Source organism: Aeromicrobium sp. Root344, from assembly GCF_001425755.1.
In the GTDB taxonomy this organism is placed as follows: domain Bacteria; phylum Actinomycetota; class Actinomycetes; order Propionibacteriales; family Nocardioidaceae; genus Aeromicrobium.
The window spans coordinates 2,968,511-3,023,419 of record NZ_LMDH01000001.1; the positions used below are offsets into that span (position 1 = coordinate 2,968,511).

Annotated in this window: 58 protein-coding genes, 3 tRNA genes and 1 other RNA gene (2 of these 62 only partly in view); 36 read left to right on the forward strand and 26 right to left on the reverse strand. The window is 68.7% G+C overall.

Going from position 1 to position 54,909, the window contains the following annotated elements:
- The 5 genes in view from rpmF to ASC61_RS14655 are tightly spaced (at most 44 nt apart) and all read left to right on the forward strand, a layout consistent with a single transcriptional unit that may run on beyond the window.
- On the forward strand, positions 1-82 hold the 3' portion of the coding sequence (gene rpmF / locus ASC61_RS14635; RefSeq protein ID WP_056213101.1) for a 50S ribosomal protein L32. The gene continues 104 nt to the left of window position 1, outside the view; 82 of the gene's 186 nt are visible here — the last part of the coding sequence; the start codon falls outside the window, past its left edge; its stop codon occupies positions 80-82.
- A gap of 44 nt (positions 83-126) precedes the next feature.
- A complete protein-coding gene (gene rnc, locus ASC61_RS14640; protein WP_235503564.1) occupies positions 127-801 on the forward strand; it encodes a ribonuclease III in 675 nt (224 codons plus the stop codon).
- 10 nt (positions 802-811) lie between these two features.
- Positions 812-1,663, forward strand: coding sequence for a bifunctional DNA-formamidopyrimidine glycosylase/DNA-(apurinic or apyrimidinic site) lyase (gene mutM / locus ASC61_RS14645; RefSeq protein ID WP_056213103.1), 852 nt, complete (start codon positions 812-814; stop codon positions 1,661-1,663).
- 14 nt (positions 1,664-1,677) lie between these two features.
- A complete protein-coding gene (locus tag ASC61_RS14650; RefSeq protein WP_157439507.1) occupies positions 1,678-2,148 on the forward strand; it encodes a GNAT family N-acetyltransferase in 471 nt (156 codons plus the stop codon).
- Positions 2,145-3,377: a deoxyguanosinetriphosphate triphosphohydrolase gene (locus ASC61_RS14655; RefSeq protein ID WP_056213107.1), complete on the forward strand. Its 1,233-nt coding sequence runs from the start codon at positions 2,145-2,147 to the stop codon at positions 3,375-3,377. The genes ASC61_RS14650 and ASC61_RS14655 overlap by 4 nt, the downstream gene beginning before the upstream one ends.
- A gap of 6 nt (positions 3,378-3,383) precedes the next feature.
- Here the strand turns inward: ASC61_RS14655 and ASC61_RS14660 are convergent, their stop codons facing one another.
- Positions 3,384-4,946: a hypothetical protein gene (locus ASC61_RS14660; protein ID WP_157439508.1), complete on the reverse strand. Its 1,563-nt coding sequence runs from the start codon at positions 4,944-4,946 to the stop codon at positions 3,384-3,386.
- A 102-nt stretch (positions 4,947-5,048) separates the two neighbouring features.
- Here ASC61_RS14660 and dnaG point away from each other — a divergent pair, with 102 nt between their 5' ends.
- The 3 genes from dnaG (at position 5,049) to ASC61_RS14670 (ending at position 7,670) form a co-directional block, all read left to right on the forward strand.
- Positions 5,049-6,938 carry a DNA primase gene (dnaG, locus tag ASC61_RS14665; RefSeq protein WP_056213110.1) on the forward strand — a complete coding sequence of 630 codons (1,890 nt, stop codon included), beginning with the start codon at positions 5,049-5,051 and terminating at the stop codon, positions 6,936-6,938.
- A 199-nt stretch (positions 6,939-7,137) separates the two neighbouring features.
- Positions 7,138-7,635, forward strand: a complete 498-nt coding sequence (locus tag ASC61_RS20485; RefSeq protein ID WP_442854221.1) for a sigma-70 family RNA polymerase sigma factor — start codon at positions 7,138-7,140, stop codon at positions 7,633-7,635.
- A tRNA-Asn gene (locus ASC61_RS14670) sits at positions 7,598-7,670 on the forward strand. The genes ASC61_RS20485 and ASC61_RS14670 overlap by 38 nt, the downstream gene beginning before the upstream one ends.
- 52 nt (positions 7,671-7,722) lie before the next feature.
- Here the strand turns inward: ASC61_RS14670 and ASC61_RS14675 are convergent.
- Positions 7,723-8,463, reverse strand: a complete 741-nt coding sequence (locus ASC61_RS14675) for a PIG-L deacetylase family protein (RefSeq protein ID WP_056213112.1) — start codon at positions 8,461-8,463, stop codon at positions 7,723-7,725.
- Positions 8,464-8,490: 27 nt separating this feature from the next.
- On the opposite strand from ASC61_RS14675, the gene ASC61_RS14680 reads away from it, so the two are divergent.
- Positions 8,491-8,564, forward strand: a tRNA-Met gene (locus tag ASC61_RS14680).
- A gap of 11 nt (positions 8,565-8,575) precedes the next feature.
- Here the strand turns inward: ASC61_RS14680 and ASC61_RS14685 are convergent.
- Positions 8,576-8,953: a VOC family protein gene (locus tag ASC61_RS14685; RefSeq protein WP_056213114.1), complete on the reverse strand. Its 378-nt coding sequence runs from the start codon at positions 8,951-8,953 to the stop codon at positions 8,576-8,578.
- 59 nt (positions 8,954-9,012) lie between these two features.
- Between ASC61_RS14685 and ASC61_RS14690 the strand changes: the two genes are divergently transcribed.
- A complete protein-coding gene (locus tag ASC61_RS14690; protein ID WP_268750631.1) occupies positions 9,013-9,480 on the forward strand; it encodes a phosphatase domain-containing protein in 468 nt (155 codons plus the stop codon).
- A 1-nt stretch (position 9,481) separates the two neighbouring features.
- On the opposite strand, the gene ASC61_RS14695 is transcribed toward ASC61_RS14690, so the two are convergent.
- Both ASC61_RS14695 and ASC61_RS14700 read right to left on the reverse strand, forming a co-directional pair.
- The gene (locus ASC61_RS14695; protein ID WP_162243677.1) at positions 9,482-10,159 is read right to left on the reverse strand and encodes a GAF and ANTAR domain-containing protein; all 678 of its coding nucleotides are present in this window, start codon (positions 10,157-10,159) and stop codon (positions 9,482-9,484) included.
- A 41-nt stretch (positions 10,160-10,200) separates the two neighbouring features.
- Positions 10,201-10,506 (reverse strand): GNAT family N-acetyltransferase, encoded by a 306-nt coding sequence (locus tag ASC61_RS14700; RefSeq protein WP_056213118.1) that lies wholly within the window; start codon positions 10,504-10,506, stop codon positions 10,201-10,203.
- Positions 10,507-10,656: 150 nt separating this feature from the next.
- On the opposite strand from ASC61_RS14700, the gene ASC61_RS14705 reads away from it, so the two are divergent.
- Entirely contained in the window at positions 10,657-11,127 is a 471-nt protein-coding gene (locus ASC61_RS14705) for a DUF3145 domain-containing protein (RefSeq protein WP_056213120.1), read from the forward strand.
- Positions 11,128-11,151: 24 nt separating this feature from the next.
- Here ASC61_RS14705 and ASC61_RS20130 read toward each other — a convergent pair whose 3' ends face one another.
- Entirely contained in the window at positions 11,152-11,973 is an 822-nt protein-coding gene (locus ASC61_RS20130) for an acyl carrier protein (protein WP_056213121.1), read from the reverse strand.
- 89 nt (positions 11,974-12,062) lie between these two features.
- Between ASC61_RS20130 and ASC61_RS14715 the strand changes: the two genes are divergently transcribed.
- The gene (locus ASC61_RS14715) at positions 12,063-13,019 is read left to right on the forward strand and encodes an alpha/beta fold hydrolase (RefSeq protein ID WP_056213123.1); all 957 of its coding nucleotides are present in this window, start codon (positions 12,063-12,065) and stop codon (positions 13,017-13,019) included.
- On the opposite strand, the gene ASC61_RS14720 is transcribed toward ASC61_RS14715, so the two are convergent.
- Complete coding sequence (locus tag ASC61_RS14720) at positions 13,012-14,592, reverse strand: phosphatase PAP2 family protein (protein ID WP_157439510.1); 1,581 nt, start codon at positions 14,590-14,592, stop codon at positions 13,012-13,014. The two genes, ASC61_RS14715 and ASC61_RS14720, sit on opposite strands and share 8 nt — an antisense overlap.
- Positions 14,593-14,651: 59 nt before the next feature.
- Positions 14,652-17,408, reverse strand: coding sequence for a pyruvate dehydrogenase (acetyl-transferring), homodimeric type (gene aceE / locus ASC61_RS14725; RefSeq protein WP_056213127.1), 2,757 nt, complete (start codon positions 17,406-17,408; stop codon positions 14,652-14,654).
- A gap of 127 nt (positions 17,409-17,535) precedes the next feature.
- Here aceE and ASC61_RS14730 point away from each other — a divergent pair, with 127 nt between their 5' ends.
- From ASC61_RS14730 to ASC61_RS14745, 4 genes are all read left to right on the forward strand, one after another.
- A complete protein-coding gene (locus tag ASC61_RS14730; RefSeq protein ID WP_082530690.1) occupies positions 17,536-17,922 on the forward strand; it encodes a DUF3052 domain-containing protein in 387 nt (128 codons plus the stop codon).
- A gap of 5 nt (positions 17,923-17,927) precedes the next feature.
- Positions 17,928-18,389, forward strand: a complete 462-nt coding sequence (locus tag ASC61_RS14735; protein WP_056213131.1) for a peroxiredoxin — start codon at positions 17,928-17,930, stop codon at positions 18,387-18,389.
- A gap of 163 nt (positions 18,390-18,552) precedes the next feature.
- A tRNA-Val gene (locus ASC61_RS14740) sits at positions 18,553-18,626 on the forward strand.
- Positions 18,627-18,707: 81 nt separating this feature from the next.
- Entirely contained in the window at positions 18,708-20,240 is a 1,533-nt protein-coding gene (locus ASC61_RS14745; RefSeq protein ID WP_056213132.1) for an adenylate/guanylate cyclase domain-containing protein, read from the forward strand.
- A 9-nt stretch (positions 20,241-20,249) separates the two neighbouring features.
- Here the strand turns inward: ASC61_RS14745 and gap are convergent, their stop codons facing one another.
- From gap to ASC61_RS14760, 3 genes are all read right to left on the reverse strand, one after another.
- On the reverse strand, positions 20,250-21,257 hold the full coding sequence (gene gap, locus ASC61_RS14750; RefSeq protein ID WP_056213135.1) for a type I glyceraldehyde-3-phosphate dehydrogenase: 1,008 nt from the start codon (positions 21,255-21,257) through the stop codon (positions 20,250-20,252).
- Complete coding sequence (locus ASC61_RS14755) at positions 21,254-21,844, reverse strand: TetR/AcrR family transcriptional regulator (protein ID WP_056213137.1); 591 nt, start codon at positions 21,842-21,844, stop codon at positions 21,254-21,256. Before ASC61_RS14755 ends, gap begins: the two co-directional genes overlap by 4 nt.
- A 101-nt stretch (positions 21,845-21,945) precedes the next feature.
- Positions 21,946-22,377 (reverse strand): CBS domain-containing protein, encoded by a 432-nt coding sequence (locus ASC61_RS14760; RefSeq protein WP_056213139.1) that lies wholly within the window; start codon positions 22,375-22,377, stop codon positions 21,946-21,948.
- 89 nt (positions 22,378-22,466) lie between these two features.
- On the opposite strand from ASC61_RS14760, the gene ASC61_RS14765 reads away from it, so the two are divergent.
- From ASC61_RS14765 to ASC61_RS14810, 10 genes are all read left to right on the forward strand, one after another.
- Positions 22,467-22,682 (forward strand): zinc ribbon domain-containing protein, encoded by a 216-nt coding sequence (locus ASC61_RS14765; protein ID WP_056213141.1) that lies wholly within the window; start codon positions 22,467-22,469, stop codon positions 22,680-22,682.
- Positions 22,683-22,694: 12 nt separating this feature from the next.
- A complete protein-coding gene (locus ASC61_RS14770; RefSeq protein WP_056213143.1) occupies positions 22,695-23,474 on the forward strand; it encodes a putative protein N(5)-glutamine methyltransferase in 780 nt (259 codons plus the stop codon).
- Positions 23,475-23,499: 25 nt separating this feature from the next.
- Entirely contained in the window at positions 23,500-24,699 is a 1,200-nt protein-coding gene (locus ASC61_RS14775; protein WP_056213145.1) for a hypothetical protein, read from the forward strand.
- 68 nt (positions 24,700-24,767) lie between these two features.
- Complete coding sequence (locus ASC61_RS14780; protein WP_056213147.1) at positions 24,768-26,879, forward strand: RecQ family ATP-dependent DNA helicase; 2,112 nt, start codon at positions 24,768-24,770, stop codon at positions 26,877-26,879.
- A gap of 143 nt (positions 26,880-27,022) precedes the next feature.
- Entirely contained in the window at positions 27,023-28,207 is a 1,185-nt protein-coding gene (locus ASC61_RS14785; protein ID WP_082530691.1) for an EfeM/EfeO family lipoprotein, read from the forward strand.
- On the forward strand, positions 28,204-29,448 hold the full coding sequence (gene efeB, locus ASC61_RS14790) for an iron uptake transporter deferrochelatase/peroxidase subunit (RefSeq protein WP_056213151.1): 1,245 nt from the start codon (positions 28,204-28,206) through the stop codon (positions 29,446-29,448). Before ASC61_RS14785 ends, efeB begins: the two co-directional genes overlap by 4 nt.
- Before the next feature lie 54 nt (positions 29,449-29,502).
- Complete coding sequence (locus ASC61_RS14795; protein WP_082530692.1) at positions 29,503-31,158, forward strand: phospholipase C; 1,656 nt, start codon at positions 29,503-29,505, stop codon at positions 31,156-31,158.
- Positions 31,159-31,234: 76 nt separating this feature from the next.
- A complete protein-coding gene (locus tag ASC61_RS14800; RefSeq protein WP_056213153.1) occupies positions 31,235-32,356 on the forward strand; it encodes a Nif3-like dinuclear metal center hexameric protein in 1,122 nt (373 codons plus the stop codon).
- Positions 32,357-32,414: 58 nt separating this feature from the next.
- Entirely contained in the window at positions 32,415-33,158 is a 744-nt protein-coding gene (locus tag ASC61_RS14805) for a zinc ribbon domain-containing protein (RefSeq protein WP_056213155.1), read from the forward strand.
- Positions 33,155-34,258 (forward strand): bifunctional RNase H/acid phosphatase, encoded by a 1,104-nt coding sequence (locus tag ASC61_RS14810; protein ID WP_056213156.1) that lies wholly within the window; start codon positions 33,155-33,157, stop codon positions 34,256-34,258. Before ASC61_RS14805 ends, ASC61_RS14810 begins: the two co-directional genes overlap by 4 nt.
- A gap of 11 nt (positions 34,259-34,269) precedes the next feature.
- On the opposite strand, the gene ASC61_RS14815 is transcribed toward ASC61_RS14810, so the two are convergent.
- Genes ASC61_RS14815 through ASC61_RS14825 form a run of 3 tightly spaced genes read right to left on the reverse strand, consistent with a single transcriptional unit; the run spans position 34,270 to position 36,678 of the window.
- Positions 34,270-35,034 carry a YaaA family protein gene (locus tag ASC61_RS14815; RefSeq protein WP_056213158.1) on the reverse strand — a complete coding sequence of 255 codons (765 nt, stop codon included), beginning with the start codon at positions 35,032-35,034 and terminating at the stop codon, positions 34,270-34,272.
- Between the two features lie 17 nt (positions 35,035-35,051).
- Positions 35,052-36,116: an SLC13 family permease gene (locus tag ASC61_RS14820; protein WP_056213160.1), complete on the reverse strand. Its 1,065-nt coding sequence runs from the start codon at positions 36,114-36,116 to the stop codon at positions 35,052-35,054.
- Positions 36,117-36,126: 10 nt separating this feature from the next.
- Complete coding sequence (locus ASC61_RS14825) at positions 36,127-36,678, reverse strand: TMEM165/GDT1 family protein (protein ID WP_056213161.1); 552 nt, start codon at positions 36,676-36,678, stop codon at positions 36,127-36,129.
- A 242-nt stretch (positions 36,679-36,920) separates the two neighbouring features.
- On the opposite strand from ASC61_RS14825, the gene rnpB reads away from it, so the two are divergent.
- Both rnpB and ASC61_RS14830 read left to right on the forward strand, forming a co-directional pair.
- An RNA gene (gene rnpB / locus ASC61_RS19220) (RNase P RNA component class A) lies at positions 36,921-37,300 on the forward strand.
- A 34-nt stretch (positions 37,301-37,334) separates the two neighbouring features.
- Entirely contained in the window at positions 37,335-37,826 is a 492-nt protein-coding gene (locus ASC61_RS14830; RefSeq protein WP_056213163.1) for a hypothetical protein, read from the forward strand.
- Between the two features lie 5 nt (positions 37,827-37,831).
- On the opposite strand, the gene ASC61_RS14835 is transcribed toward ASC61_RS14830, so the two are convergent.
- On the reverse strand, positions 37,832-38,071 hold the full coding sequence (locus tag ASC61_RS14835; protein WP_157439513.1) for a hypothetical protein: 240 nt from the start codon (positions 38,069-38,071) through the stop codon (positions 37,832-37,834).
- A 166-nt stretch (positions 38,072-38,237) separates the two neighbouring features.
- Here ASC61_RS14835 and ASC61_RS14840 point away from each other — a divergent pair, with 166 nt between their 5' ends.
- Positions 38,238-39,074 (forward strand): aldo/keto reductase, encoded by an 837-nt coding sequence (locus tag ASC61_RS14840; protein WP_056213167.1) that lies wholly within the window; start codon positions 38,238-38,240, stop codon positions 39,072-39,074.
- A gap of 63 nt (positions 39,075-39,137) precedes the next feature.
- Positions 39,138-39,323 (forward strand): hypothetical protein, encoded by a 186-nt coding sequence (locus ASC61_RS14845; protein WP_056213168.1) that lies wholly within the window; start codon positions 39,138-39,140, stop codon positions 39,321-39,323.
- Positions 39,324-39,329: 6 nt separating this feature from the next.
- On the opposite strand, the gene map is transcribed toward ASC61_RS14845, so the two are convergent.
- On the reverse strand, positions 39,330-40,178 hold the full coding sequence (gene map / locus ASC61_RS14850) for a type I methionyl aminopeptidase (RefSeq protein WP_157439514.1): 849 nt from the start codon (positions 40,176-40,178) through the stop codon (positions 39,330-39,332).
- A 51-nt stretch (positions 40,179-40,229) separates the two neighbouring features.
- On the opposite strand from map, the gene ASC61_RS14855 reads away from it, so the two are divergent.
- Both ASC61_RS14855 and ASC61_RS14860 read left to right on the forward strand, forming a co-directional pair.
- Entirely contained in the window at positions 40,230-40,427 is a 198-nt protein-coding gene (locus ASC61_RS14855; RefSeq protein ID WP_056213172.1) for a hypothetical protein, read from the forward strand.
- A complete protein-coding gene (locus tag ASC61_RS14860; protein WP_056213174.1) occupies positions 40,424-40,696 on the forward strand; it encodes a hypothetical protein in 273 nt (90 codons plus the stop codon). Before ASC61_RS14855 ends, ASC61_RS14860 begins: the two co-directional genes overlap by 4 nt.
- Here the strand turns inward: ASC61_RS14860 and ASC61_RS14865 are convergent.
- From ASC61_RS14865 to ASC61_RS14875, 3 genes are all read right to left on the reverse strand, one after another.
- Entirely contained in the window at positions 40,693-41,610 is a 918-nt protein-coding gene (locus tag ASC61_RS14865; protein WP_056213175.1) for an aminoglycoside phosphotransferase family protein, read from the reverse strand. The two genes, ASC61_RS14860 and ASC61_RS14865, sit on opposite strands and share 4 nt — an antisense overlap.
- Before the next feature lie 4 nt (positions 41,611-41,614).
- On the reverse strand, positions 41,615-42,499 hold the full coding sequence (gene panB, locus ASC61_RS14870; protein ID WP_056213177.1) for a 3-methyl-2-oxobutanoate hydroxymethyltransferase: 885 nt from the start codon (positions 42,497-42,499) through the stop codon (positions 41,615-41,617).
- Positions 42,500-42,727: 228 nt separating this feature from the next.
- Positions 42,728-44,476, reverse strand: a complete 1,749-nt coding sequence (locus tag ASC61_RS14875) for an NAD+ synthase (RefSeq protein WP_235503621.1) — start codon at positions 44,474-44,476, stop codon at positions 42,728-42,730.
- A gap of 137 nt (positions 44,477-44,613) precedes the next feature.
- Between ASC61_RS14875 and ASC61_RS14880 the strand changes: the two genes are divergently transcribed.
- Genes ASC61_RS14880 through ASC61_RS14890 form a run of 3 tightly spaced genes read left to right on the forward strand, consistent with a single transcriptional unit; the run spans position 44,614 to position 46,890 of the window.
- Positions 44,614-45,216 carry a hypothetical protein gene (locus ASC61_RS14880; protein WP_056213180.1) on the forward strand — a complete coding sequence of 201 codons (603 nt, stop codon included), beginning with the start codon at positions 44,614-44,616 and terminating at the stop codon, positions 45,214-45,216.
- Positions 45,203-45,529 (forward strand): winged helix-turn-helix domain-containing protein, encoded by a 327-nt coding sequence (locus tag ASC61_RS14885; protein WP_056213181.1) that lies wholly within the window; start codon positions 45,203-45,205, stop codon positions 45,527-45,529. Before ASC61_RS14880 ends, ASC61_RS14885 begins: the two co-directional genes overlap by 14 nt.
- A gap of 23 nt (positions 45,530-45,552) precedes the next feature.
- Positions 45,553-46,890, forward strand: coding sequence for a glutamine synthetase family protein (locus ASC61_RS14890; protein WP_056213183.1), 1,338 nt, complete (start codon positions 45,553-45,555; stop codon positions 46,888-46,890).
- Positions 46,891-46,894: 4 nt separating this feature from the next.
- On the opposite strand, the gene ASC61_RS14895 is transcribed toward ASC61_RS14890, so the two are convergent.
- Positions 46,895-47,629, reverse strand: coding sequence for a class I SAM-dependent methyltransferase (locus ASC61_RS14895; protein WP_162243678.1), 735 nt, complete (start codon positions 47,627-47,629; stop codon positions 46,895-46,897).
- Between the two features lie 39 nt (positions 47,630-47,668).
- On the opposite strand from ASC61_RS14895, the gene ASC61_RS14900 reads away from it, so the two are divergent.
- Positions 47,669-50,590 (forward strand): bifunctional [glutamine synthetase] adenylyltransferase/[glutamine synthetase]-adenylyl-L-tyrosine phosphorylase, encoded by a 2,922-nt coding sequence (locus ASC61_RS14900; protein ID WP_056213186.1) that lies wholly within the window; start codon positions 47,669-47,671, stop codon positions 50,588-50,590.
- Between the two features lies 1 nt (position 50,591).
- Here ASC61_RS14900 and ASC61_RS14905 read toward each other — a convergent pair whose 3' ends face one another.
- The 6 genes in view from ASC61_RS14905 to ASC61_RS14930 are tightly spaced (at most 43 nt apart) and all read right to left on the reverse strand, a layout consistent with a single transcriptional unit that may run on beyond the window.
- A complete protein-coding gene (locus ASC61_RS14905) occupies positions 50,592-50,933 on the reverse strand; it encodes a TfoX/Sxy family protein (RefSeq protein WP_056213187.1) in 342 nt (113 codons plus the stop codon).
- A 43-nt stretch (positions 50,934-50,976) separates the two neighbouring features.
- Positions 50,977-51,261, reverse strand: a complete 285-nt coding sequence (locus tag ASC61_RS14910) for a WhiB family transcriptional regulator (RefSeq protein WP_056213190.1) — start codon at positions 51,259-51,261, stop codon at positions 50,977-50,979.
- A gap of 3 nt (positions 51,262-51,264) precedes the next feature.
- Complete coding sequence (locus ASC61_RS14915; protein ID WP_056213192.1) at positions 51,265-52,503, reverse strand: SAM-dependent methyltransferase; 1,239 nt, start codon at positions 52,501-52,503, stop codon at positions 51,265-51,267.
- Between the two features lie 15 nt (positions 52,504-52,518).
- A complete protein-coding gene (locus ASC61_RS14920; RefSeq protein WP_056213194.1) occupies positions 52,519-52,734 on the reverse strand; it encodes a hypothetical protein in 216 nt (71 codons plus the stop codon).
- 26 nt (positions 52,735-52,760) lie between these two features.
- Complete coding sequence (locus ASC61_RS14925; protein ID WP_082530693.1) at positions 52,761-54,053, reverse strand: fatty acid desaturase family protein; 1,293 nt, start codon at positions 54,051-54,053, stop codon at positions 52,761-52,763.
- Positions 54,054-54,069: 16 nt separating this feature from the next.
- On the reverse strand, positions 54,070-54,909 hold the 3' portion of the coding sequence (locus tag ASC61_RS14930; protein WP_056213196.1) for a ferredoxin reductase. The gene runs 249 nt beyond the window's last position; only the last 840 of its 1,089 coding nucleotides appear in the window; its start codon lies beyond the right edge, outside the window — the gene reads right to left on this strand; its stop codon occupies positions 54,070-54,072.

Genomic DNA, 54,909 nt, shown 5'->3' on the forward strand with positions numbered 1-54,909 from the left:
CGACTCGAAGGTGCAGCCGCACCACGCGTGCACCAAGTGCGGACAGTACGGAGCTCGCGGCGAGCGTCGCCAGGTCCTCTGATCTCTGCAGCACTCAATGCTGATGGGCTCCGGCAGGTTCTCGGTGTGGAGGACCTGGATGCGGGGCTCCTTCAGCATGCCCTGACACATCGCTCGTACGCGTACGAGAACGGTGGAGTCCCCAACAACGAGCGCCTCGAGTTCCTCGGCGACTCGGTCCTGGGGCTCGTCGTCACCGACACGCTCTTCACCGAGCACCCCGAGCTCCCCGAGGGCCAGCTCGCCAAGCTCCGCGCCGCCGTCGTCAGCGCCAAGGCCCTCGCCGAGGTGGCGCGCACCCTCGGCATCGGTGACCACGTACGCCTCGGGCGTGGCGAGGAAGCCACCGGAGGTCGTGACAAGGCCTCGATCCTGTCCGACACGGTGGAGGCGCTTCTCGGTGCGATCTACGTCCAGTTCGGCATCGAACGCTCCGCCGAGGTCATCCACCGCATCTTCGACCCGGTGATCGCCGTGGCCGCCGAGCTCGGTGCGGGCCTCGACTGGAAGACGTCCCTGCAGGAGATCGCCGCCAACAACGACCTCGGTGTGCCGCACTACGTGCTCGAGGGCACCGGCCCCGACCACGACAAGTCGTTCACGGCCGAGGTGCACGTCGGTGAACGGGTCTTCGGTGGCGGCAGCGGTCGCTCCAAGAAGGAGGCCGAGCAGATGGTCGCCGAGATCGCCTGGCGGTCCATCAACGCCGGCCTCGAGAGTTCTGTCGCCGACCACGTCTAGGCTCTGACCCGTGCCCGAGCTGCCCGAGGTCGAAGTCGTCCGCCTCGGCATCGCCGAGCACGTCGTCGGCCGCACGATCACCCGCGTCGTCGTCCACGACGTACGTTCCGTGCGCCGTCACCTGCCCGGCGCACGCGACTTCACCGACCGGCTCCAGGGCCGCACGGTCGTCGGCGCCGCACGGCGTGGCAAGTACCTCTGGATGCAGCTCGACCATGGTGACGCCGTGCTGTGCCACCTCGGCATGAGCGGCCAGTTTCTCATCTCCGAAGCCGATGCTCCGCCGCCCCGGCACCTGCGCATCGCCCTGACCCTCGACGACGGACGCGAGCTGCGCTTCGCCGACCAGCGCATCTTCGGCGGGATGTCGTTCAGCGAGGACGGCGCCGAGCTGCCGCCCGAGATCGCCCACATCGCCCGCGACCCGCTCGACCCGCTGTTCGACGCCGCCGAGTTCGCCGCGCGGCTGCGCAAGCGCGAGACCGGCGTCAAGCGGGCGATCCTCGACCAGACCTTGATCTCCGGTGTCGGCAACATCTACGCCGACGAGTCGCTCTGGCGCACGCCGCTGCACTACGCCCGCAACACCCGGCACCTGCGCTCCCGCGAGGTCGAAGGACTGCTCGTGCACATCGGCGAGGTGATGCTCGAGGCCTTGGCGCAGGGTGGCACGTCGTTCGACACGCTCTACGTCAACGTCAACGGCAACAGCGGCTACTTCGAGAGGTCCCTGCAGGCATATGGGCAGGAAGGCAAGCCGTGCCAGCGCTGTGGCACGGCGATCCGCCGCGACGCGTTCATGAACCGCTCGTCCTACTGGTGCCCCACGTGCCAGCCGAGGCCCCGCAACGGCAAGTTCTAAGTACGCTGTGCAGCGTGACCGTCACGTTGCAACCGATGTCTCCTGAGCGCTACGTCTCGTGGAACGCGCGACTGATCACCGAGTTCGCCAAGGAGAAGGTCGACTCCGGCAACTGGCCGGCTGAAGGGGCCCTCGAGCGCTCAGCCAGCGAGAACGCCGCAGATCTGCCACAAGGCCTCGACACGCCCGGCCATGACATCTTCGTGGCACTCTCCGACGGTGAGGAGGTCGGCGTCCTGTGGCTGTTCACCGATCCTGCGCTGTCGGTCCGCACCACAATGATCTACGACATCGAGATCGGTGAAGCACACCGTGGCAAGGGCCTCGGTCGCGAGCTCCTCACGGCTGCCGAGGAATGGTGCGCCGACCACAGCGTCGGCGTCCTCAAGCTTCACGTGTTCGCCAACAACACCGCCGCCGTCAGCTTGTACGAGTCGGCCGGCTTCGAGGCGACCAACATCAACATGGCCAAGCAGATCCGATGACCGACGCACCCTACGGCGACGAGGCCCGCGCCCGCTTCGTCGACGAGCCGCCCAAACGCTCTGGACGTACGCCTTTCGAGCGCGACCGGGCCCGAGTGGTCCACTCCGCCGCGCTGCGCCGGCTCTCGGCCAAGACGCAGGTCATGGGGGCCGGGTTCGACGACTTCGTGCGCAACCGCCTGACCCACACGCTCGAGGTGGCCCAGGTCGCGCGCGAGCTCGGCAAGGCCCTCGGCTGTGACCCCGACATCGTCGACTCGGCCGCGTTGGCGCACGACCTGGGGCATCCGCCGTTCGGCCACAACGGCGAGACGGCCCTCGACGAGGCCGCGGAGTCGTGCGGCGGCTTCGAGGGCAACGCGCAGACCTTGCGCATCCTCAGCCGGCTCGAGTCCAAGGCATTCGCCGCCGACGGCTCCAGCGTGGGCCTCAACCTGACCCGGGCGACGCTCTCGGCGTGCGTGAAGTACCCGTGGCTCCGTGGCGAGGCGCCGGATGCCAGTGGCAAGTTCGGCGCGTACGCCGATGACGTGGCGGTCTTCGCGTGGCTCCGCGACGGTGCACCCGCGATGCGCCGGCCGATCGAGGCGCAGGTCATGGACCTCGCGGACGACATCGCCTACTCGGTGCATGACGTCGAGGACGGGGTCGTCGGCGGCTGGTTCGTGCTGCGGTCCGGCGAGCTCGACCGCGAGGCGATTCATGGCGTCGCGCGCGACTGGTACGACTCCGGGGCCACGGACGACCGTCTCGACGCGGCACTCGGCCGCTTGCAGGAGATGCCGGAGTGGCCGACGACGCCGTTCGACGGCAGCCGCGCTGCCCGCGCCGTCCTCAAGAGCCTGACGAGCGCGCTGATCGGGCGCTTCGCCCACGCCGCCGAGCTCGCGACCGTCGAGGCATGGGGCGGCGGGCCGCTCATACGCTTCGCCGCTGACCTCGAGGTGCCGGAGGACACCCGCGACGAGATCACGGTGCTGAAGTCGATCGCGGCACACTACGTCATGCGATCGGACGATCGAGCCGGTCCGCTCAGCCGCCAGCGCGAGCTGCTGCTGGCGCTCGTCGAGGTGCTCGACAAGTCCGACGGTGAGGAGCTCGAGGCCGAGTTCGCGCTCGACTTCGCCCATGCCACCGACGACGCGGCCAGGCGCAGGGTCGTCATCGACCAGGTCGCGAGCCTCACCGACGCGTCAGCACGTACGTGGGCCCTCCGCCTGCTCAACTGAGGTCGGTCAGCGGCCGACGGTCCTGAAGTCGACGTAGTGCAGGTAGTGGTCCGACAAGGTGTTGCTGACCACCTGGGAGTACGCGTCGATGGTCGCGTTGTGCCGGAACAGGTCGACGTCGATCGGCTTGCCTCGCCGCTTCGGCCCCCACTTCGTCGCCGTCATGAGCCCGTAGTTGGTCCGTTTGGGCGCGTGCTTGCCCGCGGACATCCAGTTGAACTCCTCGACGACGTCCTCGGCCGTCAACAGGTTGCCGTCGCCGGTGACGAATAGGTTGGACCACGGCACCTTGTGCTTGTTGGCCAGCGCGAGGGACCGGTGGAGGACCTCGGCAAGCTGTTGCCGCTGGACCGCGTGACCCTGGTTCTCGTTGTGGAACGACACGGCCATGCAGCGTGTGCCCTTGTAGGTGTACGCGGTCCAGGCCCACGGCTTGTCGTCGTCGTCCAGCTCGGTGCTGACGCGCTCAAGCCCCGACGCGATCTGTGAGCAGCCCTTGCCGAGGTAGATCTCGCGGCCCTTGCCGCCCCGGCTCATCCGGCGGTAGCCGCCCGGCCGGAGCGCCTTGTCCATGTCGTTCAGGCTGTGGATCTCCAGCTCCTGCAGGCAGATGACGTTGGGCTTGAGCGTCAGGATCTTGGCACCGATGCGCCTGGCCCTCCGTTCAGCGGTCGCGGCGCCGTGGCCCGCATGGTCGTACCCGGCACAGTTCATCGAGAGGCCGCGTTGAGGCACCATGAAGTGGTCGGTGGTCGCCACCATGGCCAGCGCCCTGATCGGTGTCGGTCCAGGTGCGCGAGCCAGCCGGAGCAGCGTCGTCGGGCCCGGGAAGCCGTCAGCGTTGTCCCCGATCCAGCCCTGCGCCTCCTGGAACAGCATCACTGCAGCGCGATCGACCTCGGTGAAGTGCGGGCCGGGCCCCAGTGCGTACGGGGAGGGGACGCCCAGCGTTGCGAGGTGCAGCACGAGCCGCTCGCCGAGCCAGGTCACGTGCGGGCCCCGCGCGTCGAGGAAGTATGCCGCGGGGTCCATCTTGTCGGTCGAGATCGAGCCGGGCCGGTCGGTGAGGGTGATGCCGTCGCCCGTCACGACGATGTAGCCGAGGAGCTTCTTGGTCCACGCGTTCTCGACCGAACGGATCGACACCTTGCCGCGCCTGCCGTTGTGCGGCTGGTCGGTCGAGTACTCCTTGCCACTGCCGGCGCCGATCGCGACGTGGCCGGCCATACCGCCGACCGACTTCGCCTTGGGGCGCGGCGCGTGGAAGACCATGGCGCCCGCCGGGATCTTGCGGGGATCGGAGGTCTTCACGACCTCGCCGTGCTCGACGGCCGCGAGCCAGAAGTTGATGGCCCACTTCCTGCCGTTGCCGCCCCACCTGAAGGGGCCGGTCAGGCCGTAGATCTCCGCGACCTCGGCCAGGCACATGCCGACCTCGTTGCGGTGGCCGTCGAGGTGCTTCGCCCGCGCGAGCGCCTCCGACATCGTCCTTCGTGCGTACGTCACCATGAGAGCCTCCATGAGCCCCCCGGCGAATCCCTTGCCGTTCCAAGGAGAAGTGAAGATCACGCTACTCCTGCCGATGGCGCGTGTCAGAGAAATGACCGGCCTCCCGAGGCTGCGTGCCATGACCCGGCTCGGGCGTGGGTGGCGGCGACTAACATTCACCCCATGGCCGGACGCATCAAGGACGACGACATCCAGCTCGTCCGCGAACGCGCCCGCATCGACGAGATCGTCGAGCAGTACGTCACGCTCAAGAACGCCGGCGGTGGTGCACGCAAGGGGCTGTGCCCGTTCCACGACGAGAAGTCGCCGTCGTTCAACGTACGACCCGTGCAGGGTTTCTATCACTGCTTCGGGTGCGGCGCGTCGGGCGACGTCTACAAGTTCCTCATGGAGATCGAGGGACTGACGTTCGTCGAGGCCGTCGAGCGCCTGGCCGTCAAGGTCGGCATCACGCTGCACTACGAAGAGGGCGCCAGCACCGGGCCACGCCGTGACCCTCAGCAACGGCCCCGGCTGCTCGAGGCCCACCGCGAGGCCGGCGCGTTCTATGCCGCTGCTTTGCAGAGCTCGGCCGATGCCGAGGTCGGCCGTCAGTTCGTCAAGGACCGCGGGTTCGACCAGACCGTCGCCGAGAAGTTCGGCATGGGATTCGCGCCACGCGGGGGAGAGGCGCTCGTCGCGCATCTCAAGGCCAAGGGCTTCACCGACGACGAGCTGATGGTCGGAGGGCTCGCCGCTCGCGGCTCGCGCGGCCTCTACGACCGGTTCCGCGGTCGCCTGCTGTGGCCGATTCGCGAGATGACCGGCGAGATCATCGGCTTCGGTGCCCGCCGCATGTTCGACGACGACCGCGTCGAGGCCAAGTACCTCAACACGTCCGAGACGCCGATCTACAAGAAGAGTCAGGTGCTCTACGGCCTCGACCTCGCCCGCCGGTCGATCTCATCGTCGAGCCAGGCCGTCATCGTCGAGGGCTACACCGACGTCATGGCGTGCCACGAGGCCGGCGTCACGACCGCCGTGGCGACGTGTGGCACGGCATTCGGCGAGGACCACGCCCGAGTCATGCGCCGGCTCATGCTCGACGACCAGGCCTTCCACGGCGAGGTCATCTTCACGTTCGACGGCGACGAGGCCGGCCAGCGCGCAGCCCTCAAGACGTTCAGCGGCGACCAGCAGTTCGTGGCCCAGACCTACGTCGCCGTCGAGCCGCGCGGCATGGACCCGTGCGACCTGCGCCTGGCCGACGGCGATGCCGCGGTGCGCGAGCTCGTCGCGTCGCGCATACCGCTCTATCGCTTCGTCCTCGACAACATGCTCGGCAAGTACGACCTCGATCGCGGCGACCAGCGCGTCGACGCCGTGCGCGAGGCCGTCTCGCTGGCGTCCGCGATCCGCGACAAGTCCAAGGTCGACGAGCTGCTGCGCGAGATCGCCGGGCGGGTCGGCACCGACATCGAGCAGGTCCGTGCCGAGCACCGCAGACGTACGAGCGCGGGACCGGCCAAGGTCGCGCAGCCCGTGACGGGGGAGCCCGCTGCTCCAGCCGAGTCGCCCAGTCAGGCCGTCAGCTTCGGCGCTCCCCAGTTCTCCGACGAGCGCGAAGCGCTCAAGGCGATCGTGCAATACCCCCACCTCGCCCGTGAGCATGCCGACGAGCTCGACGACAACGACTTCACCCATTTCGTCTCCAAGTACCTCTGGAAGCACATCCAGGGCATGACCTGGCCCACCGGCCCCGACTCCAACTGGCTGCCCCGGCTCGCCGAGTCGGTGCAGGACGAGGACGCGCGACGTGTGCTCTCGGTCGCCGCCGTCGAGCCGATGCGGGCCCGCGAGAGCAACACCGCGGCCGTCGTGGCGTCCGTGATCCTCCGCCTGCAGATGCTGACATGTGGCCGCCGGATCACCGAGATCAAGTCCAAGCTGCAGCGCACCAACCCGATCGAGCAGGCCGAGCCCTACAACCGCATGTTCGGTGAGCTGATCGCCCTCGAGCAGCAGTTCCGCACCCTGCGTGACCGCTCGCTCGGCGGCGACATCCCCAGCTGACTCCCGTACGCCGCACGGTCCACAGGTCGCGGTCGCGCCACCGCCCGCCGCCGCTCCGTCGTCCGACGCTGGTCGCATGGACCGATTCGTACGCGAGCTGCTCTCGATCCCGCCGATGGACGCCGCCGAGGAGCTGGCGCTCGCCCGGCTGGCCCGTCGTGGAGATCGCAACGCCCGAGAGGCGCTCATCACGGCAGGGATGCGCTCGGTGGCCATGCGTGCGCGCCTGCGAGGACTCACTGGCGAAGAGCTCCGTGACGCGGTGCAGTCGGGAGCAATTGGCCTGATCCGCGCGATCGACCGGTTCGATCCCGACCGAGGTGCCCGACTGGCGACCTACGCCTGGCACTGGATCGGCGCGGCGATGACGGTCCAGCACCGTCCCGAGCAGCCGCTCGGCGACGAGGATCGCCCGGCCCCGCAGGCCGAATCCGCTGATCCAGATCTGCTCGACGGCATGCCGGACGAGCTCGCCGACGTCCTGCGTCTGCGCTTCGGTCTGGGCGATCCGCTGGCCGTCCCGATGCCGCGGCGGATCGTCGGCGAACGCCTCGGCCTGACCGTCGCCCAGGTCCGCAACGTCGAGGCCAAGGCGATGCGACAACTCCGCGGGCGGCTTGCTAAAGTAGTTGACCGTGCTCCTTCGCAAGAGGAGCCGATCCCCCATAGCTCAATTGGCAGAGCATTCGACTGTTAATCGGAGGGTTCTTGGTTCGAGTCCAAGTGGGGGAGCATCACCCGAACGGCGCCGATCTCGGCGCCGTTTCGTGGTTTCTGGGCACCCTCATTCGCCCCAGGTCATCGAGAACACCTCGAACGGCGTCGCGTGCGTGGCACCGAGGCGTGAGCCGGTGGGTCGCGACATGCCTTCGAGCATCTCGGCCGGGTCGAAGTTCTCCCACCCGAGGCCGTCGATGTACGCCTTGTGGGCCTTGAGCGACTCGACGCCGCGGTCGAACGTGTCGGTCGTGTCGACACCGTGCTTGGCGTCAGGGGAGCCGGCCGCCCACACCTGCGTGACACCACCCCACGGCTCGAGGCCGTCGACGAGCTGCTCGGGAAAGATCCACCGGTTGCCTGCGTCGCCGGCGGAGTTGAGCGCCGCGCGGCCCACCGCCATGTGATCGGGCTGGTTGGGCATCGAGCCGCCCCAGGTCTCGCGGAAGTTGTTGGTGATGATGATCTCCGGCCGGTGCCGGCGCACGACCTCCGTGATCGCCCGGCGCAGCGCCACGCCGTACTCGATGGTCCCGTCAGGGAGTCCGAGGAACTCGACCTCGTCGACACCGACAATCTTGCCCGAGGCGATCTGCTCGGCGATGCGGATCTCGCGACACTCGTCAGGCGCGATGCCGTCGATGCCCGCCTCGCCGCTGGTCACCATGCAGTAGGCGACGGTCTTGCCTGCGTCGGTCCAGCGTGCGATCGCAGCCGCGGCGCCGAACTCGACATCATCGGGGTGCGCGACGACCACGAGGGCGCGTTCCCAGTCCTCACTGACGGGCTCGAGTGGTGTGGGTTCCATACGGTTAGGCTAAGCCCGCATTCCCAAGGGGAGGTAGCTCAGCTGGTTAGAGCAGGGGACTCATAATCCCTGGGTCGCGGGTTCGAGCCCCGCCCTCCCTACGACGAGCCGCTCACATGCCTTCGGACAGGGCGAGGATGTTGCCCTCGGAGTCCTTGAACCAGGCAGCGCGACCGTCATCGCTGTCCAGGACGCCGTTCTCGGTCGTGAAGCCCGGGAAGTCGTAGTCCTCGAAGACGACGCCCCGGCCGCGGAGCTCGGCCATCTCGGCGTCGAGGTCCTGGGTGGCCCAGTTCATCGCGGTGTTCTGCGCCGTGCCGGCGAACTGCGTCTCGTAGAGCAGGAACTTCGTGCCGCCCGCACCTTCATAGATCAACCCTTCGCCGACCTCCTGCGCGGGCTCGAGGCCCAGCTTGTCGCGGTAGAACTCCCGTGCCCGGCCGAGATCCGAAGCGGGGACGACTGCGTAGATTTCCAGATCGCTCAACATGACTTCTTCCTCTGCTTGTACCCCGCAATCGACCGTACGCCGGTCGCACGGCGAAGGCGATAGCCCGGTGTGCCCAGCCGATGCGACACAATCGGGGCATGCGCGACGCAGTGATCTTCGACATGGACGGCACGCTGTGTGACACGACGACGATCGAGCACCACATCACAGGACCCGACAAGGACTTCCACGCCTTCCATGCGGCGTCTGCGGGGTGTCCACCGCGGCCCAAGGTCGTCAAGGCCGCCCGGGCCGAGCACGACAAGGGCCGCGCCATCCTCGTGGTGACGTCTCGCGAGTTCATCTGGCGCGACCTGACGCTCGACTGGCTCGTCGAGCACGGCATCCCGTACGACGCGCTCTACATGCGGATCGTCGGCGACTACCGCAAGGACGTGGTGATCAAGAAGGAGATCCTCGCGCAGATCGCTGACGACGGGTTCACGGTGCTGGAGGCCTGGGACGACAAGCCCGCCGTGATCGAGCTGTGGCGGGACAACGGCATCGCCGTGCACGTCGTCGACTGAGTCAGCCGCGCCGGCGCTCCACGTCGGCGACGATCTCGGCGGCGATGAGCCGCAGCTTGACGTTGCGGTGCTGCGACAGGCGGGTCAGGAACGCGAAGGCCCGCTCGTCGTTGAGCTCGTAGCGCTCCATGATGATGCCGACTGCCTGGCCGATCGTCGTCCGTGTGCGGAGCGCGTCGTTGAGGTCGGCGATCTCCCGCGCGTAGCCGATCGCGATGGCCGCCTGGTGGGAGAACAGGTCGGCGATCGTGGAGAAGTCCTCGAACGCCCCTGGCCGGTGTGAGTAGATGTTGAGCGCGCCCTGCGAGGTCGGCGCGTCGAACAGTCGGAGCCCGGCCTGCGCGCGGATGCCCTTGTCGACGACGTACGGGCCGTACTCCGGGAATCGCGTGTCGGTCGCGAGATCGGGCGAGATGACGTGTGCCGTCTCGACGGCCGCCTCGTAGCACGGGCCCTCTCTGAGCTCGTACTGCTTGCCATCGAGGTCGAGGACGAGCTCGGCCGTCGGCGCCACCGTGTCGATGGACTCGTCGGCGTGCTTGACCGTGATCGAGGCGTAGTCGACATCGGGCAGGACCTCGACCGCAGCCGTGGTGATCGCGTGCAGGGTCGCGTCGAAGTCGCCGGGCTTGAGCGCCTCGGCGAGGCGACGGATGCTGTCGTGCAGTGCTTCGTCCACGAGCACTACCTACCCGGTTCGTCCGGGGTCAACCGCAGGCGTCAGAGCCCGAAGGTGTCGCGCTGGTCCTTGGGCACGAGCTCGAGGAACTCGGGGTGGTCGCGGATGACCTTGGGCACGAACGGACAGTAGGGGAGCGCCGTGCCGCCGCGCGCGGCGATCTCGGCGAGCGCGCCGCGCACCAGCTCGGTGCCGAGACCGCGGCCCTCGAACTCGGTGTAGATCCGGGTGTGCGGGAGGGCGTACTCGTCGCCGTCCTTGCGGTAGTCGAGGAATCCGGCGAGCTCGCCGTCGACCGTGATCTCGAACCTCGACGAGGCGGGATTGTCCGCCACTGTGGTCGTCATCCGACATTCCCTTCGGCTGAGATGTTGTCCGTACAGGAGAACATGCGTCACAATGGTCTCAGGTGCTCCCAAGACGCTGGGGAAGGCGACACTAGGGAGGCACCGATGAATATGTCTTCGCCGACCACCCCGACCCGGGGTGTTCTTTTCGTGCACTCTGCTCCGTCTGCGCTGTGCGCGCACGTCGAGTGGGCTGCTGCCGGCGTGCTCGGCGGCACTCCCGACCTCGCTTGGGTGCCGCAGGCCGCTGAGCCCGGCACCTACCGTGCCGAGCTGTCGTGGCAGGCCGCTGCGGGTACGGCCGCCGCGATCGCGTCCGCCCTGCGGGGGTGGGACAAGCTGCGGTTCGAGGTCACCGAGGAGCCCACGGCGTCGACCGAGGGAGCGCGCTACTCCTACACGCCGTCGTTGGGCATCTTCCACGCCATGGCCGGACTGCATGGCGACATCCTGATCCCCGAGGACCGCATCAAGGCGTTCCGGGTCAAGGTGGCCCTCGGTGAGGTCGACATGGACACGGCGCTCGACGGTCTGCTGGGGACCGCCTGGGACGCCGAGCTGGAACCGTTCCGGCACGCCGGCGACGGTGCGCCGGTGCGCTGGCTGCACCAGGTGATCTAGGGCTTCGACAGCCTCAACCGGCAGCTAGCCGATCTGCACGGTGACCGCAGGCGTTGACTCGTCGGTCTTCTTGTTGAGCAGGCGGAACTGGCGATCGCCCGAGCGCGATGTGTAGAGCTCGGTCTTGAAGCGGCCGCCGCCCTTGGTCGTCGTCTCGATCGGGAAGTCGTCCCAGTCGCTGCCCTCGTCCTTGACCTGGACCTGGAGCTCGGCACCCGCGCCGACTGCGGGGAACGTGCCCTCGATGACGAACCGCTCGCCGGGCGCGACCTGGGACTTCGAGGCACTGATCGTGGGCTCCGGCTCGTCCGGGTTGGCCTCGGTCGTCTGGGTCGGCTCCGGCTCGGGCGTGGTGGTGGGAGTCGTCGAGGGGGCGGTCGTCGGGTTGCTGATCGGCGCGAGGTTGACCGAGCCGAGGCCCGTGGCGTCGATCAGAGCAGAACCACCGAAACCGAGGATCGCGCCCAACGCCGCACCGACCACCGCGAACCAGATGACCAACCGCTCCGCGAGGCGCCGACGGCGCACCTGCTCCTCGTCGCGCACGGGCGGTGCGGGGGACTCCAGGGTCGTGGGCACGCGGCCGCTCCTGTCGGGGGGCGTCGACCCGTCGTGGTCCACGACCGCATCGATCGCGTCCTGGACGGTCACCAGGCTGTCGACCGTGTCGTCGGACAGGTAGAGGTCGAATCGCCGCCCGAGCTCGTCGGCCAGCTCGACGATCGTGAGCGAGTCGGTGCCGAGCTCCTTGAGCCCGGCCTGCGGCACGACCGCCTCGGCGGGACACCCGACCAGGCGGACGAGGATGTCCGTGAGCTGTTCGTGGACTGCTGAGGGTGACGGCACGCGTCGAGTCTAACGAGCGGTGTGAGCGTTCCCGCACACCACGCAGGGCCAGCCCAACGCCCTCGACACGACAGCCCTAGGATGTCGGGATGGAAAGCGTCGAGGACGTCCAGTACCTGGTGGTGCATGGCTACCGGCGCGCATTCCGCATCTCCGGGTCGGGCCCTGCGCTGCTCCTGCTGCACGGCCTCGCCTGCGACTCGTCGACGTGGGTCGACGTCATCCCGACGCTGTCTGAGCACTTCACCGTCATCGCTCCCGACCTCCTGGGACACGGCGAGTCGGACAAGCCTGACGCCGACTACTCGCTGGGCGGCTACGCCAACGGCATGCGCGACCTGCTGACGGTGCTGGGCATCGACAAGGTCACCGTCGTGGGGCACAGCTTCGGCGGCGGTGTCGCGATGCAGTTCGCCTACCAGTTCCCCGATCGCACAGAGCGGGTCGTGCTCGTGTCGACCGGCGGGCTCGGCAAGGAGGTCACGCCGCTCATCCGCTTCCTCACGGTTCCCGGCAGCAGTGCGGCGCTCGCCGCGGCGACGTTCCGGCCGTGGCGCCCCCTGGTTGCGGGCGGCATGCGGGCGCTGTCCCGGACGCCGCTCACCGCGACGCGCGATCTCGACGAGGTCGCCCGCATCTACGAGTCGCTGGCCGACCGGGCCACCCGTCGTGCCGTCCAGCGCGTGACGAGCCACGTCCTGAACTGGAAGGGCCAGTTCGTGACGATGACCGATCGGAGCTATCTCGCCCGGCTCATGCCCGTGCTGGTCGTCTGGGGCAGCGACGACATGGTGATCCCGTCCAAGCATGCCGACTTCGCACCGACCCAGGTCTCCGATGTCCACGTGCTCAACGATGCCGGGCACTTCCCGCACAAGGACCACCCCGAGGCGTTCTGCGACCTCGTGACCGCGTTCATCGCTGCCAACGAGCCCGCGCACTACCACCGCGGACGTTGGCGCGCGCTGCTGCGCCGCGGCGACCAATACGCCCTCGAGAGCGTGCCGGCGGCCGTCGACCACGGCGTCGAACCGGCGATCAGCTAGAGACGGCCGGCCGAGGCTCGCCCACGGGGTTGGCCTCGAGCAAGGCCGCTTCCTTGCGGCGTTGTCGTTTGGTGTTGCCCGTCGCCCAGGCGCCGACCACCACCGCCGCCCAGCCGATGAAGGCACCGGCGATGTCGTCGGCGATGAAGTGCCAGCCGAAGTAGATCGTCGCGAGCACGACGAGTCCGAGATAGACCCAGGCAATCAGCTGGACGACCTTGCGCTGGTTGGTCGCGCGCAGGAACAGGGCCGCCGAGACGACGACCGAGACGTGCAGCGACGCGAAGCCGGCGATGCCGTAGGTGCTGCCGCCCGCTGGGTCCTCGTAGAACTTGGTGGCAGCTCTGAACAGGCTGCGTTGGAGCTGCGCCGCGCTGGTGTCGGGCAGGTCGGCGAACATCGACGGCTGGACGAACGCCGGACCGAACGTCGGGAAGATGTAGTAGCTCACCACGCCCAGCACCCAGTTGAGGCTCAGCGCCGTGGCGTACCAGGCGCCGAGCGAGAGATCCTTGCCCCACACGAGGAATGCGCCAAGGGTCAGCGGGATCAGCGGGAGGTAGGCCACGTAGATGACCGAGAGCACCTGGGCGGCGAAACCCGTGCCGAGCAGGTCGTGCAGCACGGGCGCCGGGTTGTGGTTGAAGAACAGGAAGTAGTCGATGTCGAGCATCTGCTTGTCGAAGTGCACGCCCTCGCGGGCCAGCGGCAGGTCGCTCTTGAGGTTGCGGTAGCTGACGTAGCAGATGTAGAACGACACCAGCCCGAGCACGATGTAGAGGACCCGCTTCCAGGTCCACTCGTCGCGGATGATGTCCATGAACAGGAACAGCCGCGGACGCGTCTCGAGCGCGCGCAGGGGTGCGAGGTCGGCAGGGACGCGGTTGGCCTCGAAGCGCCGCGCGGCGACGAGCCGGTCGGCACCGTTCGTCGTGAGCCACAGCGGGATGAGCAGGACGCCGAGCCAGGCCCAGTCGCCGATGTAGGGATGGGCGTAGTCGGCGACGGCCCGCACGGCCAGCAGCGGCAGCACGATGCGCAGCGTCTGGCGGGCCAGGGCGCGACGCCAGGAGATCGGGCGCAGCGTGGACTCGTCGAGCACGACGATCTCGGTCAGTCGCGAGATCGTCGTCATTCCCGTGGTCGTCTGGCTGCGCAGCTCCAGGGAAGCGAACGCGGCCACCACGGCCAGCGCCACGACGACGACCGAGATGCGGCCGATGGCCGAGCCACCTGCCGCGCTCCAGCCGATCGACGCGATGCCGGCGACGAGACCCCAGAAGAACGTCGTGACGAGGGCGTCGAGCAGGCGGCTGGTGATCGGCGAGCTGTAGTCGAGCGAGCGGCGCCACTGCGGCGTCTCGGTGAACAACCGCCTCGAGCGGCGGAACGCCGGGGGAGCGATGCCCGCCGCGAAGAACAGCAGGCCGATCACCGGCAGGCGAATGTAGGCCGGACCGAGGAAACCGTCAGGGTCGCGCAACGGGACGTCGTACTTCTTCGAAGCCACGACCGCAGCCAGCCCCACGACAATCGAGAGACAGACCGCGAAATGGTAGGGCCGTTGACGCATGGTCGCCATCCTATTGGGCGACCCTGAGGGTTGCTTGTGAGGGTTTGTCTCGCTCCGCCTCAGGCGTCGCCGCCCACCTGCGGGACGTCGGCCACGGCCGTCGGATCGTCGATGCGGAACCGGTTGAAGGCCTCGCGGACGACCTCGGGTCGCACGGTGCCGCGCTGCGACAACGTCTGCAGGACCGACACGACGATCGACTCGGCGTCGACCTGGAACGTACGCCTGGCAGCGGCGCGCGTGTCGGCGAAGCCGAAGCCGTCCGTGCCGAGCGACTGCCACGGACCGGGCACCCAGCGGGCGATCTGGTCGGGCACCGCACGCATGTAGTCGCTGACCGCGACCGTCACGGCGGACGTGTCCATGAGCTTGACCGTGATGTAGGGCATCCGGCTGTACTCACCCGGGTGGTTGAGGTTCCACTTCTCGGCCGCGATCGCGTCACGGGCGAGCTCGTTCCACGACGTCACGGACCAGACATCGGCCTCGACCCCGTAGTCGGCGGCCAGGATCTCCTGAGCCTTGAGCGCCCACGGGACCGAGACACCCGACGCCATGATGCGCGCGGACGCTTCGCCGCCGGCGGCCTTGCGGTAGACGTAGGCGCCCTTGAGGATGCCCTCGACGTCGACGTCCTCCGGCTCGGCGGGCTGGTTGATCGCCTCGTTGTAGACGGTGAGGTAGAAGATGATGTCCTCGCCGTTGGGGAAGGTCTCGGTCGAGCCGTACATCCGCTCGAGTCCGTACTTCATGATGTGGCTGATCTCGAAGCCGTAGGCCGGGTCGTAGTGCACGACCGCGGGGTTGGTCTGCGCGATCAGCGGTGAGTGCCCGTCGGCGTGCTGCAGGCCCTCACCGGTCAGCGTCGTACGGCCGGCGGTGGCGCCGATCAGGAAGCCCCGAGCCAGCTGGTCGGCCATCGCCCAGATCGAGTCGGCGGTGCGCTGGAAGCCGAACATCGAGTAGAAGAGGTAGACCGGGATCATCGGCTCGCCGTGCGTGGAGTACGCGCTGCCGGCCGCGATCGCGGACGCCATGGCGCCGGCCTCGCTGATGCCCTCGTGCAGGAGCTGGCCCTGAGCCGACTCCTTGTAGGCGAGCAGCAGCTTGCGGTCGACCGACTCGTACGTCTGGCCGGCCGGGTTGTAGATCTTGGCCGACGGGAACATCGAGTCCATGCCGAACGTGCGGTACTCGTCGGGCGCGATCGGGACGATGCGGTGGCCGATCTCGGGATCCTTCATGAGATCGCGCAGCAGGCGTACGAACGCCATGGTGGTGGCGATCTGCTGCTTGCCCGAGCCCTTCTTGAGCTCGTCGTACATCTTGTCCTCCGGCAGCTTGACGCTGACCGGGTTGACGACGCGCTTGGGCAGCGATCCGCCGAGCGCCTCACGCCGGGCCCGCATGTACTGCATCTCCTCGCTGTCCTCGCCCGGGTGGTAGAACGGCGCGATGTCGCTGCCGTCGATCTGGGCGTCGGAGATCGGGATGTTGAGGCGGTCGCGGAAGCCCTTGAGGTCGTCCTTGGTGAGCTTCTTCATCTGGTGCGTCGCGTTGCGGCCGGCGAACGACTCCAACAGCCAGCCCTTGATGGTGTGCGCCAGGATCACCGTCGGCTGGCCCGTGTGCTTCTGGGCGGCGTCGAACGCGGCGTAGACTTTGCGGTAGTCGTGGCCGCCGCGGGGGAGGCGCTCGATCTCCTCGTCGGACAGGTGCTCGACCATCTTGCGCAGGCGCGGGTCGGGCCCGAAGAAGTTCTCGCGGTTGTAGGCGCCGGACTCGACGGACAGGGTCTGGAACTCACCGTCGGGTGTGCGGTTCATCTGGTTGACCAGGACGCCGTCGGTGTCGCGGGCGAGCAGGTCGTCCCACTCACGGCCCCAGACGACCTTGATGACGTTCCAGCCGGCACCACGGAACGTGGACTCGAGCTCCTGGATGATCTTGCCGTTGCCGCGTACGGGGCCGTCGAGCTGCTGCAGGTTGCAGTTGACGACGAACGTGAGGTTGTCGAGCTCCTCGCGGGCGGCGATGCCGATGGCACCGAGCGACTCCGGCTCGCCCATCTCGCCGTCGCCGAGGAACGTCCAGACGTGCTGCTGGCTCGTGTCCTTGATGCCGCGGTTGTGCAGGTAGCGGTTGAAGCGCGCCTGGTAGATCGAGTTGATCGCACCGAGACCCATCGAGACCGTGGGGAACTCCCAGTAGTCCGACATGAGGCGCGGGTGCGGGTAGGACGACAGGCCGTTGCCGGCGCCGTGCGAGTGCTCCTGGCGGAAGCGGTCGAGCTGCGTCTCGCTGAGGCCGCCCTCGAGGAACGACCGGGCGTAGATGCCGGGCGCCGCGTGGCCCTGGAAGTAGATCTGGTCACCGCCGCCGGGGTGGTTCTTGCCGCGGAAGAAGTGGTTGAAGCCGACCTCGTAGAGGCTGGCCGCCGACTGGTAGGACGCGATGTGTCCACCGACGCCCAGACCCGGACGGTTGGCCCGCGACACCATGACGGCGGCGTTCCAGCGGATGTAGGACCGGATGCGTCGCTCGATCGCCTCGTTGCCGGGGAACCACGGCTCACGCTCGGGCGGGATCGTGTTGATGAAGTCGGTGCTGCGCAAGGCAGGCACGCCGATGTTCTGCTCGCGAGCGCGCTCCAGGAGCTTGAGCATGACGTAGCGCGCGCGACTGCGTCCGCGGCTGTCGATCATCTCGTCGAGCGAGCTGACCCACTCGGAGGTCTCGTCCGGATCGATGTCGGGCAACTGGGTCGGCAGACCCTCGTGAATGACAGCGGGTCGTTCGGGGCCGGATTGCGGCATGGTTGCTCCCTAGAAGTCTTGTGGACGTGTCCATCATTCCACCCCGGGTTCGCTACTGTGTTAGCGGCAACAGTGCTGACGAACCTACTTTTCAGTAGGTTTTCCACGAACGTAGGGAGACATCGCGGTGGACGCGGGCAAGTTGGGCTTCGGTCCTGACACCGTCATCCAGGAGCTTGGCTGGGATGAGGACGTCGACGAGGAGCTCCGTGTCGAGATCGAGCGTGTCACCGGCAACAACCTGGTCGACGGGGACCACGGTGACGTCGTCGACGGCGTGATCGTCTGGTGGCGCGACAAGGACGGCGATCTGATCGACGCGCTGGTCGACTCGTTGCAGGATCTCGCCGAGGGCGGCTCGGTCTGGCTGTTCACCCCCAAGGTGGGCCGACCGGGGTACGTGCCCGGTGCCGACGTCGTGGAGGCTGCACCGATCGCTGGTCTGTCGACGACGACCACGGCCTCGGCGTCCGACGACTGGGCCTCGACCCGCCTGACGGCACACAAGCGCTGACGGGCGTGGGCGTCGAGGTCGGTTCGGCTGCGCCGGACTTCAGCCTCAAGAGCCAGCACGGCGAGGACGTCGCGCTGTCGTCGTTCCGCGGGTCGCGCCACGTCGTGCTCGTGTTCATCCCGTTCGCCTTCAGCGGCACCTGCACGAGCGAGCTCGGCGAGATCCGCGACCACCTCGACGCGTTCGCGGCCCGCGACACCCAGGTGCTCGCGGTCTCGTGCGACCACTTCTTCTCCAACCGAGCCTTCTCCGACAGCGAGGGTCTGACGTTTCCCGTCCTCAGCGACTTCTGGCCGCACGGCGAGGTCAGCCGGGCCTATGGCACGTTCAACGCCGAGGCCGGAGCACCCGAACGAGGCACGTACGTGATCGATTCCGAGGGGATCGTGAGGTGGAAGGTGCAGGTGGGAATCGGCGATCGACGCGACCTGTCCGAGGTGCTGTCCGCATTGGCCGAACTTTCCTGAATTCTTCCCAAATTACCTGCGGGTGAACCTGTCGATACGGTTTGATTGACCTGCCGCGGCTGCCAGGGACCCGAGACCTTGGCAGCCGCGGCTCTTGCATGTCCTCGCCGCCGATCGATGCGGACCGGGTGGCCGGCTTGCGGTATCGTTCCGCTGGTCCTGCGGGCGAATAGCTCAGTTGGTTAGAGCATCCGGTTTACACCCGGAAGGTCGGGGGTTCGAGTCCCTCTTCGCCCACATCGGCCACGACCCCGACTAGTCTTTGGTCGGGGTCGCGGCAGTTCCGTCCGCCACCGACGTGAGCCGAACGGAGTCTGCGTGGCAAGCGTGTACCGGCGTGGCAACGACTGGCTGGTCGGATCGCCCGAGCAGCCGTTCACCCGCCTGCGGGCCCGCGTCCAGGTCCTGCTGACGACGTTGCTGATCCTGACCAATGTCATCGGCGCCGGCATCGTGTTCGGCCTGACGTTCCTCATCACGCCGGGCGAGGGGCCGTCCAGCTCCTACCTGACGGCGTTGGCGATCGCGGTCCCGGTGTACGTCGTCGGGGCGGTGGTGATCGGCGCGAGCACGGTCACCGTGAGCGCCCTGCGAGCACTGCGCTGGGCGTTGGAGGAGCGCGAGCCGACCGACGCCGAGCGCCGTACGGCCTTGCGCCTGCCCTTGCGGCTCACCTTGATCCAGTCGCTGTTGTGGTTCGGCGGTGTGATCGTCTTCGGGACGCTCGCGATCGTCATCCAGCCGGGCGCTGCCGTCAGCGCGTTCTTCGCGGTCGGCATCGCCGGCGTCGTGGTCAGCGCGATCGCCTATCTCGTCACGGAGTTCGCGCTGCGGCCCGTCGCGGCACGGGCGCTGGCGGGCCGTTCGAGCACGGACCGGCTCGGCGCCGGCGTGCAGCGCCGCATGATCGTGTTCTGGAGCCTCGGCACGGGTGCCCCGGTGCTGGGCCTGGTCGTCGCGGCGTCCATCGCCCTGACGATCGACGATCCGAGCGTCACGCGCCTGTCGTGGGTGGTGGCTGGTCTGGCTGTCGTGATCCTGGTCTTCGGGCTGCTCGTGACGGTCCTCAATGCCCGCGCGGTCGTCGGACCCATCAAGGCCGTGCAGGCCGCGCTGACCAAGGTCGGCGAGGGCAACTTCGACGTCGAGGTGCGCGTCGACGACGGCACCGAGCTGGGCCTGCTGCAGTCAGGGTTCAACGAGATGGTGCAGGGCCTGCGCGAACGTGAGCGCATCCGGGACCTGTTCGGCCGGCACGTCGGACAGTCGGTGGCCCGGGCCGCCACGGTGGGCGATGTCGAGCTGGGCGGCGAGACCCGCATCGTCTCGGTCCTCATGATCGACCTGATCGGCTCGACGACGTACGCGGAGAACCGGCCGCCCAGCGAGGTCGTCGGCATGCTCAACCGGTTCTTCGAGGTCGTCGTCGAAGAGGTCGATCGGCGCAACGGGCTGGTCAACAAGTTCATGGGCGACGCCGTGCTGGCGATCTTCGGAGCACCCGTCGACCTCGACGATCACGCCACCGCGGCCCTGGCGTCAGCCCGCGTGATCGCCGCACGTCTCACGGCCGAGATGCCGGAGATCGGCGCCGGCATCGGGGTGTCGACCGGCCAGGCCGTCGCCGGCAACGTGGGTCACAGCTCGCGCTTCGAGTACACCGTCATCGGCGACGCCGTGAACGCCGCGGCACGCCTCACCGAGCTGGCAAAGGACGTCGAGGGACGCGTGCTGGTGTCCTCGACCAGCGTGTCCGCCGCGAGCCCCGAGGAGAAGTCGCTCTGGGTCGACCACGAGAGCATCGTCCTGCGGGGCCGCGACGAGCTGACGGACACCTGCCGTCTGGCGTGACGTGCTCGGTCAGCCGATGGCCGTGCCGACCCGCTCGGAGAACTCGACGAGGCGGTTGGAGAAGCCCCACTCGTTGTCGTACCAGCCGAGCACCTTGACCTGTCGGCCGACGGCCTCGGTCAGTGGCGCGTCGAAGATCGACGAGTGCGGGTTGCCGACGATGTCCGCGGAGACCAGCGGCGCCTCGGAGTACTGAAGGTAGCGCCGCAGCGCCTCGGACTCGGCGGCTTCGCGAAACGCAGCGTTGACCTCGTCGACGGTGGCCGCCTGCTTCAGCACGACGGTGAAGTCGGTGATCGAGCCGACTGGAACGGGGACACGCAGCGACGCTCCAGTCAGGAGCCCGTCGAGCTCGGGGATGATCTTGCCGATCGTGCTTGCCGCGCCCGAGGACGTGGGAATGATCGACAACGCTGCCGCGCGTGCCCGGCGCAGGTCCGAGTGCGGCGCGTCGTGCAGCCGCTGGTCGCCCGTGTAGGCGTGGATCGTCGTCATGAGACCGGACTCGATGCCGAACGAATCGCGGAGCACCTTGGCCAGGGGCGCCAGCGAGTTCGTGGTGCAGGAGCCGTTGGAGAACACGTCGTACGAGTCAGGGTCGAGCGCGTCGTCGTTCACGCCGAGCACGAACGTCGGCACGTCGCCCTTGGCGGGTGCCGAGACGATGACCTTCTTGGCGCCGCCCTTCAGGTGGGCCGCTGCCGACCCGCCGTCGGTGTAGCGGCCCGTGGACTCGATGACAATGTCGGCGCCGACGTCGGCCCACGAGATCGCGGCCGGGTCGGGCTCCGCGAACACGGTCATGCGCCTGTCGCCGAGAGTGATGGCGCCGTCCTCGACCCCGACGCCGTCGAGATGGCCGGAGATCGAGTCCCACTCGAGCAGGGTCGCCAGGGTCCGGGCGTCGGTGAGGTCGTTGACCGCGACCACCTCGACGTCTGCGTCGTTGGCGAGGGCCGCGCGCAGGTAGCTGCGGCCGATGCGCCCGAATCCGTTGATGCCAATACGTACGGTCATGTGGTTCTCCTCGGGGTCGTGGTGCTGGAGGGTGCTGCTGCGTGCAGCAGGTCGATGGCGCCGGCGCACGCCTGCTCGAACGGTGCCGGGTCCTGTTGGGCGATGGCGAGCACGTAGCCGCCTTGGATCACCGACATCAAGGTCTGCGCAAGCCGTTCGGCGTCGAGATCCTCCGGCAGCTCGCCCACGGCGATCGCCTCGCGCAGCACGTTCGTCCAGCTCGCGTGCGTCTGTGCGAAGGCGCGCGCCACGGGGGCGAGCAGCACGGGATCCTCGCGGACCTGGGGATCCTGCGTCATGCGGCCGACCTTGCAGCCCTTGAGGGCGTCGCGCTCGCGGGTCAGGTAGGCCTCGATCCGCGCCATCGGATCGCCCGGGCGGTCCAGGTCGGAGGTCGCCGGCAGCGCGTCGTCGACGTTGCGCTCGAGCGCAGCGAGCGCGAGATCCCGCTTGGTGGGGAAGTGGTGGTACATGCTGCCCTGTCCGACGCCCGACCTCTGGCGTACGTCACGGGGGCTCGTGTCGGCGTAGCCGCGCTCCCACAGGAGCTGGCTCATGGTCTCGACCAGAAGGTCTCGGGAGCTCATGGCAACAGCCTATACATACCAGTAGGTACAGAACGAGTCGGGCGCCTCCAAGACGTACGAGTCCCCGGTCCCGAAGGACCGGGGACCGCTGGACGGACGCGTCAGCCGTCGTTGCTGGGCGCTCCGGAGATCGCCTCGACGAGCTCGCCGACGCGGTCCTCCGGCAGGTTCTTGGCGATGTCTGCCTGGCTGACGATGCCGACGAGGTCGTGGCCGTCGATCACCGGCAGCCGACGTACGGCGTGCTCCGTCATGGTGTGGAGCGCCTCCTCGATCGAGTCGTCCGCGCCGATCGTCACGGGCTTGCCGTCTGCGAACTCCCCGGCAGTCCTGGTGTTGGGGTCTCCGCCTTCGGCGATGCAGTTCACGACGATGTCGCGATCCGTGAGCATGCCCTTGAGCCGGTGGTCCTCGCCGCAGATGGGCAGGGCTCCGACGCCGAGGTCGCGCATCTTGCGCGCCGCCTCGACGAGCGTGTCGCCGGCATCGACGCAGTCGGCTCCGCCGGTCATGATCTCTCGTGCTGTGGTCATGTGAACCTCCATCCAGTTGTTGGGGAACACCCGGGCCGTACCCACCGACTCCGCGGCATAACGGCCGGCCTTCGTGGAACGATGTCGCCATGACTCAAGACGGACGTGCCGTGATGGTCCTCGACAAGCCCCTGGTCTGCCAGGTCTGCGGCAACGACCGCTTCCTGCAGCGCGAGATCAAGATGCAGACGACTGGCCTGACGTTCTTCGACCTCGACTTCCTCAACGAGTCCGCCGACGGCGTGGTTTGCGATCGCTGCGGCTACGTCCACATGTTCGCGGCGCGCGTCCACGAGTGGCAGTGAACGTCTCAGTCGATGCCGACGCCTGACGTCCGCGCGATTGCTGCGCGGCTTCGGGCGTCGGGCAGCGTGTTCGCCGAGGACGAGGCCGCGGTGCTCGTCGCCGAGGCGCGGACGTCCGACGAGCTGGAGTTGATGATCGAGCGGCGGGTTGCCGGACTGCCGCTCGAGGTCATCGTCGGGTGGGCTGAGTTCTGCGGTCGGCGCATCGCGGTCGAGCCAGGTGTGTTCGTGCCGCGCAGGCGGACGGAGGCGGTGGTCCGCGAGGCGGTCGCTGTCGGGCGTACGGGCGCGGTTGTGCTCGATCTGTGCTGCGGGACCGGGGCCGTCGGGGCTGCGATCGATGACGCGCTGGGTGGCGTGGAGCTCTATGCGTCGGACGTCGACACCGCCGCAGTGAGATGCGCGCGTCGCAACCTCGAGCCGCTCGGGGGTCTGGTGTTCGAGGGCGACCTGTACGAACCGTTGCCGGCATCGCTGCGGGGGCGCGTCGACCTGCTCGTGGTCAACGCACCGTACGTGCCGACGGATGCCATTGCGCTCATGCCACCCGAGGCGCGCGACCACGAGCCCCATGTGACCCTCGACGGGGGAGCGGACGGCATCGGCATCCAGCGGCGGGTGGCTGCCCGCGCGAGTGAGTGGCTGGCGCCCGGGGGACACCTGCTGATCGAGACGAGTCGTGAGCAGGCCGCCCTGACGAGTGCGGCGTTCCGCGAAGGTGGGCTGACGCCGGAGGTGCGCCGAGCCGAGGACGTCGACGGAACTGTCGTGATTGGCGGACACGCCCGTTGATTCAGTGCCACCATGCGTCATGCGAGTGCGAGAGCTTGTCATCGGCGCCGTGACGGTGGCCTGCCTGGCTGCCTGCACGTCCGGCTCAAACGAACCGGCGAAGTCGAAGCCGACCAAGGACGTCGTCCGTACGATCGATCCTTCGAAGGCCACGACGATGAAGCTCGGCGAGGACCTCAAGATCGTCGCCCAGCTGCCGAGCACGTTCGAGAAGCAGGACACCTACTTCCGCGGTTTCACCGCGGACGGGAAAGTCCTGGGAAGCGTGTCGCTGCCCGAGAAGCCGAAGAACGACGGGATGGTGGGCGGCGAGCTCACGACGCAGGCATACCCCGTGCTGTACGACGTGGCGACGAAGAAGTTCACCGTCCTGGACCACCGCAAGCGCAGACGGAACACGGCGGTCTGGAGCATCGTCAGCTCGGGCGACTTCGTGGTGTGGCTGGAGTCTCCCGAGACCACCGCCAGCAGCTCCGCCGTCGCGATCTACTCGTACGACCGGCGCAGCAAGAAAGTCGCGGAGCTGTTCAGCACGGATCCTCCCGACAGCATCATGAACGGGGGCGACGATCTGGCCGTCTGGGATGGCACTGCGTACTTCAGCAGGTTCGCGTGCTGCCGGAAACGTGACCGCGGGAACGCCGCGGTGTACTCGGTGCCGATCGACGGTTCTGCTCCGGCCACGGTGCTGGTCAAGGGCGGCAAGTGGGTGGACCTCGCTGGGGGTTCCCTGACGTACGAGATGAGGGACAAGCAATTCAGCCGCGACCTCGAGACCGGTGAGACGAAGCCGGTGCCGGTCAGCCCACGTGCGAAGGATCCGGGCTTCTGCGGGGCCGAGCTCACCGCGTCGTTCGAGACCTTGTGTCTGGGCCGCCCATCGATGGTGGAAGGTGAAACTTTGGTGGACGACGCCGCGCTCACGATCACAGAGACAGCGGGCAGGACGACGGTCCTCCAGCCGTTCCCGGTCGAGGCGGACAGCGACTCCGCCCCCCGCCACGTCGTTCCCATCGGTCCGTGGGTCGGCGTCACGATGACCGATGCCGGCGGCGCCGATCGCCTGTTCCTCGTCGACCTGGAGTCGAAGGCGGTGAAGGCGTTCCCCAGCAACTCCGCGTTCGCAGCGGTGAACGACGACAACACGCAGGCGCTGCTGAGGATCGAACGCTCTGGGCAGAAGACCTGGCCGCAGCTCATCGTGCAGATCCCGCCGGTGAGCTGACACGCGTCCTGTCCACAGCCTCACGGCCGCAGCGCGACGCTGTCGGGCCCGGCTGACACAGTGGGGTCATGCCTTCGACGACGAGCACCGAGCTGGACGCCACCACCGCCCTGCGCACGCTGACCGGGCGCGACGACGCGGTCTTCCACGACGGGCAGCTCGAGGCGATCCAGGCGCTCGTCGACGACCGGCGACGGGCGCTCGTCGTGCAACGGACCGGCTGGGGCAAGTCGGCGGTCTACTTCATCGCGACGCTGCTGCTGCGGCAGCGTGGCTCGGGCCCGACGCTGCTCGTCTCGCCGCTGCTGGCGCTGATGCGCGACCAGGTCGCGGCCGCCTCACGCGCTGGCGTACGAGCCGTAGCCATCAACTCGGCCAACCCGCACGAGTGGGCGGACACCCAGGCCAAGCTCGCCGCCGACGAGGTCGACGTGCTGCTGGTGTCGCCCGAGCGGCTCAACAACCCGCGCTTTCGTGACGAGCAGCTGCCGGCCCTGATCGACCGCATGGGCATGCTCGTGGTCGACGAGGCGCACTGCATCTCCGACTGGGGCCACGACTTCCGCCCCGACTATCGCCGCCTCGCCGAGCTGATCGGCCGGCTGCCCAGCGACCTGCCGGTGCTCGCCACCACGGCGACGGCCAACGCCCGCGTCGTGACCGACGTCGCCGAGCAGCTCGGATCCGCCGACCAGGTGACCACGATCCGCGGCTCCCTCGCCCGTACGTCCTTGCGCCTCGGCGTGCTCGAGCTGACCGGCTCCCGTGACCGCCTGGGCTGGCTGCTGAGCCACCTCGCCAAGCTACCGGGCAGTGGCATCATCTACACGCTGACCGTCTCGGCGGCCGAGGACACCGCCCGCCTGTTGCGCGAGGGCGGTCACGCCGTCCGGGCCTACACCGGCCGGACGGACCCCGAGCAGCGTGAGGACCTCGAGCGGCAGCTCAAGGACAACGAGCTCAAGGCCCTCGTCGCGACCAGCGCGCTCGGCATGGGATTCGACAAGCCCGACCTCGGGTTCGTCATCCACCTCGGAGCCCCGTCGTCGCCCGTCGCCTACTACCAACAGGTGGGCCGCGCGGGCCGTGCCACCGACAACGCCGACGTCCTGCTGCTGCCCGGGCGCGAGGACGCCGAGATCTGGCACTACTTCGCCACGTCCTCGATGCCGAGCGAGGAGCGGGCCGCGGCCGTGATCGGCGAGCTGAGCGACACGCCGCTGTCGACGCCTGCGCTCGAGGCACTCGTCAACATCAGGCGTACGCCCTTGGAGCTGCTGCTCAAGGTGCTCGACGTCGACGGGGCTGTGCGCCGCGTCCAGGGCGGTTGGGTCGCAACCGGTCAGCCGTGGACGTACGACCGAGAGCGCTACGAACGCATCGCCGAGGCGCGTGCCGCGGAGCAGAAGTCGATGCTCGACTACGAGCGCGCCTCGACCTGCCGCATGGAGATCCTGCAGCGCGACCTCGACGACCCCACAGCCGCACCCTGCGGGCGGTGCGACAACTGCACCGAGCCGTGGTTCCCCACCGACGTCGCCGCCGACGCCGCCCGGGTGGCCTCCAGCACGCTCGACAAGGTGGGCGTCGAGATCGAGCCTCGGGCGCAGTGGCCCACCGGCGCCACCCGCCTGGGCGTCGAGGCCAAGGGCAAGATCCCCGAGGACGAACGATTCGAGCCCGGCCGTGCGGTCGCCCGTCTCACCGATCTCGGGTGGGGCGGCGTGCTGCGTGAGCTGTTCGCGCCAGGCGTTCCCGACGCGCCGGTCACCGACGAGCTGCTCGGCGCCTGCGTCCGGGTGCTCAAGGACTGGGGCTGGGCGCAACGACCGGCTGCCGTCGTGAGCGTGCCATCGAGGTCGCATCCTCAGCTCGTCGACTCGCTGGCCCGGGGCATCGCGCGGATCGGCCGGCTCGAAGACCTCGGGTCGCTCGACCAGACCGGTGAGGGCTCGGGCGGTGGTCCGGGCGGCAACAGCGCCTACCGGCTCGCGGACGTCTGGGGCACCTTCGGCGTCAGCGATCGGCTCGCGGCTGGCTTGTCGGCCCTGGGCGGCCAGCCGGTGCTCCTGGTCGACGATCGCATCGACAGTCGCTGGTCCCTGACGGTCGCTGCCCGGGAGCTGCGCCGCCACGGTGCCGGCTCGGTCCTCCCGCTCGCGTTGGCGGTCGTCGCCTGAACTGACGGCGCCCCAGATGACCGGCGAGTGAACGCTTGCCGAAGGGTCGGCACGGGGGCCGGTTCTGGCTTGGAACCCGTGGTTTCGTCCTGCAACCTTCTTGTGGCAGCCAGCCACGAGCTCTCGGACAGGACGAAATCAGGATGCGGTCGATCGACTCTCGCAGCGGAGTTCTGGCAGGGATCCTCGGCGCGACTCTCGCGCTGACGGCGTGCGGTGGACCAAGCGCGACAGCCGCATCAGGCGCCTCGTCGGCGGTGCGCATCTCGGCCGGCGTCGACGACTGCGGCAAGGGCTGGACGTCGCCGCACGACGGACGCCAGACGTTCGAGATCCACAACACCACCGTCGCCGGCGAAGAGGTGCACCTCGAGAACGCGGCCACCGGTGCGCTCTACCTCGACGTCGAGAGCCTCGGCGCTGCCGCGCGCCAGAAGGCCACCGTGACGCTCGGCAACGGGACCTACCGGTTCGTGTGCCTGCCGGCTGATGGCGAGGCTGCCCTCGGTGCCAAGGTGACGATCACCGGCTCCAAGGCCGTCGTCGGTGCGACCCCTGCACTGAAGCCGGTCACCCGCAACGAGCTGATCCCGGCGCTGAAGTCGTACCAGGCCTGGGTCCAGGGCAGGCTCCCCGTGCTCCAGACCCAGGTGCAACAGCTCGAGTCAGACCTCAGGGCCGGCGATCTCTCCGCCGCGCGAGCGAGCTGGCTCACCGCCCATCAGACGTACGAGACCTTGGGCGCCGCCTATGGCGCCTTCGGCGACCTCGACACCGCGGTCAACGGGCTGCCGGCGCCGGGCAAGACCGCGAGGCAGGACCGACACCTCGAGGGCTTCCACCGGATCGAGGCCCTGCTCTACGGCGGGGCGCCGGCCAGCGACATCGCCCCGTACGCGTCACGGCTGGTGCGCTCGGTCTCGGCGTTGCGGTCGGCGTTCGCGAGCGGGCGGGTCGATCCGGTCGACATCGGCCTGAGGTCGCACGAGATCCTCGAGAACGCGCTCGAGCTCGAGCTCACCGGCCGGACCGACGCCGGCAGCCACACCGCGCTGGCGACCGTCGACGCCAACCTGACCGGCACGCGCGAGGCCCTCGCGCCGCTCCGCACGATCCTCGCGGCCCGCTATCCCGACCTGCCGGCGACGAAGCGAGCACTCGACACCGCGCAGCACCTGATCCGTACGTTCAGGCGCACTGACGACGCGTGGACGCCGCTCCCGGCACTGACCCGCAGCCAGCGGGAGAAGGTCAACGCCGAGATCGACGCGACGCTCGAGCTGCTCGCACCCGTCGCGGCGATCTGCGACCCGAGGAGGACCTCATGAGGCGCCATCCCGAAGCCACCGGCGTCAGCCGCCGCAACCTCCTGGGCGGAGCAGCGGCCGGCGCCGCCGCCGTCGCAGCCGGCTCGACACTGCTGCCCAAAGCGGCGAGAGCGGCGAGCGCGGCGACCGACACCGCTGCTCACCGGTACGCCTTCGAAGGCATCCACCAGCGTGGCATCCTCACCCCGCCGCAGGCCCAGGCAACCTATGTGGCGCTCGACGTGACAGCGTCGTCCAAGGCCGAGCTCGCTGACCTGTTCCGCACGATCACGTCGACGGCCCGGTCCCTGACGAAGGGCGGGACCCCTCCGGACACCGGCTTGGCGACACCACCGTCGGACTCCGGAGTGCTGGGCCCGGTGGTCCCGGCCGACGGCCTGACGGTCACGACGTCCGTCGGAGCGTCGCTGTTCGACGACCGGTTCGGCCTGGCCGCCCGCAAGCCCGCACGGCTGCGTCGCATGGAGGACTTCCCCAACGACGACCTCGACCGCACGGTGTGTGACGGCGACCTGCTGCTGCAGATCTGTGGTCACCACCAGGACACGACGCTGCACGCCCTGCGCGAGATCACCCGCGCCACCCGCGGAGTGATGCAGGTGCGCTGGCGTCGTGACGGCTTCCACTCACCGCCTCGACCGGCGGGATCGTCGCGCAACCTCATGGGGTTCCGCGACGGCTCGGCCAACCCGTCGACCGCGGACGCGTCGCTGATGCACGAGCTGGTCTGGACCCGGTCCGGCGGCGACGAGCCCGACTGGGTCGATGGCGGCAGCTATCACGTCGTGCGCCAGATCCGGATGCTCGTGGAGTTCTGGGACCGCATCTCGATCCGTGAGCAGGAGAACATCTTCGGCCGCCGACGCGACAGCGGTGCGCCGCTCACTGGCTCCAAGGAGACCGACGTGCCGGACTACGCCGCCGACCCGTCGGGCGAGGTGATCCAGATGGACGCGCACATCCGCCTTGCCAACCCACACACGGCGCGTGCCAAGAAGCAGCAGATCCTGCGTCGCGGCTACAACTACGACGGCGGCACCGACGCCAACGGCAACCTCGACATGGGCTTGATCTTCACGTGCTTCAACGCCGACCTGGAGCGCCAGTTCGTCGCGATCCAGAAGCGTCTCGCCGACGAGCCCCTCGTCGACTACGTCTCGCCGTTCGGGGGTGGCTACTTCTTCGCCCTCCCCGGCGTGCGGGACCACCAGGACTGGCTGGGCCGACGGCTGCTCACCTGAGCCGTCGCCCAGCCACACGCAACACCCACCCCCCGAGAAGATGAGGAACGAATCATGGTGACAAGGACCAAGCGTCTGCGCCAGGGCGCGATGGCGCTCATGGCAGCAGCCGGTCTCGTGGCCGGCGGCGTGCAGCTGTCGGCCGCAAGCGCACATCCGCGCGTGGCACACCAGAGCGGGCGCACCTCCCGCACCAAGACCCCCATCAAGCACCTGGTGGTCCTGTTCGACGAGAACGTCTCGTACGACCACTACTTCGGCACCTATCCCAAGGCCGCGAACTCCGACGGCGTGACGTTCCACGGCTCCAGCCGTACGCCCAAGAACAACAACCTCGTGACGTCGGGTGCGCTGACCGACAACCCCAACGCGTACGCGCCGAGCCGGCTCACGCACGCGCAGAACGCGACGTGCAGCCAGAACCACAACTACACGCCGGAGCAGAAGGCCGTGAACGGCGGTGCGATGGACAAGTTCGTCGAGTCGACCAGCGTCGACACCTGCACCGGCCTCTACGGCAGCCCCGGTCTCGCGATGGACTACTTCGACGGCAACACCGTCACCGGTCTGTGGAACTACGCGCAGAACTACGCGATGAGCGACAACAACTGGGACACCACGTTCGGCCCGTCCACCCCGGGCGCGCTCAACCTCGTGTCGGGCCAGACCCATGGCGGCACGGCGTACGACCCGAACACCGGGGCAGCGCTGACCGGGTCCACCGCCGTCGCGAGCCCGAACGCCTCGGGCGTCGGCACCGTGATCGGTGACCCCGACCCGGCGTACGACGACTGCTCCGACAACGACCACACGGCGACCTCCGCCGTGGTGGGCATGTCCGGCAAGAACATCGGCGACCGGCTCAATCAGCAGGGCGTCACGTGGGGCTGGTTCCAGGGCGGCTTCACCCCGTCGACCGCCTGGGACGGGACCGAGGGGCACTACGCGAAGTGCCAGACGACCACGACGAACAGCATCGGGCAGAACGTCCGGGACTACTCGCCGCACCACTCTCCGTTCGAGTACTACAAGTCGACCTCCAACCCGCACCACCTCGCACCGAAGTCGCTCGCCGAGGTCGGTCACAACGGTCGGGCCAACCACAACTACGACCTCAGCTACTTCAACCAGGCGGTCAAGGCCAACACCCTGCCCGCGGTGTCGTTCGTGAAGGCCCCCGAGGCGCAGGACGGTCACGCGTCGTACTCCAGCCCGCTCGACGAGCAGAAGTTCCTCACCCGTGAGATCAACGCGATCCAGAAGTCGAAGTCCTGGTCGAGCACTGCCATCGTCGTGACGTACGACGACTCGGACGGCTGGTACGACCACGTGGCGCCGACGATCCTCAACGGTTCGGCCGATCCCGCCACGGACCAGGCGGTCTGCACGACCGCTGCCGCGAAGTCGGCGACGGCTCCGGCCGGTGGCTACGCGGATCGCTGCGGACCGAGCCAGCGCCTGCCGTTCGTGGTGATCTCGCCGTTCGCGAAGCGCAACTACGTGTCGCACACCAGGCTCGAGCAGCCCTCGGTGCTGAAGTTCATCGAGCAGAACTGGGGTGTGTCGGGCATCGGTGACCACGCGTTCGACTCCCGGGCGAACACGTTCACGGCGATGTTCGACTTCCGGCACCCGCAGCAGCACACCGTGCTGCTGCGGTCGGACGGCACCGTCAACTCGATGCCGCCGGTCAAGGTCAAGGCGGGCTGACCTGCCCGACGCCGTCCCGCACGAGGCCTCCACGGCTCGTGCGGGACGGCGTCGCCGGTTTCACTACAGTGGCGGCATGCCCACACTGCGTGACGTCGTCAGCGTCCTCGACGGTTTGTACGACCCGCGGTGGGCCGACAGCTGGGACGCCGTCGGCACGGTCGCAGGTGACCCCGATGCGGAGGTCACCAAGGTGCTGTTCGCCGTCGACCCCGTGCAGGCCGTCGTCGACGAGGCGGTCGCCTGGGGCGCCGATCTCGTCGTCACGCACCACCCGCTGTGGCTCAAGGGCGTCACGAGCGTGGCGGCGACCTCACCCAAGGGCCGCGTGGTGCACACCCTGATCAGCAACGGCATCGCGCTGCACACCTGCCACACCAACGCCGACAGCCCCGCGCTCGGCGTCTCGGAGTCGATGGCGCTGGCGCTGGGGTTGTCGAACGTACGTCCGCTCGAAGCCGATCCGGCCGACCCGACCGACAAGTGGGTCGTGTTCGTGCCCGAGGCCGACGCCGACCGGGTCGCCGCTGCCATGCATGCCGCAGGCGCGGGGCGGATGGGTGACTACGACTCGGCGCAGTTCCGGTCGACCGGCACGGGATCGTTCCGCCCCCTCGACGGCGCCGACCCGGCGATCGGCCGGGTCGGCACGGTCGAGCACGTCGCCGAGGCGCGGATCGAGATGGTGGCCGAGCGGCGGGTGCGCGACGACGTACGGGCTGCGCTGATGGCTGCTCATCCGTACGAGGAGGTCGCCTACGACGTGCTCGAGCCCGCCGCCGAGGCGGCGGATCGCGGCAGCGGCCGCATCGGGACGCTCGGCTCGGAGATGACCCTGGCAGCCTTTGCCACGCACGTGTCGGACCGGCTGCCGGCACACCACAGCGCGACTCGTGTGGCCGGTGACCCGAAGCGTTCGATCCGCACGGTGGCGCTGTGCGGCGGATCGGGCGACTTCCTGCTGGCCACGGCCGACGCGGCCGGCGCCGACGTCTACGTCACGTCGGACCTGCGGCACCACCCGGTCAGCGAGCACCTCGAGAAGCCGGGCGCGTGTGCCGTCGTCGACGTGCCCCACTGGGCGGCAGAGTGGACCTGGCTGCCCGTGGCGTCGCGTGCGCTCGCCGAGCGGTTGGCCGGCGTCGAGACCAAGGTCTCGACGCTGGTGACCGATCCCTGGACGTCGCACGTTTCGTGACAGCCGGCCGGATCGAGCGGCCCGTGGCGGAGAACTTTGAGCCGGTACGGTAGCCCTTGTGAAAGCCGACCCCACCGCCCAGTCCGCCCTGCTCGACCTGCAGGCACAGGACTCCGCCCTCGCCCAGCTCCAGCACCGCAAGAACTCGCTCCCGGAGCACGCCCAGATCGCTGATCTGCAGGCCAAGGCTAAGGAGCTCGACGGGGCACGGATCGAGGCCGACACCGAGGTGTCCGACCTCAGCCGCGCACAGAAGAAGGCCGATGCCGAGGTCGAGCAGGTCAAGACCCGGCGTGCCCGTGACGAAGAGCGGCTCAACTCCGGTGCGATCAGCAACCCCAAGGACCTCGAGAGCCTCCAGCACGAGCTCGTCGCCCTCGAGCGCCGCATCTCGACCCTTGAGGACGACGAGCTCGAGGTCATGGAGAAGCTCGAGGAGGCGCAGACCCGGTTGACCGCTCTTGAGTCAGACCTCAACGCCATCAACGAAGACCTGGCCCAGGCGGTCGCCGCACGCGACGCCGCGATCGTCGTGCTCGACGAGCAGGCTGCGGCGGCTCAGGCCGACCGCGCCCAGGCGGCGACCGGCGTGCCCGACGAGCTCATCGCGCTCTACGACAAGGTGCGCGCCCAGTACGGCGGACTCGGCGCGGCTGCCCTGCGGGCTCGCAGGTGCGAGGGCTGCCGGCTCGAGCTCAACGGCGCCGACCTGCGTGACATCACCGCCGCTCCGGAGGACGACGTCCTCCGCTGCCCCGAGTGCGGCCGCATCCTCGTACGTACGGCCGAGTCCGGGCTGTGACCTCGCGGATCATCATCGAGGCCGATGGTGGCTCGCGCGGCAACCCGGGTCCCTCGTCCTACGGCGCGCTGGTCCGGGACGCCGACACCGGGACCGTCATCGCCCAGCGGGGCGAGACGATCGGCATCGCCACCAACAACGTGGCGGAGTACTCCGGACTGATCGCCGGTCTCGAGATGGCCCGTGAGCACGCACCCGACGTCATCGACGTCGAGGTGCGGATGGACTCCAAGCTGGTCATCGAGCAGATGGCCGGCCGGTGGAAGATCAAGCACGCCAGCATGCAGCCGCTCGCGGAGCAGGCTCGGTCCCTCCTGCCCCACGGCACGGTCACCTGGACCTGGGTGCCGCGCGAGCAGAACACGGCGGCCGACGCGCTCGCCAACGCCGCACTCGACGACGAGGCGGCGGGTGGGCCCGGCACGGTCGGCGGCGCAGCGCCTCAGACGCAAAGTGCCCAGCTCGGCTGGCGAGGCGGCTCATCGGGCGAGCCGACCACGATCGTCCTGCTGCGCCACGGCGTCACGACAGCGACCGAGCGCAAGGTGTTCTCCGGCAGTGGGGGAGACGACCCGAGCCTGACCCCCACCGGCGTCGAGCAGGCCCGCCGGGCCGCGGCCTGGCTCACACGGCTCGGCGGCGTCGACGCGATCGTCTCGTCGCCGATGCAGCGCACGCGCGAGACGGCGGCCGTCGTGGCTGCCGAGCTCGGCCTTGACGTCGACCTCGAAGCCGGACTGGCGGAGACCGCGTTCGGCGAGTGGGACGGCTTCACCTTCGCCGAGATCATGGAGCGCTGGCCGAGCGAGCTGAATGACTGGCTCGGGTCGTCAGCGGTGGCACCGCCCGGTGGCGAGCCGTTCGACACCGTCGCCGAACGCGTGGCAGCTGCACGTGACCGGATCCTCGAGGCGTACGCCGGCAAGACCGTCGTCGCGGTCAGCCACGTCACGCCGATCAAGCTGCTGGTGCGACTCGCACTCGATGCGCCGATGCAGGTGATCTACAAGATCGAGCTGTCGCCCGCGTCGATCACGACGATCCAGTGGTTCCCGGACGGTGCGGCCTCGGTCCGCAACGTCAACGTCGTCCCGGAGTAGCTCCGAGCGACTCAGACCTCGGCGACGACGATGTCGAGGCGCTGGCCCTCTCGCTCGACGGTCCAACCGAGATCGGCGAGCACGCTCTGCAGCTCGTCGAGCGTACGAGGATCCGCACCTGACTCCAGCAGCCCGCGCACGATGCGGCCCTTGGTCGCCTTGTTGAAGTGGCTGACGACCTTGCGTGCCCCGCCGTGCTCGTGCAGCACCCGCATCGTCGCGGTGCGCTCGGCCAGCTCTGCAGGCGGCTTGCCGAGGGCGGTGTACGTCCCGGAGCGCAGGTCCACGAGCAGCCCGTCGCCCGCCAGCTCACCCATGACGCGGGGGAGCGGAGCACGCCACCGGCCCGCGACGGTCCCGAGCCGAGGCAGCGTCACGTTGCCCGACAGCCGGTAGGCCGGGATCAGGTCGTCGGGCCGGAGGAGCCCGAACAGGGCGCTGGCGATCGCGAGGGACTCATCGGCCCGCTTGCGCGACGCGTCGTCGAGGCTCGGCAGGTCGAGCTCGGAGAACAGCACGCCGGTGTAGATCTCGTCGGCGCGTGCGGTCGGCTCATCCAGCAGCATCGCGTTGACGGCGATTGCCTCAGCCTGCGTGGTCCCGAGGCCGAGGACCTCCATGGCGCGCTTCGGGTTGCCGTTGCAGAGCTTCACGAGCGTACGCAGGAGCTGTGCGCGCACCGGCGTGAGCCGGCCGAAGGACAGCGTGTCGAAGTCGAGAGGTGCGCCGGACTCCGGGCGGGTCTTGCCCTCGGAGGGCGGCAGCAGGATCAGCACGGACCGACCCTACAGACTCACCAGATGAGCGAGGTCCACGCCCAGAGCACCACGGTGCAGATGACCACCAGCGCGGGAGTCGTCGCCAGCCCGAGCAGATGGAACTCCCGTACGGTCGACAGTGCCCGGCCGCCGGACTGTCGCCACAACAGGTTGGCCAGCGACCCGACCATGGTCAGGTTGGCGCCGACGTTGACGCCGATGAGCAGCGCCAGGATCGCGAGAGATCCGGCTGAGTCGGCGGCTGGCAGGAGCAACAGGGTCGCCGGCAGGTTGTTGATGAGGTTGGCGGCGACCATCGCCACCAGCGCGGTGACCAGCAGTGCGCCGAGCCCGGTTCCGGCCGGCATCGCGTCGGTGAACCACCCGCCGACGGCAGTCGTGCCGAGCCAGGACACGAGGAGCGCCCAGGCCAGGACCACGACGGCGAGGGGGAGGTTCGCGGCGTCGATGAGATCACGCCAGGACGCGGTGCGCCGCACCAGGGCGTACACGCTGACGAGGATCGCTCCGGCGGCCGCGGGAATCCACGGCGTGGTCCCGCTCGCGAGGGCGAGCAGGACGACCAGGACGACGGCCAACGGGAACAGTGGGAGAGCGCGCGGCTCGCCGACCGGCGTCGCGTACGGCTCGCGCGTCTCCGCGCGGAACCACCACCTCAGGACGACGTACTCACCGGCGACGGCGACCACCCAGACCGGGAGCATCGCCCACGTGAAGCCCACGAACGTCAGACCGGTCGCTCCGAACACGAGCAGGTTCGTCAGGTTCGACACCGGCAGCAGCGTCGAGCCGGAGTTGGCCAGCCGCACCGTGGCGTACGCGTGCGACCGGTGCGCGCTGGCGGCGATGAGGATCGGGGTCAGCAGCACCACGGTGGCGTCCAGGCTGAGAACCGCTGTGACCGCGGCGGCGAGACCGACGCTCCAGGCCAGCAGCCTGACGCTCGACCCGCCGGCTGACCTCGACACCCGGTCACCCAGCACGTCGAACAGGCCCTCGTCGGCGCATGCCTGCGCCAGCACCATGATCGCGACCAGGAAGCCGACGATCTCTGCCAGCGAGCCCAGGTCGTGTGTCACCCCGAGGACGCTAGCCGACGAGCATCCAGACCCCGACACCGGCGAACAGCAGCGCCGACACGAGGTGGACGGCCTTGATCGGCAGGACCTGCAGCAGAGCCCGGCCGACGAACACCGCGAGCACGATCGAGACGAGCATGCCGATCGTGCTGCCGATCCAGATCAGCGTCCAGTGGTACTGCGTCGAGAGCGTCATCGTCGCGAGCATCGTCTTGTCCCCGAGCTCGGACAGCACGAATGCGAGCCCGACGACGAAGACCGCGGCGCCACCCGTTGCGGGCGGCTTGGGCTCATCCCCAGCGGCCAGATGACGCAGCGTGAGCGCGGCGAACACCAGGAACAGCACTCCACCCGCCACGCGCACGGCGTGCTCGGGCAACGCATCGCCGATCGCGTTGCCGACCAAGGCGGACACCAGGTTGGTGAGGGTGCAGGCGAGACCGGCGCCGAGGATCACGGTTCGCGCCCGATAGCGGGTCGCGAACGTCATCGACATCAGCTGGCTCTTGTCGCCGAGCTCGGCGACGAACACCAGCGCCGCACTCAGCAGGACCGCGTACATGAAGAAAGCTCCTCGTCCACCTGGACGAAGAGCCGGATGACAAGCCTTCGACCAGGCATTGTCATCGACAAATTCCGGTCGAAAGTCTCGTCCGCCACCGCGAGGTGGCCTGCTGCACCGGAACCCACAGTTTCGTGGAGTCAGTATGTCGACACAGCCGTTGGGGACTACTCCCTTTCGTACCGCCAGTCTAGCGGACGGCGTCCCGAGGCTCCGGCGGGCGGTAGGCTTGCAGACGCGAATGAGTCGGCCGGGCGGCCGCGGCACCCCTGTGGTGTCGAGGAAAGTCCGGACTCCGCAGAGCGACGGTGGTGGCTAACGGCCACCCACGGCGACGTGCGGGACAGTGCCACAGAAATCAAACCGCCAACGGCCCTTCGGGGAACGGGTAAGGGTGAAACGGTGAGGTAAGAGCTCACCAGCGCTCCGGGTGACCGGGGCGGCTAGGTAAACCCCACCGGGAGCAAGACCAAGAGGACCTTCGGGTCTGCGCTGACGGGCTGCTCGTCCTATGTCAGCGGGTAGGTCGCACGAGGCGTCCAGCAATGGACGTCCCAGATGGATGGTCGCCCGGGCCACTTCGGTGGCCCGACAGGATCCGGCTTACAGGCCGGCTCATTCGCCCCAGACCCCCTGCGCGCCGATATCCTGACAGCATGTCCACGGATGAGGTCCTCACCGCCAAGCAGGCTTCGATCGCCGGTCCGTTCGCGCGGCTGTTCTTCCGGTTCAACGCGATCGCGTGCTGGCTGTTCATCCTGTTCTGGCCGGCGATGCTGGTCTTCGACCAGGTCGAGCAGCCGTGGTGGGGCGCCACGCTGACCATCGCCGGCTTCGTGCTCGTGATGGGCCTCCTCGGATCGTGGATATGGTACGAGGCCGACCAGGCGCGCGACGACACCCGACGGCTCCGCCGTGACGGGCGCGACGCGATCGCCGAGATCCTCGACCTCGAGGTCACAGATCCAGGCGACGGCTCGGCCGACGTCGCACGCATGCAGCTGCGGATCAGCGGTGAGGACGTACCGGGGTTCCGCGCGGTCTATCGGGACGACCACGACAAGGCGTACGTCGTCGGCGCGAAGTTCAACGCCGTCGTCGACCCGTCCGACAACCTCTTCACCCTGCGGCCGCTCAGGCGCCGGTGAGCTCTTCAGCCGGCGTCGGCGAGGTGCAGCGAGTGCTGGATCGCGAGCGCGTCGAACTGCCACGTGATCTCGCGGACGATGTCGACGATGTCGGGATCCTCGGTCTGGATCGTCACGACGAGGTGGCGGTTGTTGTTCCAGCCAGGAGCGTCGATCGTGATGTCGGGAATGGCGCCCATGGCGGTGGACACGGTCGTGAACGCCTCGTCGCTGCTCATCTGCATGTTGAGTACGACTCGATGCACGTTCGCCCCTCCTCGTCTGAGCTTCCACATCAAGAACGACGGGGGGTCCCGGAAGTTAGGCGTGCTGATCATCACGTCCCCCGTAGGCTGGTGAAGGCTGCCCCCGAAGGCCGGCTAGAGCCTCGGACAGCCTGACCTCGCCCCCGATCTTCCAGGAGTCTGCTTCATGAGCACTGTGCCCACGATCGCCCTGAACAACGGTGTGTCGATCCCTCAGCTCGGATTCGGCGTCTACCAGGTGCCGCCAGAGGACACCAAGGAGGCGACGCTGACGGCCTTCGAGGTCGGCTATCGCCACATCGACACCGCGGAGATGTATCGCAACGAGCGAGGCGTCGGCGAGGCCCTGCGGGAGTCGGGCCTCGACCGGTCCGAGGTGTTCGTCACGAGCAAGCTCAACAACGGGTTTCACGCCCACGATGACGCCATCGCGGCGTTCGAGGAGTCCCTCGAGGTCCTGGGCTTCGACTACCTCGACCTGTTCTTGATCCACTGGCCGCTGCCCGGCATCGACATCGACTTCGTCGAGACGTGGAAGGCCCTCGAGGAGGTCTATCGCGACGGCCGGGCCAAGGCGATCGGCGTGTCCAACTTCCAGGCCAACCACATCCGCCGTCTCGTGCAGGAGACCGACGTCGTCCCTGCGGTCAACCAGATCGAGGTGCACCCCTACCTGACCAACGACGACGTGCGCGCGGTCAACGCCGAGCACGGCATCGCGACCGAGGCGTGGTCGCCGATCGCGCAGGGACTCGTGCTGGACGACCCGGTCATCACCGGCATCGCCAAGGCGCACGGCAAGACGCCGGCCCAGGTCGTCCTCCGGTGGCACGTGCAGCGGGGCGACATCGTCTTCCCCAAGTCGGTCACCCGCAGCCGGGTCGAGGAGAACTTCGACCTCTTCGACTTCGAGCTCTCCGACTCGGACCTCGGCCTCATCACGGCGCTCGACAAGGGGCAGCGGACCGGACCGAACCCGGACGAGTTCAACTGGATTCCCTGACCTGCACGAGGCGGCTGTCACAAGCAGTTACAGGGGCGGCGCCAGGCGGATACGCTTCGGGTCATGAGCGAACACCACCCTCCCGAGCCGTCGTCGACCTACACGTACGCGGTGGGCGCGGGACTCGGGATCCTGGTCGGCGGGGCGGTCGGACTGTTCGCGGGTGATGGCCTGTTCCTCCCGGCCGCGCTGCTCGGCGCCGGCATCGGGATCGTCGTGGCCTTCCTGGTCAAGGCATTCCTGCGCTGAGCCCGGTCAGGGCAGGGTCAGGATCTCGGCGCCGTCGGCGGTGACCAGCAGCGTGTGCTCGAACTGAGCCGTGCGCGACTTGTCCTGCGTCGTGGCGGTCCACCCGTCGTCCCACATGTCCCACTCGACCGATCCCAGGGTCAGCATCGGCTCGATCGTGAACGTCATGCCCTTCTCGATCACGGTGTCGTAGGACGGGTCGTCGTAGTGGGGAATCACGAGGCCGTCATGAAATGCCGGTCCCACGCCGTGACCGGTGAAGTCACGGACCACGCCGTAGCCGAAGCGCTTGGCGTACGACTCGATGACCCGCCCGATCACGTTGATCTCGCGGCCCGGCTTGACGGCGCGGATCGCCCGCATCGTGGCTTCATGCGTACGCTCGACGAGCAGTCGCGACTCCTGGTCGACGTCGCCGACGAGATAGGTCTTGTTGGTGTCACCGTGGACGCCGCCGATGAACGCCGTGATGTCGATGTTGACGATGTCGCCGTCCTCGAGCGGGCGGTCGTCGGGGATGCCGTGACAGATGACCTCGTTGACGCTGCTGCACAGCGACTTGGGATAGCCGCGGTAGCCGAGCGTCGAGGGGTAGGCGCCGTGGTCGACGAGGAACTCATGGCCGACGCGGTCGAGCTCGTCGGTCGTCACGCCCGGCGCGATGGCGGCCTCGACGGCATCCAGCGCCTGGGCAGCGATCCGGCCGGCGACCCGCATCGCCGCGATCGTCTCGTCGTCACGGACGTAGGGACCGCGGTAGGGCAGCGGCGCGATCTGTCCGACGTACTCGGGATGCTCGATCGATGCCGGGACCGCGCGCTCGGGGGACAGGCGGCCAGCAGTCAGGACAGTCACCCGCAGAGTCTAGAGAACGCACGCCAACGCCGGTTGGGGCAGGATGGAGGCATGAGCGAGGGCAAGTTCTACTACTGCACGAAGCACAACACGGTCGAGGGCGAGGAAGGCTGCCGCGCAGCTGATCGCCTCGGTCCCTACGACACGGCCGAGGAGGCGTCGCACGCCTACGAGATCGCGGCGGAGCGTACGAAGAACTGGGACAACGACCCCGACTGGAACGACGACGCCGAGCAGCCGAAGGAGTGAGCCGCCGCAGGCTCCAGCTCGACCGCTCCGGTCCATGGATCGCCGTCGTCGGGCTCTTCATGGTGCTGTGGTGCTCGGTGTCGACCGGCCTGTTCGCGCCCTGGTGGGGGGTCGCGATCGCGTTCGCGCTGCTCATCCCCGAGGTGTGGCTCGTGGCGACGTGGGCGCGCACGCACCCGCGACGCACGATCGTCGTGCCGGTCGTCGGGCTGCTGCTGTGGGCCGGGCTCGCATGGTTCGGCGCCGTCGTCTGGGACTGGAGCCCCTAGGCGCCGTCGTACTCGGTGAAGATGGCGTCGAGAACACGCTTCGCATCGGCGGCCGCGACGGTGTCGCTGTCCCGTCGGAGCTGCGCGTACGTGATGAGCGCCTTCCACAGGGCCCAGCCGCGCCCGCGCGCCCACATGACGTCGCCGACGGCGAGCGTACGGCGGAAGGCGGCTCGGCTGTCGTCGTCCAGCAGCGTCCACGCGATCACGACGTCGCAGGCCGGGTCGCCGACCCCCGACGTGCCGAAGTCGATGACGCCCGACAATGTGCCGTCCGTGACGAGCAGGTTGCCGATCGCCACGTCGCCGTGGAACCACACGGGCGGCCCTGACCACGTGGCGGTCAGTGCGTCGTCGAGGATGCGTCGGGCGACGTCACTCGGGATGGCGTCGTCGAGCTCGTCGATCGCCGCCCGGGCCTCGTCCTCGTACGTCTCGAGCGGGCCGCCGCGGAAGAAGTTGTGTTGCCCGGGGCCGGGACCGCCTGTGGCGTCCGCCTGCCGCAGCGCCACGAGGAAGCCGGCGAGGTCGGTGGCGAACGTCGTCAGGCTGCCGATGCTGTCGGGCGTCGCCGGGCGGCCGTCGATCCAGCGGTAGATCGACCACGCGTACGGATAGCCCTCGCCGGGTTCACCGAGGGCGACTGGTGCCGGGATCGGCAGCGGCAGCTTCGGGGCGAGCACGGGCAGCCACCGCTGCTCCTTCTCGACCTGCATGGCGTACCACGGGCCGGTCGGCAGGCGGATCGACATCGTGTCGCCGAGGCGGAACGTCCGGTTGTCCCAGCCGGGCAGGTCCACGGGACGGACCGGCAGCTCAGCCCACTGCGGGAACTGGGTGCGTACGAGGCGCTCGGCGAGCGCGGCGTCGAGACTCTCGCGGTCGACGGTCGGTCCGCCCGAGGTCCCCAGCATGCGGTCAGCTCTCGAAGCTGTGCTCGGCTGCTGGGAAGGCGCCGTTGGCGACATCGTCGGCGTACGCCTTGGCGGCCTCGAGCATCACACCGTGCAGGTCGGCGTAACGCTTGACGAATCGCGGCGCCTTGCCTGTGCGCAGGCCCATCATGTCCTGCCACACCAGCACCTGGGCGTCACAGTCGATCCCGGCGCCGATGCCGATCGTGGGGATGCGCAGCGCCTTGGTGACCTCGGCGGCGACGGGTGCCGGGACCATCTCCATGACGACCGCGAAGGCGCCGGCCTCCTCGAGCGCCTTGGCCTCGGCGATGAGCTGCTCGGCGGCATCGCCGCGGCCCTGCACGCGATAGCCCCCGAGGTTGTGCTCGGCCTGGGGTGTGAATCCGATGTGCGCCATGACGGGGATCCCGGCATCCGTGAGCAGCTTGACCTGCGGCACCATCGCCAGTCCGCCCTCGAGCTTGACCGCGTGGGCGTTCGCCTCCTTCATGAAGCGGACGGCGGTGTCGAAGGCCTGCTCGGGCGAACGCTGGTAGGACCCGAACGGCAGGTCGGCGACGATCAGCGCACGTGTCGTCGAGCGTGTGACGGCGCGAACGAGGGGAATGAGCTCGTCGACCGTGACCGGCAGGGAGGTCTCGTTGGCGAAGACGTTGTTGCTCGCGGAGTCCCCGACGAGCATGACGGGAATGCCGGCCTCGTCGAACGTCGCGGCGGCGTACTGGTCATACGCCGTGAGCATCGCCCACTTCTCACCGCGCTCCTTCATCTGCAGGAGGTGATGCGTACGGATCTTGCGGATCTGGGTGCTTCCGGCCTGGGCAGCGGGCGCTGCGGCGGGTCCGGAGCCGTACGGTGCGGTCTCTTCAGGGGTGGCGTCAGCCATGGTGGTTCTCCTTGTCGTCTCGCAGCTCCTCGCGGAGTCCACGGATGTCTCCAGCGTGCCAGATCACGGGCCACGCGCCACCGAGTGTGAACGAACTCACGGGCGACCAGATCAGGGGAGGCGGATGTCGGCGGTGGCCTGGTCGCCCGTCAGCGCCGAGGAGCGGTGACCTGGTCGCCCATCAGCGTTCCGGCAGGGCGACTTACTCACCGCCTGCCCGGCAAGCGCTCAGCCGTCGAGCTTCTCGCGCCAGCGATGGGTGATCGGCACGCGGCGATCGCGACCGAAGTTGCGGCGCGACACCTTGGGGCCCGGCGGGTACTGGCGGCGTTTGTATTCCGCGCGGTCGACCAGTGTGATGACGCGCTCCACCAGCGCGGGGTCGAAGCCCTCGGCGATGACGTCGGCGGAGCCGAGATCGCGCTCGACGTAGGCATCCAGGACGGCATCGAGCAGGGGATAGGGCGGCAGCGAGTCCGAGTCGTACTGCCCAGGCCGCAGCTCGGCCGACGGCAGCTTGGTGATGGTGTCCTCGGGGATGGGCGGCGTCTCGCCGCGCTCGACCGCGGCCTGGTTGCGCCACTTCGCGAGCTCCCAGACGAGCGTCTTGGGCACGTCCTTGATCGGGGCGTAGGCGCCGACGGCGTCGCCGTAGATCGTGGAGTAGCCGGTCGCGAGCTCGGACTTGTTGCCGCACGCCAGGACGAGGTGACCGTGCTGGTTGGACAGACCCATCCAGATGACGGCGCGGATCCGGGCCTGCAGGTTCTCCTCCGCGAGGCCGTCGAGGTGCAGGGCCTCTTGGTACGCGTCGAAGATCGGCGCGATCGGGACGGTGTCGAGCGACAACCCCGTGCGACGGGCCTGCTCGGCGGCGTCGGACTTGGAGTGCTCGCTCGACCACGCACTCGGGTTGGAGACGCCGAAGACGTTCTCGGGCCCGAGGGCGTCCACCGCGATCGCGGCGACGAGGGTGGAGTCGATGCCGCCCGACATGCCGAACAGGACGGACTGGAAGCCGTTCTTGCGCACGTAGTCACGCAGGCCGACCACCAGCGCGGTCCAGATCTCCTCGAGCCTCGGCATGCGCTCGTTGGTGACGGTCGGCAGCGGCTCGTACGCCTCGAACGGTTCGGAGCTGACGATCGTACGTTTGATGGCGAGGCCGCCGAAGCGCTCGCCGGCATCAGGCATCGCCGGGGTCGCAGCCGGGAGGTCGAGGTCGACCACGAGCAGCTCGGGCTCGAACTGTCCGGACCGCCCGAGCACCGTGCCGCCGGCGTCGACCACGATCGAGTCGCCGTCGAAGACCAGCTCGTCCTGACCGCCGACGAGGTTGACGTAGGCCAGCACGCACTCGCCCTCGGCGGCGCGACGTGCGCAGAGCTCGAGGCGTACGTCGTCCTTGTCGGCCTCGTAGGGCGAGCCGTTGGGCACCACCAGCAGCGCCGCGTCGGCAGCCTTGGCGGCTGCGGACGGACCGTCGCGCCAGAGGTCCTCGCAGATCGCGAGCGCGACGTCGACGCCGCCGATCTGCACGATGTTGATCGTGTCGCCCGCGACGAAGTTGCGGATCTCGTCGCCGACGCCGTAGTTCCAGAGGTGGTGCTTGGCCTGCCGGGCCACGATCTCGCCGCCGTGCATGACCGCGACCGAGTTGGTGGGGGCGTTCTTGGGGATGCCGATCTGGTCGGTGACGTGCTGCGCCTGGTCGAGGAAGCCGACCATCGCGACGAGGTCCCCGCAGCCTTCGTCCTTGAGGCGTACGGCGAGATCCTCGGCGGCGGCGCGCGAGGCCCTGATGAGCGAGGCCCGCATCGCGAGGTCCTCGATGGGATAGCCGGTCAACATCATCTCGGGGAACACCACGAGGTGGACGCCCAGGGCGACGGCCTGCTTGCAGTAGTCGACGACGAGGTCGGCGTTGGCGGCCAGATCGCCGACCGTGGCATTGACCTGGGCAAGGGCGAGTCGCATCTGGGGCACGGGTTCAGCCTATCCGTGGCCTTGGGGCGAGCGCGCGGTGACGGCACCTCGGGTTTGCACCGCAGACCAGTTTGACATTGCTGAGATGGCGCTCTAGGTTTGCACCACAAACCAGTCTGGAGATTGACATGGATCGCAGAGGCATCGAGACAGCAGTGGCCGAGAACGCGCAGTTCCGTGGACTGTTCGGCGTGGTGGGCGGCCTTCTGGCCATCCTCGCTGCGCTTGGCAACGCCGCGTGGGGGCCGCTTCGCCACAACTGGGTGTTCGTCGTCGGAGTGATCGTGCTGGCCGGCCTGACCTGGCCGATCCACGCCTTCTACACCGACCGTTTCGGCCGGGCCACGCCGTCGGTGAAGCACCGGGCGCGGGTGGCAGTCGTGGTCCTGGTCGCGGTTCCGCTGGTGATCCTCGGCTCGTTGTGGTTGTCGAGCCGTGCGTCGTGGTCTCTGGACCTTCCGGTCAACACGACGGCCATCACCCTGGGACTGGTGTTCCTGCTGTCGATCGCTGCCGCGGTGGGCCTCCGGCTCCATCACGTGGTGATCTACGGCGGGCTGGTGATCGTCGGTGCGTTGCCGGTCTGGGAACGCGGCGGCGAGAGCGGCAACACGGGCCTGTGGCTCGCCGGCATCGCGATGATCATCAGCGGCTTGCTGGACCACCGTCTGCTTGTGCGCCGCTTCGGACCGGCCGGCACCGGGATCGGGGCCGACCGTGCCGGAGTCTGACGAGGGCTTCCTGCTCGACCGGCTGATCCACGAACCGGGTCGCCTGGCGATCCTGACCGTGCTGTCCTCGGTCGCCGACGCCGACTTCGTGTTCCTGCAGCGGACGACGGGGCTCACCAAGGGCAATCTGTCGAGCCACCTCACCAAGCTCGAGGACGCGGGTCTCGTGACCGTCGAGAAGCGCTTCGTCCGCAAGAAGCCCAACACCAACGTCGCGCTCACCAAGGACGGTGCCGAGCGGGTGGCCCGGCACTGGGACCAGCTGGAGCGGCTGAGGTCCCTGTCTCAGGCGAACCCTGAAACATTGCCGTAACACGTCGTCGTCACACTGTGAGCATGGGAAAACAGGAAGACTTCGTGCTGCGCGCCCTCGAGGAGCGTGACGTCCGGTTCGTACGTTTGTGGTTCACCGATGTGCTGGGCTCGCTGAAGTCTGTCGCCATCGCCCCGGCGGAGCTCGAGGGCGCCTTCGCCGAGGGCATCGGCTTCGACGGCTCGGCGATCGAGGGCTTCGCCCGCGTGCACGAGTCCGACATGCTCGCAATGCCTGACCCGTCGACGTTCCAGATCCTCCCGTGGCGCGGCGAGACGCCCGCGACCGCGCGCATGTTCTGCGACATCCTCATGCCCGACGGCACCCCGTCGTACGCCGATCCGCGTCACGTGCTCAAGCGCACGCTGCAGAAGGCGGCCGAGGCAGGCTTCACGTTCTACACCCACCCCGAGATCGAGTTCTACCTGTTCAAGGGCAAGCCCGGGCTCGGCGAGCAGCCCGTGCCGGTCGACGACAGCGGCTACTTCGACCACACGGCCCAGGGTGGCGGTCAGGACTTCCGCCGCGAGGTCATCACGATGCTCGAGAACATGGGCATCTCGGTCGAGTTCAGCCATCACGAGGGCGGCCCGGGCCAGCAGGAGATCGACCTCCGCTACGCCGACGCGCTCTCGACGGCCGACAACATCATGACGTTCCGCACGGTCGTCCGCGAGGTGGCCCTGAGCCAGGACAAGTGGGCGTCGTTCATGCCCAAGCCGTTCACGACGCACCCGGGCTCTGGCATGCACACGCACGTCTCACTGTTCGAGGGCGACGAGAACGCCTTCTACGAGGCCGGCGCGGAGTACCAGCTCTCGCAGACCGGGCGCGCGTTCATCGCCGGAGTGCTCGAGCACACCCCCGAGATCACCGCGGTGACGAACCAGTGGGTCAACTCCTACAAGCGCCTGGCCGGCGGGGGAGAGGCGCCCAACTACGTCTGCTGGGGCCACAACAACCGCTCGGCGCTGATCCGCGTGCCGATGTACAAGCCGCACAAGGGTGGTTCGGCGCGCGTCGAGCACCGCGGCATCGACTCGGGCTGCAACCCCTACCTCGCGTTCGCGCTCGTGCTCGCTGCGGGCCTGAAGGGCATCGAGGGCAAGTACGAGCTGCCGGCCGAGGCCGAGGACAACGTCTGGGGCCTCAGCGAGAACGAGCGCAAGGCGATGGGCATCGCCCCGCTGCCGCGCAACCTCGACGAGGCGATCCGGACGATGGAGAGCAGCGAGCTCGTCGCCGAGACGCTGGGCGAGCACGTCTTCGACTTCTTCCTGCGCAACAAGCGGGCCGAGTGGCAGGACTACCGGTCCCAGGTCACCCAGTTCGAGCTCGACCGCCTCATGCCGATGGTGTGAGGGCTCACGCCAGGTCGTACCGGAAGGCGTACGTCTCGTAGGGCAGGCGGACCGATCCGTCGGCACCCGCACGCTCCTCACCGAGCTCTCGTACGGCTGACAGCACCCGCTCCCGCTCGTCCGGCGGGCGGACGATGACATAGCTGCGCGATGCGGCCAGTGCGACGAGTGTGTCGACGTCGATCGCGTGCTCCCACGCGACGACGCGCCTGTCGTACGCAGTGAAGGGGGCCTCGATCGCGGGGCCATGTGCGCGGATCTTCTCCATCTGGCCCGCGGAGTCTGCCCCGCCGAGCGCTGCGCTGAGTCGTACGACCCATTCGTCGGCCAGCGATCGGTAGTTCCAGACCAGGCCGAGCCGGCCGGGGCGACCCAGCACTCTGGCCAGCTCGGCCGAAGCCCGGCGGACGTCGACCCAGTGCCACGCCTGGGCCATCGTCGCGAGGCTCGCGACGCCGTCGGCGAGAGGGACGTCCTCTGCCGACCCGGCACGCACGCCGATGCCAGGAATCCGTGCCAGGAGCGACCGCATCCCGGTGTCGGGCTCCACGGCGACGACGCCGTCGCGACGCGCGGCCAGCGCTGCAGTGAGCTTGCCGGTGCCTGCGCCGACGTCGAGGACGGGCCCGGCCACGCCGTCGAGCAGCCAGTCGACGATCTCGTCGGGGTAGGGCGGGCGGGCGCGGTCGTACGCCTCGGCGGCGGCGCCGAACGAGAGCGCAGGATCGTCTGGGGTCACGACCTCATCGTGCATCACGGCGTCGAGTAGCCTCGACGAGTGGCAACTGACGCGCGTGAGCTCGCCCTGGCACTTGCCCGCAAGGGGTTCCGCAACGGTGACGGGGCGGTGGCGGACCTGACGAGGCTGGGCGACGTCCCGGACTCCCTCGTCGACCAGATCGCCGGCGTGGCGAGCCCCGACACGGCGCTCGCCTCGCTGACCTCGATCGCCGAGCGGTTCGGTGCGCGCAAGCTGCTCGACCTGCTGGCCGGCGACGCGGACCTGAGGCAGCGGCTGCTCGTTGTGCTCGGCACGAGCCAGGCCCTCGGCGACTTCCTCGTACGTCACCCCGAGCACGTGGTCGACCTCAGCACCGACGAGCTCTCGACGACGCCGATCGGTCTCGATGTCCGCCGCCGGCAGATGGAGGAGGCGACGACGGCCGACGAGCTGCGCGTCGCCTACTACCGCAAGCTCCTGCACATCGCGGCGCGCGACCTGACGGCCCTGACGTCGTTCGAGCAGTCCTCCGCGGAGCTGGCCGACCTCGCGGTGGCGACGCTGGGTGCCGCGCTCAAGATCGCCGCGGCCGCCGATGAGAACGCGGACCTCTGCCGTCTGACGATCATGGCCATGGGCAAGACCGGTGGTCGCGAGCTCAACTACGTCAGCGACGTCGACGTGATCTTCATCCACGAGCCCGCCGAGGGCGCCGACGACGGTGCTGCGATCGCTGCGGCGACCCGGCTCGCCGCCGCGGTCATGAAGCTCTGCCACGAGCACACCAGCGAGGGCACGATCTGGGAGGTCGACGCCAACCTCCGCCCCGAGGGCAGCTCCGGCCCGCTCGTACGTTCGCTGTCGAGCCACATCGCCTACTACGAACGCTGGGCCACGACGTGGGAGTTCCAGGCGCTGCTCAAGGCTCGCTACGCGGCGGGCGACGAGGAGCTGGCGCAGGGCTACCTCGACGCGCTCTCGCCGATGATCTGGATGGCGAGCACCCGCGAGAACTTCGTGACCGACGTACGCGCGATGCGTCGCCGCGTCATCGAGAACATCCCCCCGAACCATCGCGAGCGACAGCTCAAGCTCGGCGCCGGCGGGCTGCGCGACGTCGAGTTCGCGGTGCAGCTGCTGCAGCTCGTGCACGGCCGCGCCGACGTGTCCCTGCGCAGCTCGACGACGGTGCACGCCCTCAAGGCGCTCATCGAGGGCGGCTACGTCGGCCGCCGCGACGGTGCCGCGATGGAGGAGGCGTACGAGTTCCTCCGCACGCTCGAGCACCGCATCCAGCTGTTCAAGCTGCGGCGCAGCCACATCGTGCCGGACGACGCCGAGGACCTGCGGCGCATCGGCCGCAGCATGGGGTTCCGGCAGAATCCCGCCGAGAACCTCACCCGTGAGTGGCAGGCCCATCGGCGCATCGTGCGTCGCCTGCACGAGAAGCTCTTCTACCAACCGCTGCTCGAGGCGGTCGCCTCGCTGCCGACCGACGGCTTGCGGCTCACCCCGCTGGCGGCGGAGCAGCGGCTCACCGCGCTGGGTTTTGCCGACCCCAAGGGCGCGCTCGCCCACATCCAGGCCCTGACGTCGGGGGTGTCGCGACGCGCGGCGATCCAGAAGTCGCTGCTCCCGGCGATGCTCGCGTGGTTCGCCGAGTCGCCGGACCCCGATGGCGGACTCCTGGCGTTCCGCAAGATCTCCGAAGGTCTCGGCGAGACGCACTGGTACCTGCGCAAGCTGCGCGACGAGGGCGAGGGCGCCGAGCAGCTCGCCCACGTCCTGTCGTCGAGCCGCTATGTCACGGACCTGATCCTGCGGGCTCCCGACTCCGTCGCGCTCCTGGGCGACGACGCCGAGCTGAAGCCGCTCGAGCGGGACCGGCTGCGCACGGAGGTCGAGCTCGCGACCAGCCGGCACAAGAACCCGCAGGACGCGATCCGGGCGGTACGCCGCGTGCGGCGCCGTGAGCTGTCGCGCATCGGCATCGCCGACGTGCTCGGCCGCCTCGACATCCTCGAGGTCGGCGAGGCCTTGACCGACGTGTCGACGGCGACGCTCGACGGAGCGCTCAAGGCGGCCACCTCCGCCGTCGAGGCAGAGCGCGGCGCGATGCCGACCCGCCTCTCGATCGTCCTGATGGGCCGGCTCGGCGGTGGCGAGGCCGGCTACGGCTCGGACGCCGACGTGATGTTCGTGCACGACCCCGTCGAGGGTGCCGACGAGACCGAGGCGGCTGAGGCGGCGATGGCGGTCGCGCAGGGCCTCCGCAAGATGCTGGCTGCGCCGGGCGACGACCCGCCGCTCGACGTCGACGCCGACCTGCGGCCGGAGGGCAAGAACGGTCCGCTTGTCCGTACGTTCGCGGCCTACAAGGCGTACTACGAGAAGTGGTCGGCCGTGTGGGAGGCCCAGGCGCTGCTGCGGGCGAGCGCCGACGTCGGCGATCCCGGTCTCAACCAGCGATTCACGGCGCTGATCGACCCGCTGCGCTGGCCCGAAGGCGGCGCGACCCCGGCCGAGATCCGCGAGGTCCGTCGCATCAAGGCCCGCGTCGACTCCGAGCGGCTGCCCCGTGGGGCCAATCCCAACACGCACCTCAAGCTCGGCCGCGGCGGGCTCGCCGACATCGAGTGGACGGTGCAGCTGCTGCAGATGCAGCATGCCCACGCGGTGCCGGAGATGCGTACGACCCGCACGCTCGACGCCCTGCATGCTGCGCTCAAGGCCGACCTGGTGAGTCACGACGACGCACAGGCACTGGAGGCGTCGTGGCGGCTCGTCAGCCGCATCCGCAACGCCGTCGTGCTGATGCGCGGCAAGCCCGCCGAGTCGATGGTCGAGCAGGCGAGCGAGCGCGCCGGTGTGGCGCACCTGCTGGGTTACGGCATGGAGCAGAGCGAGCGCATGGTTGACGAGTACCTCCGGACGACCCGGCAGGCCCGCAAGGTCGTGGAGCGCATCTTCTACGAGTGAGTCAGGGCGTGATCGAGTCGACGTAGGCGTAGGCGGCGTCGAGCTGCTCAGCCCAGGTCGCGTCGTCGGCCTCGTCCGGCACGAGCACCCACTCACGGCGTGGCACCCCGCCCATCACCATGCGCTCGGCGATGCCGGCCTCGGCGAGCGCGTCGGCGTGCGCCTCGGGCACCTTGATCAGCAACCCACCGGCGTGCGCTGCGACCGCGAAGATCTTGCCGCGTACGCGCAGGCCGGTCGACCCGAACATCCGGCCCCAGTCGACGCCGGGCAGCTTCTGGTGCTCGGCCGAGAGCTCCTCGAGCCGGGCGTGGGCGGCTTCCTGTCGTTCATTTCTCGCCATGACGCCAGCATGCCAGCGCCGACCGACAGGGTGTGGCGGAACGCTAGGCCGTCTTGCGGTCCTGCAGCAGGTGCTCGCGCTCGTTGATGTTGAGCCCGCCCCAGACGCCGTACGGCTCGCGGACGGCGAGAGCGTGCTCGAGGCACTCCCGGACCACCGGGCAGACGGCGCACAACGCCTTGGCCGCGGCTTCGCGCGCGCGGCGGCTCGGGCCGCGTTCGGCGTCGGGGGAGAAGAAGACGGACTCGTCGACGCCCACGCACGCGGCGTCGTACTGCCACTCGTAGACCTCCTGCAGTGCTTTGGGCAGGCGGCCGATGCTCGCCACCCGTCAGCCCTTCGCGGAGCGGGCGATCGAGAGCTGGAAGACGTCGAGGTAGCCGGTGCGGAAGCCGGCCTCGCAGTAGGCGAGGTAGAACTCCCACATGCGCCGGAACGTCTCGTCGAACCCCTGGGCCCTGATGCTGTCCCAGTTGGCGTTGAACGTGTCGCGCCACTCGTGCAGTGTGCGCGCGTAGTCCTGCCCGAGCGAACGCCGGTTGGTCACCGCGAGCGAGGTGTGCTCGTGGAGTGTCTGGTCGATCGCGTCGAGCGAAGGGATCAGCCCGCCGGGGAAGATGTACTTCTGGATCCACCCGTACGAGTTGCGGGTCGCGAGGTAGCGGTGGTGCGCCATCGTGATCGCCTGGATCGCGACGTGCCCTCCGGGTGCCAGCAGCTTGTCGATCGTGGCGAAGTAGGTCGGCCAGTACTCCTCGCCGACCGCCTCGATCATCTCGACGCTGACGATCGCGTCGTACTCGCCGGTGACCTCGCGGTAGTCGACGAGCTGCAGGTCGACATCGACGCCGGCCTCGGCGAATCGTTCCTGTGCCAGCGCTGCCTGCTCCGACGACAGGGTGATCGTCGTGACGGTGGCACCTCGCTGCGCGGCGCGGATGGCGAGGGCGCCCCAGCCGCTGCCGATCTCCAGCACCCGTGTGCCGGCCGTGACGTGTGCGTCGTCGAGGATCGCGTCGATCTTGCGGAGCTGGGCGGCTTCGAGGTCCTGCTCGGCCGACTCGAACCAGGCGGATGAGTAGGACATCGACGGGTCGAGGAACTGTGCGAACAGGTCGTTGGAGAGGTCGTAGTGCGCCTCGATGTTCTTGCGCGATCCCGTGACAGAGTTGCGCTGGTGGCGGGGCAGCTTCTTGTCGACGAAGACACGGAACTTCTGCAGCGGCGCCGGCACGATCGTCGCCATCCGTGCCGCGAACGGCTCGAGCAGGTCAGCGAGGTCGGTGCCGTTGCCGGTCGTCCAGTCGCCGGCCATGTAGGCCTCGCCGAACCCGATCTTGGTGTCCGCCCCGAGGCGGGCGAAGAACGCCCTCGGTCGCACGACCCGCATCTCCGGGGCGACGGCGCCGCCGGCACCCCACACGCGGCCGTCGGCGAACCTCAGGCGTACGGGCACGTGGTTGACGGTGGGCTTGAGGATCGCCTTGGCGACTCGCGCCTTGAGCGGCGTGCGAGGGGCGCGTGAGACCCCGAAGGTATGGGCTGGTGGCCGGTCGGCAGAGATGCTCATGCCAGTGATTCGTTGCTAGTCGCCGGCCGGATTGGTGCCTTCGGCGTCCTGACCGGCCCGCTTGCTGGCCTCGGTGATCTCGAAGATCTCGGTGCCGAAGGCGCCGATCTCCGTCGTGATCTTGCGCGCCGACTCGAAGAGGATCGCCACGACGTGCCCGGCACTGGCTATCGCCGCCTCGGTCGACTGCTGGAGGACGTCCTTGGCGATCTCACGCCGGCTCAGTGCCATCGGGTGTACCTCTCGGTCGCAGTCGACTACGAGGTCAATTGTGGCGCACGCGCCTCTTCTTCGCGACGGGCGGCTGCCGCTTCGCGCTTGGCACGGCGCAATGCCTTGGACTCAGGGCTGTTGCCGATCTTGTAGGGATCGTCGGGCTTGTGACCGAGCTTGGCGAGCTGGCGGATGACGCTGGCGACCTGCTTGGACAGACGACCCGTGTTGTACTGCAGGCCGTACTTCTCGACCAGGAGCTTCACGTCCTCGGCGACCTCGGGGTAGCGGCGCGCCGGGATGTCGGGGAACAGGTGGTGCTCGACCTGGTAGCTCAGGTTGCCGGTCAGCACGTGGAACGGCTTGTGGCCGCTGATGTTGGCCGAGCCGAGCAGCTGGCGCAGGTACCACTGGCCGCGCGTCTCGTTCTGCGCGTCCTCCTCGGCGAAGGTCTGCACCTCGGCGGGGAAGTGGCCACAGAAGATGATGATGAACGACCAGACGTTGCGGATGACGTTGGCGACGATGTTGGCGACCAGGATGGCCACGGGAGCCCACCAGCCGACGAACGGCACGAGGGCGAGACCGAGCAGCGGCCAGGCGACGTAGTCCTTGAAGACCTGCTTGCGGATCTTCTTGAGCGCGCGCTTCTTGCGGCCCTGGAAGTCCTCCTTGGTGATCTTGCCCTGGAGGTACTGGTCCAGCTCGACGCCGTGGTACATGATGCCCCACTCGAACACGAGCATCAGGATGAACGCGAGCGGCAGGTTGAAGCGGTGGCTCGCGTACCAGGGCTGGTCCTCGTCGATGCGGAACATGTTGTAGCCGATGTCCCGGTCCATGCCGTGGATGTTGGTGTAGGTGTGGTGGATGTAGTTGTGGCCGTGCTTCCAGTCCTTGGAGGGCGCGATGTTGTCCCACTCGTAGCGGCTGGCGTCGACCATCGGGTCGTTCATCCAGTCGTACTGGCCGTGCATGACGTTGTGGCCGATCTCCATGTTGTCGAGGATCTTGGCCAGGCCGAGGAACAGGATGCCGGCGATGAACGCAGGCGGGAAGAACGGCATGAAGATGCCGATGCGGCCCAGCACTTCGCTGGCCTTCTGCACCTTGATGACACGACGGATGTAGTCGGCGTCCTTCTGGCCGAGGTCGTCGAGGACGCGCTGGCGCACGGCGTTGAGCTCCTCGCCGAACTCCTCGAGCTGCTCGTACGTCATGTACTCCAGGCCGATCGTGGCCTTCTTGTCGCTGTGGGTGTTGACGAGCGACAGGGGCGCGGCGTTGTGGTTGCTCGCGCTGTGGGGCTTGATGGGGGCGTTCTTGGTCTTGGCCATGGTGGTTCTCCCTCTCCTAGAGTGCGACGTTGACGTCGCCGACGGGGACGTGCACGCAGATCTTGATGGTCTCGTCGGTGTTGGCGCTGATCTCGTTGCTGATGACGTGGCGCACCGCACCGTGGTTCTTCTTGACGACGCAGGTGTTGCAGACGCCCATGCGGCACCCGAACTCGGGCTTGAGCCCGGCCGCCTCGGCCTGCTCGAGGATCGTGGCGCCGGAGTTGTCGGCCTCGATCCTGGCGTCGTCGAACGTCAGGGTGCCGGTGGCGTCCGCCGCGTCGAGGTCGACCGACGGCACCTTGAAGTACTCGAGGCGGAGCTGGTCGGCGGCTCCGAGCTCGGTGTAGGTGTCGCGGACGGTGGCGATGAGCCCGGCCGGACCGCAGACGTACGTCAGGGTGTCGGTCGGGTCGATGCCGAGGTGCTTGAGGTGGTCGACGTGGAAGCGGCCCTTGAGCTCGGCTCCGGGTGCCGGCCGGCGCGTGTAGACGCGCATGACGGTGACGTTGGCTGCCTCGGCGAGCGCGTCGAGGTCGGCCGTGAACATCTCGTCGTCGCGCGAGCGGGCGTAGTGCAGGAACGTGACGCGGCCCTGATGGCCGGTGTCGCGAAGCGTACGGATCATCGACATGACCGGGGTGATGCCGGATCCGCCGCTGATCAGCAGCAGGTTGTCGGGCACGTCGCGGGGCAGGACGAACTCGCCCTCGGCCTGCGACAGGTAGACGATCGTGCGCGGCTTGAGCTCGTGGTGCAGGAACTGGGAGACGTAGCCGTCGGGGTGAGCCTTGACCGAGACGCTGAAGGTCCCCTTCTTGGCGGCACGCGAGCTGGACACCGAGAAGCAGCGGAC

What these genes read in the sequence shown, in the direction of transcription:
- aceE (WP_056213127.1), bottom strand. Translation starts at nt 17,408, where the DNA reads ATGCCGCAATCCGGCCCCGAACGACCCGCTGTCATTCACGAGGGTCTG.
- ASC61_RS14925 (WP_082530693.1), bottom strand. Translation starts at nt 54,053, where the DNA reads ATGGCCAAGACCAAGAACGCCCCCATCAAGCCCCACAGCGCGAGCAAC.
- ASC61_RS14915 (WP_056213192.1), bottom strand. Translation starts at nt 52,503, where the DNA reads ATGAGCATCTCTGCCGACCGGCCACCAGCCCATACCTTCGGGGTCTCA.
- ASC61_RS14880 (WP_056213180.1), top strand. Translation starts at nt 44,614, where the DNA reads ATGGATCGCAGAGGCATCGAGACAGCAGTGGCCGAGAACGCGCAGTTC.
- ASC61_RS14840 (WP_056213167.1), top strand. Translation starts at nt 38,238, where the DNA reads ATGAGCACTGTGCCCACGATCGCCCTGAACAACGGTGTGTCGATCCCT.
- ASC61_RS14770 (WP_056213143.1), top strand. Translation starts at nt 22,695, where the DNA reads ATGCCGACGCCTGACGTCCGCGCGATTGCTGCGCGGCTTCGGGCGTCG.
- ASC61_RS14920 (WP_056213194.1), bottom strand. Translation starts at nt 52,734, where the DNA reads ATGGCACTGAGCCGGCGTGAGATCGCCAAGGACGTCCTCCAGCAGTCG.
- ASC61_RS14855 (WP_056213172.1), top strand. Translation starts at nt 40,230, where the DNA reads ATGAGCGAGGGCAAGTTCTACTACTGCACGAAGCACAACACGGTCGAG.
- ASC61_RS14720 (WP_157439510.1), bottom strand. Translation starts at nt 14,592, where the DNA reads ATGCGTCAACGGCCCTACCATTTCGCGGTCTGTCTCTCGATTGTCGTG.
- dnaG (WP_056213110.1), top strand. Translation starts at nt 5,049, where the DNA reads ATGGCCGGACGCATCAAGGACGACGACATCCAGCTCGTCCGCGAACGC.
- panB (WP_056213177.1), bottom strand. Translation starts at nt 42,499, where the DNA reads ATGGCTGACGCCACCCCTGAAGAGACCGCACCGTACGGCTCCGGACCC.
- ASC61_RS14845 (WP_056213168.1), top strand. Translation starts at nt 39,138, where the DNA reads ATGAGCGAACACCACCCTCCCGAGCCGTCGTCGACCTACACGTACGCG.
- ASC61_RS14905 (WP_056213187.1), bottom strand. Translation starts at nt 50,933, where the DNA reads ATGGCGAGAAATGAACGACAGGAAGCCGCCCACGCCCGGCTCGAGGAG.
- ASC61_RS14700 (WP_056213118.1), bottom strand. Translation starts at nt 10,506, where the DNA reads ATGACGACCACAGTGGCGGACAATCCCGCCTCGTCGAGGTTCGAGATC.
- gap (WP_056213135.1), bottom strand. Translation starts at nt 21,257, where the DNA reads ATGACCGTACGTATTGGCATCAACGGATTCGGGCGCATCGGCCGCAGC.
- ASC61_RS14865 (WP_056213175.1), bottom strand. Translation starts at nt 41,610, where the DNA reads ATGCTGGGGACCTCGGGCGGACCGACCGTCGACCGCGAGAGTCTCGAC.
- ASC61_RS14655 (WP_056213107.1), top strand. Translation starts at nt 2,145, where the DNA reads ATGACCGACGCACCCTACGGCGACGAGGCCCGCGCCCGCTTCGTCGAC.
- ASC61_RS14800 (WP_056213153.1), top strand. Translation starts at nt 31,235, where the DNA reads ATGCCCACACTGCGTGACGTCGTCAGCGTCCTCGACGGTTTGTACGAC.
- ASC61_RS14785 (WP_082530691.1), top strand. Translation starts at nt 27,023, where the DNA reads ATGCGGTCGATCGACTCTCGCAGCGGAGTTCTGGCAGGGATCCTCGGC.
- ASC61_RS14755 (WP_056213137.1), bottom strand. Translation starts at nt 21,844, where the DNA reads ATGAGCTCCCGAGACCTTCTGGTCGAGACCATGAGCCAGCTCCTGTGG.
- ASC61_RS14685 (WP_056213114.1), bottom strand. Translation starts at nt 8,953, where the DNA reads ATGTTGAGCGATCTGGAAATCTACGCAGTCGTCCCCGCTTCGGATCTC.
- ASC61_RS20485 (WP_442854221.1), top strand. Translation starts at nt 7,138, where the DNA reads ATGCGCTCGGTGGCCATGCGTGCGCGCCTGCGAGGACTCACTGGCGAA.
- ASC61_RS14825 (WP_056213161.1), bottom strand. Translation starts at nt 36,678, where the DNA reads ATGTACGCGGTCCTGCTGAGTGCGGCGCTGGTGTTCGTCGCCGAGCTC.
- ASC61_RS14830 (WP_056213163.1), top strand. Translation starts at nt 37,335, where the DNA reads ATGTCCACGGATGAGGTCCTCACCGCCAAGCAGGCTTCGATCGCCGGT.
- ASC61_RS14675 (WP_056213112.1), bottom strand. Translation starts at nt 8,463, where the DNA reads ATGGAACCCACACCACTCGAGCCCGTCAGTGAGGACTGGGAACGCGCC.
- efeB (WP_056213151.1), top strand. Translation starts at nt 28,204, where the DNA reads ATGAGGCGCCATCCCGAAGCCACCGGCGTCAGCCGCCGCAACCTCCTG.
- ASC61_RS14890 (WP_056213183.1), top strand. Translation starts at nt 45,553, where the DNA reads ATGGGAAAACAGGAAGACTTCGTGCTGCGCGCCCTCGAGGAGCGTGAC.
- ASC61_RS14715 (WP_056213123.1), top strand. Translation starts at nt 12,063, where the DNA reads ATGGAAAGCGTCGAGGACGTCCAGTACCTGGTGGTGCATGGCTACCGG.
- ASC61_RS14765 (WP_056213141.1), top strand. Translation starts at nt 22,467, where the DNA reads ATGACTCAAGACGGACGTGCCGTGATGGTCCTCGACAAGCCCCTGGTC.
- ASC61_RS14780 (WP_056213147.1), top strand. Translation starts at nt 24,768, where the DNA reads ATGCCTTCGACGACGAGCACCGAGCTGGACGCCACCACCGCCCTGCGC.
- ASC61_RS14795 (WP_082530692.1), top strand. Translation starts at nt 29,503, where the DNA reads ATGGTGACAAGGACCAAGCGTCTGCGCCAGGGCGCGATGGCGCTCATG.
- ASC61_RS14875 (WP_235503621.1), bottom strand. Translation starts at nt 44,476, where the DNA reads ATGCGACTCGCCCTTGCCCAGGTCAATGCCACGGTCGGCGATCTGGCC.
- ASC61_RS14760 (WP_056213139.1), bottom strand. Translation starts at nt 22,377, where the DNA reads ATGACCACAGCACGAGAGATCATGACCGGCGGAGCCGACTGCGTCGAT.